54 protein-coding genes (1 of these 54 only partly in view) are annotated in these 55035 nt (G+C 68.3%); 19 read left to right on the plus strand and 35 right to left on the minus strand.

Annotation, left to right across the window (positions count from 1 at the left end; genetic code table 11):
• Positions 1-84: 84 nt before the first annotated feature.
• Entirely contained in the window at positions 85-669 is a 585-nt protein-coding gene (locus ABIC90_RS18345; RefSeq protein ID WP_354356460.1) for a hemerythrin domain-containing protein, read from the plus strand.
• Between the two features lie 123 nt (positions 670-792).
• On the opposite strand, the gene ABIC90_RS18350 is transcribed toward ABIC90_RS18345, so the two are convergent.
• The 7 genes from ABIC90_RS18350 to mltG all read right to left on the minus strand — a co-directional run bounded on the left by ABIC90_RS18350 (position 793) and on the right by mltG (position 6115).
• Positions 793-1269: a DUF2726 domain-containing protein gene (locus tag ABIC90_RS18350; RefSeq protein ID WP_354356462.1), complete on the minus strand. Its 477-nt coding sequence runs from the start codon at positions 1267-1269 to the stop codon at positions 793-795.
• 135 nt (positions 1270-1404) lie between these two features.
• Positions 1405-2085, minus strand: a complete 681-nt coding sequence (locus tag ABIC90_RS18355) for an ankyrin repeat domain-containing protein (RefSeq protein WP_354356464.1) — start codon at positions 2083-2085, stop codon at positions 1405-1407.
• Positions 2082-2891 (minus strand): TatD family hydrolase, encoded by an 810-nt coding sequence (locus tag ABIC90_RS18360; RefSeq protein ID WP_354356466.1) that lies wholly within the window; start codon positions 2889-2891, stop codon positions 2082-2084. The genes ABIC90_RS18355 and ABIC90_RS18360 overlap by 4 nt, the downstream gene beginning before the upstream one ends.
• Before the next feature lie 87 nt (positions 2892-2978).
• Complete coding sequence (locus tag ABIC90_RS18365) at positions 2979-3368, minus strand: PilZ domain-containing protein (protein ID WP_198783777.1); 390 nt, start codon at positions 3366-3368, stop codon at positions 2979-2981.
• Entirely contained in the window at positions 3365-4378 is a 1014-nt protein-coding gene (locus ABIC90_RS18370; RefSeq protein WP_354356468.1) for a DNA polymerase III subunit delta', read from the minus strand. Before ABIC90_RS18370 ends, ABIC90_RS18365 begins: the two co-directional genes overlap by 4 nt.
• Positions 4375-5031 carry a dTMP kinase gene (gene tmk / locus ABIC90_RS18375; protein ID WP_354356470.1) on the minus strand — a complete coding sequence of 219 codons (657 nt, stop codon included), beginning with the start codon at positions 5029-5031 and terminating at the stop codon, positions 4375-4377. Before tmk ends, ABIC90_RS18370 begins: the two co-directional genes overlap by 4 nt.
• Positions 5032-5092: 61 nt before the next feature.
• Entirely contained in the window at positions 5093-6115 is a 1023-nt protein-coding gene (gene mltG, locus ABIC90_RS18380; RefSeq protein ID WP_354356472.1) for an endolytic transglycosylase MltG, read from the minus strand.
• A gap of 86 nt (positions 6116-6201) precedes the next feature.
• Between mltG and ygfZ the strand changes: the two genes are divergently transcribed.
• Both ygfZ and ABIC90_RS18390 read left to right on the plus strand, forming a co-directional pair.
• The gene (gene ygfZ / locus ABIC90_RS18385) at positions 6202-7137 is read left to right on the plus strand and encodes a CAF17-like 4Fe-4S cluster assembly/insertion protein YgfZ (RefSeq protein ID WP_354356474.1); all 936 of its coding nucleotides are present in this window, start codon (positions 6202-6204) and stop codon (positions 7135-7137) included.
• 145 nt (positions 7138-7282) lie between these two features.
• Positions 7283-8197: a hypothetical protein gene (locus tag ABIC90_RS18390; RefSeq protein WP_354356476.1), complete on the plus strand. Its 915-nt coding sequence runs from the start codon at positions 7283-7285 to the stop codon at positions 8195-8197.
• A gap of 9 nt (positions 8198-8206) precedes the next feature.
• On the opposite strand, the gene ABIC90_RS18395 is transcribed toward ABIC90_RS18390, so the two are convergent.
• Both ABIC90_RS18395 and ABIC90_RS18400 read right to left on the minus strand, forming a co-directional pair.
• Positions 8207-9088 (minus strand): YbgC/FadM family acyl-CoA thioesterase, encoded by an 882-nt coding sequence (locus tag ABIC90_RS18395; RefSeq protein WP_354356478.1) that lies wholly within the window; start codon positions 9086-9088, stop codon positions 8207-8209.
• Positions 9085-10053, minus strand: a complete 969-nt coding sequence (locus ABIC90_RS18400) for an alpha/beta hydrolase (protein WP_354356480.1) — start codon at positions 10051-10053, stop codon at positions 9085-9087. Before ABIC90_RS18400 ends, ABIC90_RS18395 begins: the two co-directional genes overlap by 4 nt.
• A gap of 158 nt (positions 10054-10211) precedes the next feature.
• Between ABIC90_RS18400 and ABIC90_RS18405 the strand changes: the two genes are divergently transcribed.
• The 7 genes from ABIC90_RS18405 to ABIC90_RS18435 all read left to right on the plus strand — a co-directional run bounded on the left by ABIC90_RS18405 (position 10212) and on the right by ABIC90_RS18435 (position 19171).
• The gene (locus ABIC90_RS18405; RefSeq protein ID WP_354356482.1) at positions 10212-11348 is read left to right on the plus strand and encodes an iron-containing alcohol dehydrogenase; all 1137 of its coding nucleotides are present in this window, start codon (positions 10212-10214) and stop codon (positions 11346-11348) included.
• A 114-nt stretch (positions 11349-11462) separates the two neighbouring features.
• A complete protein-coding gene (locus ABIC90_RS18410) occupies positions 11463-13808 on the plus strand; it encodes a type VI secretion system Vgr family protein (RefSeq protein ID WP_354356484.1) in 2346 nt (781 codons plus the stop codon).
• Positions 13798-14235, plus strand: coding sequence for a hypothetical protein (locus ABIC90_RS18415; protein ID WP_354356486.1), 438 nt, complete (start codon positions 13798-13800; stop codon positions 14233-14235). The genes ABIC90_RS18410 and ABIC90_RS18415 overlap by 11 nt, the downstream gene beginning before the upstream one ends.
• A gap of 13 nt (positions 14236-14248) precedes the next feature.
• A complete protein-coding gene (locus tag ABIC90_RS18420; protein ID WP_354356488.1) occupies positions 14249-16915 on the plus strand; it encodes a DUF2169 family type VI secretion system accessory protein in 2667 nt (888 codons plus the stop codon).
• Positions 16912-18045, plus strand: coding sequence for a pentapeptide repeat-containing protein (locus ABIC90_RS18425; RefSeq protein WP_354356490.1), 1134 nt, complete (start codon positions 16912-16914; stop codon positions 18043-18045). Before ABIC90_RS18420 ends, ABIC90_RS18425 begins: the two co-directional genes overlap by 4 nt.
• The gene (locus ABIC90_RS18430) at positions 18042-18764 is read left to right on the plus strand and encodes a DUF3540 domain-containing protein (RefSeq protein WP_354356492.1); all 723 of its coding nucleotides are present in this window, start codon (positions 18042-18044) and stop codon (positions 18762-18764) included. Before ABIC90_RS18425 ends, ABIC90_RS18430 begins: the two co-directional genes overlap by 4 nt.
• Before the next feature lie 20 nt (positions 18765-18784).
• On the plus strand, positions 18785-19171 hold the full coding sequence (locus ABIC90_RS18435) for a DUF4150 domain-containing protein (protein ID WP_354356494.1): 387 nt from the start codon (positions 18785-18787) through the stop codon (positions 19169-19171).
• Between the two features lie 36 nt (positions 19172-19207).
• On the opposite strand, the gene ABIC90_RS18440 is transcribed toward ABIC90_RS18435, so the two are convergent.
• From ABIC90_RS18440 to ABIC90_RS18475, 8 genes are all read right to left on the minus strand, one after another.
• Entirely contained in the window at positions 19208-19507 is a 300-nt protein-coding gene (locus ABIC90_RS18440) for a YciI family protein (RefSeq protein ID WP_354356496.1), read from the minus strand.
• A gap of 45 nt (positions 19508-19552) precedes the next feature.
• A complete protein-coding gene (locus tag ABIC90_RS18445; protein ID WP_354356498.1) occupies positions 19553-20548 on the minus strand; it encodes a tripartite tricarboxylate transporter substrate binding protein in 996 nt (331 codons plus the stop codon).
• A gap of 108 nt (positions 20549-20656) precedes the next feature.
• The gene (locus ABIC90_RS18450) at positions 20657-21730 is read right to left on the minus strand and encodes a phospholipase (protein ID WP_354356500.1); all 1074 of its coding nucleotides are present in this window, start codon (positions 21728-21730) and stop codon (positions 20657-20659) included.
• Positions 21727-22140: a type II toxin-antitoxin system VapC family toxin gene (locus ABIC90_RS18455; protein WP_354356502.1), complete on the minus strand. Its 414-nt coding sequence runs from the start codon at positions 22138-22140 to the stop codon at positions 21727-21729. Before ABIC90_RS18455 ends, ABIC90_RS18450 begins: the two co-directional genes overlap by 4 nt.
• A gap of 8 nt (positions 22141-22148) precedes the next feature.
• Positions 22149-22406, minus strand: coding sequence for a type II toxin-antitoxin system Phd/YefM family antitoxin (locus tag ABIC90_RS18460; RefSeq protein ID WP_354356504.1), 258 nt, complete (start codon positions 22404-22406; stop codon positions 22149-22151).
• A gap of 64 nt (positions 22407-22470) precedes the next feature.
• Complete coding sequence (locus ABIC90_RS18465) at positions 22471-24846, minus strand: Tex family protein (protein WP_354356506.1); 2376 nt, start codon at positions 24844-24846, stop codon at positions 22471-22473.
• Positions 24847-24938: 92 nt separating this feature from the next.
• Positions 24939-25949: a sensor histidine kinase gene (locus tag ABIC90_RS18470; protein WP_354356508.1), complete on the minus strand. Its 1011-nt coding sequence runs from the start codon at positions 25947-25949 to the stop codon at positions 24939-24941.
• 40 nt (positions 25950-25989) lie between these two features.
• On the minus strand, positions 25990-26784 hold the full coding sequence (locus tag ABIC90_RS18475; protein WP_354356510.1) for a response regulator transcription factor: 795 nt from the start codon (positions 26782-26784) through the stop codon (positions 25990-25992).
• Positions 26785-27167: 383 nt separating this feature from the next.
• On the opposite strand from ABIC90_RS18475, the gene ABIC90_RS18480 reads away from it, so the two are divergent.
• From ABIC90_RS18480 to ABIC90_RS18505, 6 genes are all read left to right on the plus strand, one after another.
• Positions 27168-27851, plus strand: coding sequence for a hypothetical protein (locus ABIC90_RS18480; RefSeq protein WP_354356512.1), 684 nt, complete (start codon positions 27168-27170; stop codon positions 27849-27851).
• 76 nt (positions 27852-27927) lie between these two features.
• Positions 27928-28872 carry a hypothetical protein gene (locus tag ABIC90_RS18485; RefSeq protein WP_354356514.1) on the plus strand — a complete coding sequence of 315 codons (945 nt, stop codon included), beginning with the start codon at positions 27928-27930 and terminating at the stop codon, positions 28870-28872.
• Positions 28873-28888: 16 nt separating this feature from the next.
• A complete protein-coding gene (locus ABIC90_RS18490) occupies positions 28889-29209 on the plus strand; it encodes a hypothetical protein (protein ID WP_354356516.1) in 321 nt (106 codons plus the stop codon).
• A 57-nt stretch (positions 29210-29266) separates the two neighbouring features.
• Entirely contained in the window at positions 29267-29809 is a 543-nt protein-coding gene (locus tag ABIC90_RS18495) for a hypothetical protein (RefSeq protein ID WP_354356518.1), read from the plus strand.
• A 179-nt stretch (positions 29810-29988) separates the two neighbouring features.
• Entirely contained in the window at positions 29989-30567 is a 579-nt protein-coding gene (locus ABIC90_RS18500; protein ID WP_354356520.1) for a DUF2239 family protein, read from the plus strand.
• A 131-nt stretch (positions 30568-30698) separates the two neighbouring features.
• Positions 30699-31997 (plus strand): MATE family efflux transporter, encoded by a 1299-nt coding sequence (locus tag ABIC90_RS18505; RefSeq protein WP_354356694.1) that lies wholly within the window; start codon positions 30699-30701, stop codon positions 31995-31997.
• Positions 31998-32042: 45 nt separating this feature from the next.
• On the opposite strand, the gene ABIC90_RS18510 is transcribed toward ABIC90_RS18505, so the two are convergent.
• Positions 32043-32528: a VOC family protein gene (locus ABIC90_RS18510; protein ID WP_354356522.1), complete on the minus strand. Its 486-nt coding sequence runs from the start codon at positions 32526-32528 to the stop codon at positions 32043-32045.
• Between the two features lie 299 nt (positions 32529-32827).
• Between ABIC90_RS18510 and ABIC90_RS18515 the strand changes: the two genes are divergently transcribed.
• Entirely contained in the window at positions 32828-33346 is a 519-nt protein-coding gene (locus ABIC90_RS18515) for an HD domain-containing protein (RefSeq protein ID WP_354356524.1), read from the plus strand.
• Here the strand turns inward: ABIC90_RS18515 and ABIC90_RS18520 are convergent.
• The 7 genes from ABIC90_RS18520 to ABIC90_RS18550 all read right to left on the minus strand — a co-directional run bounded on the left by ABIC90_RS18520 (position 33321) and on the right by ABIC90_RS18550 (position 41444).
• Complete coding sequence (locus tag ABIC90_RS18520) at positions 33321-34934, minus strand: MFS transporter (RefSeq protein WP_354356526.1); 1614 nt, start codon at positions 34932-34934, stop codon at positions 33321-33323. The two genes, ABIC90_RS18515 and ABIC90_RS18520, sit on opposite strands and share 26 nt — an antisense overlap.
• Positions 34935-35092: 158 nt before the next feature.
• Complete coding sequence (locus tag ABIC90_RS18525) at positions 35093-35722, minus strand: PqiC family protein (RefSeq protein ID WP_354356528.1); 630 nt, start codon at positions 35720-35722, stop codon at positions 35093-35095.
• Positions 35719-37389: an intermembrane transport protein PqiB gene (locus ABIC90_RS18530; RefSeq protein ID WP_354356530.1), complete on the minus strand. Its 1671-nt coding sequence runs from the start codon at positions 37387-37389 to the stop codon at positions 35719-35721. The genes ABIC90_RS18525 and ABIC90_RS18530 overlap by 4 nt, the downstream gene beginning before the upstream one ends.
• Positions 37386-38096, minus strand: coding sequence for a paraquat-inducible protein A (locus ABIC90_RS18535; RefSeq protein WP_436318223.1), 711 nt, complete (start codon positions 38094-38096; stop codon positions 37386-37388). Before ABIC90_RS18535 ends, ABIC90_RS18530 begins: the two co-directional genes overlap by 4 nt.
• A gap of 11 nt (positions 38097-38107) precedes the next feature.
• Positions 38108-38749, minus strand: coding sequence for a paraquat-inducible protein A (locus ABIC90_RS18540; protein WP_354356534.1), 642 nt, complete (start codon positions 38747-38749; stop codon positions 38108-38110).
• A 20-nt stretch (positions 38750-38769) separates the two neighbouring features.
• On the minus strand, positions 38770-40224 hold the full coding sequence (locus ABIC90_RS18545) for an MFS transporter (protein ID WP_354356536.1): 1455 nt from the start codon (positions 40222-40224) through the stop codon (positions 38770-38772).
• Positions 40221-41444, minus strand: coding sequence for a multidrug effflux MFS transporter (locus tag ABIC90_RS18550; RefSeq protein ID WP_354356538.1), 1224 nt, complete (start codon positions 41442-41444; stop codon positions 40221-40223). The genes ABIC90_RS18545 and ABIC90_RS18550 overlap by 4 nt, the downstream gene beginning before the upstream one ends.
• A gap of 152 nt (positions 41445-41596) precedes the next feature.
• Here ABIC90_RS18550 and ABIC90_RS18555 point away from each other — a divergent pair, with 152 nt between their 5' ends.
• Positions 41597-42892, plus strand: coding sequence for an MFS transporter (locus ABIC90_RS18555; protein WP_354356540.1), 1296 nt, complete (start codon positions 41597-41599; stop codon positions 42890-42892).
• A 37-nt stretch (positions 42893-42929) separates the two neighbouring features.
• Here the strand turns inward: ABIC90_RS18555 and ABIC90_RS18560 are convergent, their stop codons facing one another.
• Entirely contained in the window at positions 42930-43943 is a 1014-nt protein-coding gene (locus ABIC90_RS18560) for a zinc-dependent alcohol dehydrogenase family protein (protein ID WP_354356542.1), read from the minus strand.
• Positions 43944-44082: 139 nt separating this feature from the next.
• Between ABIC90_RS18560 and ABIC90_RS18565 the strand changes: the two genes are divergently transcribed.
• Entirely contained in the window at positions 44083-44985 is a 903-nt protein-coding gene (locus ABIC90_RS18565; protein ID WP_354356544.1) for a LysR family transcriptional regulator, read from the plus strand.
• A gap of 8 nt (positions 44986-44993) precedes the next feature.
• Here the strand turns inward: ABIC90_RS18565 and ABIC90_RS18570 are convergent, their stop codons facing one another.
• From ABIC90_RS18570 to ABIC90_RS18610, 9 genes are all read right to left on the minus strand, one after another.
• The gene (locus tag ABIC90_RS18570) at positions 44994-45617 is read right to left on the minus strand and encodes a DUF2894 domain-containing protein (protein ID WP_354356546.1); all 624 of its coding nucleotides are present in this window, start codon (positions 45615-45617) and stop codon (positions 44994-44996) included.
• On the minus strand, positions 45610-46257 hold the full coding sequence (locus ABIC90_RS18575) for an OmpA family protein (protein WP_354356548.1): 648 nt from the start codon (positions 46255-46257) through the stop codon (positions 45610-45612). Before ABIC90_RS18575 ends, ABIC90_RS18570 begins: the two co-directional genes overlap by 8 nt.
• Complete coding sequence (locus tag ABIC90_RS18580; protein ID WP_354356550.1) at positions 46257-48350, minus strand: DUF802 domain-containing protein; 2094 nt, start codon at positions 48348-48350, stop codon at positions 46257-46259. The genes ABIC90_RS18575 and ABIC90_RS18580 overlap by 1 nt, the downstream gene beginning before the upstream one ends.
• Before the next feature lie 10 nt (positions 48351-48360).
• The gene (locus ABIC90_RS18585) at positions 48361-49023 is read right to left on the minus strand and encodes a DUF3348 domain-containing protein (RefSeq protein ID WP_354356552.1); all 663 of its coding nucleotides are present in this window, start codon (positions 49021-49023) and stop codon (positions 48361-48363) included.
• Positions 49024-49165: 142 nt separating this feature from the next.
• The gene (locus ABIC90_RS18590) at positions 49166-49786 is read right to left on the minus strand and encodes a pyridoxamine 5'-phosphate oxidase family protein (RefSeq protein ID WP_354356554.1); all 621 of its coding nucleotides are present in this window, start codon (positions 49784-49786) and stop codon (positions 49166-49168) included.
• A 50-nt stretch (positions 49787-49836) separates the two neighbouring features.
• Entirely contained in the window at positions 49837-50388 is a 552-nt protein-coding gene (locus tag ABIC90_RS18595; RefSeq protein WP_354356556.1) for a methylated-DNA--[protein]-cysteine S-methyltransferase, read from the minus strand.
• Positions 50385-51629 (minus strand): YbfB/YjiJ family MFS transporter, encoded by a 1245-nt coding sequence (locus ABIC90_RS18600; protein ID WP_354356558.1) that lies wholly within the window; start codon positions 51627-51629, stop codon positions 50385-50387. The genes ABIC90_RS18595 and ABIC90_RS18600 overlap by 4 nt, the downstream gene beginning before the upstream one ends.
• Positions 51630-51681: 52 nt before the next feature.
• Complete coding sequence (locus tag ABIC90_RS18605; RefSeq protein ID WP_354356560.1) at positions 51682-54756, minus strand: FAD-binding and (Fe-S)-binding domain-containing protein; 3075 nt, start codon at positions 54754-54756, stop codon at positions 51682-51684.
• 10 nt (positions 54757-54766) lie between these two features.
• On the minus strand, positions 54767-55035 hold the end of the coding sequence (locus ABIC90_RS18610; protein ID WP_354356562.1) for a GntR family transcriptional regulator. The gene runs 427 nt beyond the window's last position; only the last 269 of its 696 coding nucleotides appear in the window; the start codon falls outside the window, past its right edge; it ends in the stop codon at positions 54767-54769.

Raw genomic sequence — 55035 nt, forward strand, 5'->3', positions numbered from 1 at the left:
AGGCGGCCGCGCCGCGCGGCTTGATCTGGAACAAGCCCGCGAGCGGCAAAAACGCGACCCTTCAGGCATGCAAAGGAAGACTCCATGACCCACGCCACCGTCCGCATCATTCGCCAGGAGCATGCCGCACTCGCCGCCGTGCTCCGCTCCATCGTCATGCTGCTCGAGCAGCACAGGAAGAAGGGCACCTTGCCCGATTTCGCGGTGCTGCGCGCCATGCTCTTCTATGTGGACGAATTTCCCGAGAATCGCCATCACCGCAAGGAAACCGAGCTGCTGTTTCCCAAGCTGCGCGCCAAGACGCCGATCTCGCGCGACCTGCTGGACAAGCTGGACGGCGACCATGCCCGGGGCGAACGCAGGATCCGCGACGTCGAGCACGCGCTGCTGGCCTTCGAGATGCTCGGCGAGCCGCGGCGCGCAGCCTTCGAGAGAACGGTCGGCGAGTATGTCGACTTCTACTTGAGCCACATGGCGCTGGAGGAACGCGAGATCCTGCCGCTGGCCGAGCGCGTGCTGACCGAGGACGACTGGCGCGACCTAGACGATGCCTTCGCGCAAAACCGCGACCCGATGACCGGGCATGCGGCGGACTTCGAATACAGCGCGCTTTTCACACGCATCGTGAACATCGTGCCGGCGCCCATCGGATTGGGGCCGGCTGTGTGACTTGGGGGGGGAACCTTGTTGTGGGGGCGGTAAGCGCGAGGTTCCCAAGACACGGGAAGGATCGAAACGCTAGGACTGATATTTGTTATTTAACATAATGCACATTGTGTTCTCAAGCCGGCATCACGTAGGACTCACAGAAGCCAGCGAAGGATCGAAATCCGCTTCGACCCGCCCGATGTCCGGCACCCGGTGATACCGCAAGACCCTGTACCCAGCTTCCGTCAGCAACGCATCGCGTGACGAATCGCGCGGCGCCTTGCCTTTGCGCTCTTTGCCAGCGAGTTCGATCACGGCCACCACCTTGAACGTGCGGTCGCACACCACGAAATCGGCGATCTTGCGGCTGAACGTGCTGCGTGCGGCACGGGTGCGGGCCGTGAGCAATGCGCTGAAACTGACCTGTGGCAGCACCACAAGGTCCGGAAGCGTTTCGACCAGGCGGTTGTACATCGCCTGCTCACGCGCGGTGAGCGGCGCCCGCGCCTTGGGCTTGTCGACGAAGCCGCTGTTGATCTGCGAGCCCTTGTTTCTGGCGACAACGCCAAGCACAAGCAATCCGACGGCCAACAAAACGACCACGAATAAGAACGTATTCATCTCTGCTTCTCCTTCTGCGCGGAGTCTCGCACGAGTGAACGGACGCTCCATATCGGCGTCTCCTCGGCGCTGAATTCACCCGTCAACGACGGGGTGATCCGCCAGGTTCAGCCGTTCTTGGCTAGGCCCTCGGGTCTACCACTTGCCGTCTTTGGGCGGCGCCTTTGAACCGGCAGCCTTTGCACCGATCGCCGCCGTGATCAACTGCGCAGCTTCCGTCCGATTCGCCTTGTTCGCAAAGTCGACCGCGGTCATGCCCAGCTGGTTTTTCATCGCCGTATCGGCGCCTTCTGCTAGCAGCAGCTTCACGGCTTCCGCTGAACCATACATGGCGGCCATCATCAGCGGCGTGGTGCCGTTGGGCGATTGCGCATCGATGAAGGCGTAGTTGTCGAGCAGCACTTTCATGATGGTCAGCTGACCGGTGGTCGCGGCATAGTGAAGCGGCGTCCAGCCGGTCTTGTTGACGGCCGCGTCGCGCTTCAGCAACTGGGTGACGAGGTCCTGCTGGCCCTTGATGGCCGCCAGCATCAGCGGCGTTTCGTCTTTCGAATTGGCCAGGTCCACATTGGTCTGCGGCGATTCGAGCAGCACCTGGATGACTTTCGGCGAAGGTTCGCGCAGCGCGATCATCAAGCCGGTCTGGCCGTGTTCATCGAGCGTGTTGGGGTCGAACCCACGGTTGAGCAGCGTGCGCACGCCGCTGCCGTTGTCGCCGCGCACAGCCCGGAAAAAGTCCTCGAACGATCCCGCATGCGCCGCAAAAGATGCAGCAATGACAATGAGATAGAGCGACTTCTTTAAGTAATTCTTCATGATTTTTTGATATCCCTGAACAGCATTTCGAAGTTGTCGCTCGTCGCCTTGGCGATGGCCTCGACGGGCACCTTTCGCAGTTCCGCGATCTGTTGCGCCACATAGGGCACGTACGACGGGTTGTTGGTCTTGCCGCGATACGGCACGGGTGCCAGGTACGGGCTGTCGGTCTCGATCAGCATGCGATCGAGCGGCACGAAGGCCGCCACGTCGCGCAGGTCCTGCGCCTTCTTGAAGGTCAGGATGCCCGAGAAGGAAATGTAGAAACCCAGGTCGAGCGCGGCCCGCGCGACCTCGGCGGTTTCGGTGAAGCAATGGAACACGCCACCCGCTGCACCCGCCGCGCCGTCTTCGCCCTCCTCCTTCAGGATCGCCAGCGTGTCGGCCGAGGCGTCGCGGGTGTGGATGATGAGCGGCTTGCGCGTCTGCTGCGCGGCGCGGATGTGCACGCGGAAGCGGTCGCGCTGCCACTCCATGTCGGCGATGCTCCGCCCGCCCTTTCGCTCTTCCATCTGGTAGTAGTCGAGGCCGGTCTCGCCGATGGCCACCACGCGGGGCCGGGCGGACAGCCGCACCAGGTCTTCGACTGTGGGTTCGGCGATGTCCTCGTTGTCGGGGTGCACGCCCACGCTGGCCCAGAAGTTGTCGTAGCTGGCGGCCAGCGCCTGCACCTCGTCGAATTCCTCGAGCTTGGTGCAGATGCACAAGGCGCGATCGACCCTGGCCGCGGCCATGGCGGCGCGGATTTGCGGCATCTGGTCCGCGAACTCAGGAAAAGTCAGGTGGCAATGGGAGTCTGTGAACATCGGAAATGACGGTGGAGTCGGCGCACCTGTCACCTGTGTGAGGTGGCGCCGTGCACGGAGTTCCGCGTCCCCAGGACGGCGGAAAACTCAAATGGTCTGGGTCGGGCGGTCGGAAGCCATCGAGCCGCCCAGGGCGGCTTCGATGCGTGCCTTGAGCTGGCGCGACTTCTCGTCCGATGGAAACCGGATGCCCACGCCGGGCGCCCGGTTGCCGGCGGCACGCGCCGGGGTGATCCATGCGACCTTGCCGGCCACCGGATAGCGCTGGGGGTCTTCAGGCAGCGTGAGCAGCACGTAGACGTCGTCGCCCAGGCGGTACTCGCGCGTGGTCGGGATGAAGATGCCGCCCTCGGCAAAGAGCGGGATGTACGCCGCATAGAGCGCGCCCTTCTCCTTGATGGCGAGCTGGATGACGCTCGGCCTGGCGGGCGTGGCGGCTGCGGACGCAGCGGGGGCGGGAGCGACGGGTTGGTTCATGGGCGACGAGCGGCTGAGTTTAGGGTGCTTCGCGCTTCGCTCACAAGCGCTTCGAGCATGAGACCCGCATTGAACGGATGCTCGGCGGTTCTCGCGGCGTTCGCGAGCGACTTAGACCAGCGCGCCAACGCCAGCCGAGAAGGCGCGGCCGGCAGGTCGGCGGCTTCGAAAAAACGGGGTTCGGCGCCGTTGCCGACAGCCATCAGGTCGTGGCAGATCTTCTGCAGCGCGCCCACGGCCTGCGCCGGGGCGTGGTCCGCCAACGCCCCCACGTCGCCGCGCGAGATGGCCTTGGGCAGCAAGGACCACGCCTTGGGCGACTGGCCCGCGCGGGCCAACCGCAAGGCGTCGCTGGGGCGTCCGCCCGCGGCGCGCAACAGGGCGGCGGCATCGGCGGCAGGCACCTTCTGTTCGGCAAGCCAGGCCACGGCCTCGGTCGTTTCGGGCCACGGCAGCGTGAAACCCAGGCAACGGCTGCGGATGGTCGGCAGCAACTGCCACGCCGCTTCGCTGGCCAGCACGAAGCGCACGTCGCCGACGGGTTCTTCCAGCGTCTTGAGCAGCGCGTTGGCGGTGATGTTGTTCATGCGCTCGGCCGGATAGACCAGCACCACCTTGCCGCGTCCGCGCGCGCTGGTGCGCTGGGCAAAGCCCACGGCCTCCCGCATCGCCTCGACACGGATCTCGCGGCTGGCCTTGCGCTTCTTGTCGTCGATGTCGGCCTGCGCCTTTTCGTCAAGCGGCCAGCCCAGTTCCTGCATGGCGACCTCGGGCATCAGCACGCACAGGTCGGCGTGGGTGCGGACCTCGATGGCATGGCAGCTCGCGCAATGACCGCAGGCGGTGCCGCCCTCTTGCGGCTGCTCGCACAGCCACGCAGAGGCCAGCGCCAGGGCCAGTTCGTACTGGCCGATGCCGGACGGCCCCTGCAGCAGCCACGCATGGCCGCGCTGGCGCAGCAGTTCCGCGAGCGGCCGGTGCAGCCAGGGCGTGAGCGGCGGTGTGCTCATCGCGCGGCACCGCCAAGCGGTGTCAGCGCGCCGCGCGCCACCAGGGCGGTTTCGATCTGCTGCCAGACCTGGTCGCGCGCCTGGCTGGCGTCGATGCGAATGAAGCGTTGCGCATCGGTGGCTGCACGGTCCGCGTAACCCTGTGCCACGCGGCGGAAGAACTCGACCGGCTGCGCCTCGAACTTGTCGGGCACCCGTGCGCCCGCAAGGCGTTGTGCCGCGATCTCGGGCGCCAGGTCGAACCACAGCGTGATGTGCGGCTGAAGCAGCCCTGCGGCCCTGCCCCCTTGCGCCCACTGTTCCAGCGTCGACAGCACGGCCGGGTCGAAACCGCGGCCCGCGCCTTGGTACGCGAAGGTGGCGTCGGTGAAACGATCGCACAGCACCACGTCGCCGCGCGCCAGCGCCGGTTCGATGACCTGCACGATGTGATCGCGCCGCGCCGCGAACACCAGCAGCGATTCGGTCAGCGGGTCCATCGGCTGTTCCAGGATCAGCCCGCGCAGTGTTTCGGCCAGCGGCGTGCCGCCGGGTTCGCGCGTGCGCACGACGGTGCGGCCCTGCGCCTGGAGCAGCGCCTGCATCGCATCGAGATGGCTGGACTTGCCCGCACCGTCGATGCCTTCCAGCGTCAGAAACAGACCGGCGCTCATAGAAAACAACCTCCGCCTTCGGCTGCGGTGCGAGCTTGCTTGGGACGGCCCGGCGCGGCGCTCATTGCGTCGCCTTGGGTTGGGCGGAGCTGCCGCCGCGCTGGTAGCGGTTGACCGCGCGGTTGTGCTCGTCGAGCGAGCCGCTGAACTGGCTGGTGCCGTCGCCGCGCGAGACGAAGTACAGCGACTTGCTCTGCGCCGGCTGCACCGCCGCCAGCAGCGCGGCCTTGCCCGGCATCGCGATCGGCGTGGGCGGCAGGCCGCCGCGGGTGTAGGTGTTCCAGGGCGTGTCGGTCTGCAGGTCCTTCTTGCGCAGGTTGCCGTCGAAGCTGGCGCCCAGGCCGTAGATCACCGTCGGGTCGGTCTGCAGGGGCATGCCAAGGCGCAGGCGATTGGCGAAGACGGAGGCGATCTCGGCGCGGTCGTTGGCCTTGCCTGTCTCCTTTTCGACAATGCTGGCCAGAATGAGCGCCTCATCGGGCGATTTGAGCGGCAGGTCGGACGCGCGGGCCGCCCACGCGGCTTCGAGCTTCTTGTCCATGGCCCGCATCGCGCGCTGCAACAGGGCGATGTCGGTCGAGCCCTTCGAATAGGTGTAGGTGTCCGGGAAAAAGCGCCCTTCCGGATGCACGCCGGGCTTGCCCAGCCTGGCCATCAGCGCCTCGTCCGTGAGGCCCAGGCTCTCGGGCTTGAGCTGCTCGGCCTTGCCCAGCGCAGCGCGTACCTGGCGGATGTTCCATCCTTCCACCAGCACCAGGCTGCGGGTGGCCTCTTCGCCGCGCACCAGGATGTTGAGCAGCAGCTTGGGCGTGACGCCGCGCTCCAGCTCGTAGCTGCCGGCGCGCATCTGGCGGTCCTGCCCCGAGATGCGGAACCACCAGTAGAGCAATTGCGGCTGCACATCGACTCCGTTGTCGGCCACCGCCTGGGCGATGCCGCGCGGCGTGGTGCCGGGCTCCACCGAAAGATCGACGGTGGGCGCCGGCAACTTGAGCGGCTGGTGCACCCACCAGAGGCCGCCCGCGCCGAGCGCGAGCGCAATCAGGGCGGCAAGCAGGAAAAGCGTTAAGAAGAAGCTGCGCACGGATTCCGATGGAAAGACGGAGAACGGAGAAAAGGGGGGAGTCCCTGCCGCACAGAAGGAACAGGAGCGGCCATGATAATTCAGCGATGACCACAGTCGCTCTCAATGGGATAGCCGCCCTCTCGCAATCCGGCCACCTGGGCGTGATCCGCGCCGAAGGCCCCGATGCCGCCAGCTTTCTGCACGGACAGCTGACCCAGGATTTCTCCCTGCTCGGCGCCACCGAAGCCCGCCTGGCCGCGCTTTGCACCGCCAAGGGCCGCGTCATCGCCAGCTTCATCGGCATCCGTCCGCAACCCGAAGTGATTCTGCTGGTGTGCAGCCGCGACATCCTGGCCGCCACGCTCAAGCGCCTGTCGATGTATGTGCTGCGCGCCAAGGCCAAGCTCACCGACGTCACCGGCCAGTTCGCGCTGTACGGCCTGGCCGGGAGCGCGCTCACCGCCAACGGGCTCGATGCGGCCACGCCGCCCGGCAAGCGCACGGCCATCGGCGAGGACATCAGCGTGGTGTCGCTCTACCCGGCCGACGGCGTGCCGCGCGCGCTCTGGATCGCACCCGCCGCTCACCCGGCACCGGCCGGCCCGGCGCTGGCCGCCGATCTCTGGCCGTGGAGCGAGGTCCGCAGCGGCATCGTCACCCTGACCACGCCGGTCGTCGAAGCCTTCGTGCCGCAGATGATCAACTACGAATCCGTGGGAGGCGTGAACTTCAAGAAGGGCTGCTACCCCGGCCAGGAGATCGTGGCGCGCAGCCAGTTTCGCGGCACGCTCAAGCGCCGCACCTACCTCGTGCAGGCCGATGCGGCGTTGGCGGCGGGCCAGGAAGTGTTCGCCGGCGGCAATGCCGAGCAGCCCGTGGGCACCGTGGCGCAGGCCGCACCGGCGCCCGGCGGCGGCTGGTCGGCCCTGATCTCGATCCAGATCGCGGCCCTGGAGGCCGGCGCCCTGCACGCCGGAACGGTCGACGGCCCGGCGCTCACCGTCGAGCCGCTGCCCTATCCCCTGCTCGAAGACATCTGATTTTTTCGGACCCCCAACGTCCTGATTCACAGGGCGTTCGGCGCTACCCAGCCGGTAGCGCCTTTTTTTTGCGCGTCTTTTAACCCTGCTGCCGATGCTGCGCCGTAGAAGCCTGCACCGATCAACTCCCGGCAAGGAAGACACCATGAAGCGCAGAATTTTTTCGACCGTCCTGGCACTGACCGCGCTCGCCGCCTGTGCGGAGAGCCCGGCGCGGCCCTTCGCGCCACCTTCGAGTTCCAGCCGCATCGGCTCGCTGATGCAGATCGCCATCGTCGACCGCACGACCGGCGCCGAGCTGCCCATCTACCGCCATCGTGGCGAGTACTGGGTGGCCGGCCGCCCCGGCGCGCGCTACGCCATCCGGGCGCGCAATGCGGTGGGCGAACGCATCATGGCCGTCATGTCGGTGGACGGCGTCAACGTCGTCTCCGGCGAAACCGCGGGCATCGGCCAGACCGGCTATGTGTTCGGCGCCCGCGAGTACAGCGACATCGCCGGCTGGCGCAAGAGCGATTCGCAGATCGCCGCCTTCGAGTTCGCCTCGGCCGGCAATTCGTACGCCAGCCGCACCGGCCGGCCCGACGACGTGGGCGTGATCGGCGTGGCGATGTTCCGCGAGAACGTGCCGCTGCCGCCCCCTGTCGCACCGATCTCGCCCTCCCCGCGCCGGGGCGGCTACGAATCGGGCGACCGCGAACTGCGCAGCGAGTCGTCCTCGAGCCTCGGCGATGCCAGGGCCAAGTCCGCGGCCCCCGCCGACAGCGCGGCCGCTGCCGAAGCCCCCGCCGGTGGTCTGGCGCGCCGGCAGGCGCCGAGCCCGAGCCTCGGTACGGCCCATGGCCGCCGCGAGACCTCTCATGTCGGCAAGACCAGCTTCGAGCGCGCCCAGTCCACGCCCGACGAAGTGGTCCGCATCCGCTACGACAGCCGCGAAAACCTGATCGCGATGGGCGTGATTCCCGTGCCGCCCACGCCCCGCTGGCCGCGTCCGGCCGGCCCCTCGCCTTTTCCGGGATCGGACCCCGGCTACGTGCCGGACCCGCCCGCCCGCTATTGAGCCGAGGAATCAGCGCAGCAGCGACCGGCGCATCTCGAAGTGCGGAATGCCGGCTTCCTCGAAGGGCGCGCCGTGCACCGCATAGCCCAGGCGCGCATAGAACCGCTCGGCGCTGCGCTGCGCATTGAGCGCGACTTCGCGGTCGCCGCGCGCCCGGGCCGCGTCTTCAAGCGCCTGCATCACGGCCGCGCCGTGCCCGCCGCTGCGAAGCGTGCGGTGCACCGCCACGCGGCCGATGTGGGAGATGCCGTCCTCGGCGTGCAGCAGCCGCCCGGTCGCAATGACCTGCCCGATGCGGTTGCGCGCCACCGCATGCAGCGCCGTTGCATCGTGCGCGTCCCACTCCAGTTCCTTGGGAATGTTCTGCTCCTCGATGAAGACCGCGCGCCGCAAGGCGCCCGCACCTTCACCGAGCGTGGCCCAATCGCCCGTCTCGACGGTACGCATGGGCTCGCCGGCCTCGAACCCGGTGAGCGCATCGCGCAGCGCGGCGGGCACCGGCCTGGAGGTCTGCGTGGCCGGATCGGCGAACACATAGACCAGCTCGCAGCCGACCAGGTACTGGTCCTGCCGGAACAGCGCGCCCTCGAACACGATCGACGAATTGCCGATGCGCGCGCACTTCATGCCCACGTCGATCACGTCGTCCATGCGCGCCGAGGCGCGAAAGTCGATGGTCGCCTTGCGCACGTACAGGTCGCCGCCCAGCGCATGCATCGCCTCTTCGTAGGGCAGCGCCATTGCGCGCCAGTAGTCGGCGATGGCGGTGTCGAAGTACATCAGGTAGTGCGCGTTGAAGACGATCTTCTGCATGTCCACTTCAGCCCAGCGCACGCGCAGGCGATGGAAAAAGCGGAAGTCTTCGCGTCGGTTCGCTGTTGTCTCGGTCATGGTGTCAGTGCTTCCTTGAGTGCGCGGGCTGCGTCGTCCTGCGCCTGCAGCGCTTCGGGCACGGCCCGGCCCATCTTGATGAATTCGTGGATCACGCCGCGATAGATTTCCAGGTCGACCGGCACGCCCGCGGCGCGCAGCTTGTCGGCATAGGCGATGCCTTCGTCCACCACCGGGTCGCATTCGGCCAGGCCGATCCATGCGGGCGCCACGCCGTCGACGTCGTCGGCCAGCAGCGGCGCGAAGCGCCAGTCGTCGCGGTCTGCCGACGTGCGCAGGTACTGGTCGAAGAAGAAATCGATCATCGCCTCCGTCAGCAGCGGTCCATGGGCAAAGCGCCGGTGCGAAGCCGTGTCCTGGTGGGCGGCGGTGCCGGGGTAGATCAGCATCTGCAGCGCGAGCGGCAGGCCGGCATCGCGCGCGAGGATGGCGCAGACAGCCGCCAGCGTGCCGCCCGCGCTGTCGCCGCCCACGGCGAGGCGGCGCTCGTCCAGGCCGAGGCTCGCGCCCCGGGTTGCGATGAAATGAAAGGCATCCCACGCGTCGTCGGAGGCGGTCGGAAACTTGTGCGCGGGCGCGAGCCGGTAGTCCACAGACACCACCGCGCAGCCGCTCTTGCTGCTGAGCACGCGGCACAGCGTGTCGTGCGTGCGGATGTTGCCGACCGTGAAGCCGCCGCCGTGAAAGTACACCAGCGCCGGCAGCGCGTCCGATGAAGGCGCATAGAGCCGCGCGGGTATCGCAAAGCCGTCACGCGCGGCGATGCTGAAGTCTTCGATGCGCGCCAGCGCGGGCTTGGGCACTTCCAGCACGCCCGCGCCGTTTTCGTAAGAGGCCTTGGCCTCGTCGGGCGAAAGCTGGTCCAGCGCCGGATGCCCGGCGCGCGCCATGCGCTCGACCACGCCGGCCATCCGGGCGGTCAACGGGTGCTGCGTGGGAGATGGGGTCGGAGGGTTGCCTGTCATGCGCATCTTTTATTTGAACGTTCGGGCCGCCGCCGGCGCTGTTCCGGGTGCGACAGCGGCAAGGGTTTTGTTCATGGGCAAGCCGCTGCCCTGTTGTTAGATTCGGATGGTCGGCAATCGTAATGCCCCCACGCACACAGGCCCCAGGTCTCACGTTCATGGCCCTCATCCAATACCTCACCCAGATCCAGTTCGAATTCGGCGCCATCAAGCTCCTGTCCAGCGAATGCGCGCGCATCGGCATCACGCGCCCGCTGATCGTCACCGACGCCGGCGTGCGCGCGGCCGGCGTGCTGCAGAAGGCGCTCGACGCGGTGGCCGACCTGGAGGTCTCGGTGTTCGACCAGACCCCGTCCAACCCCACCGAGGCCGCCGTGCGAGCCGCCGTCGAGCTCTACCGCAGCGGCCGCTGCGACGGCCTCATCGCCGTGGGCGGCGGCTCCGCCATCGACTGCGCCAAGGGCGTGGCGATTGCCGCCACGCACGAAGGCCCGCTCAAGACCTACGCCACCATCGAAGGCGGGTCGCCGAAGATCACCGACCGCGCGGTGCCTCTGATTGCGGTGCCCACCACCAGCGGCACCGGCAGCGAGGTGGCGCGCGGCGCCATCGTCATCGTCGACGACCACCGCAAGCTGGGCTTTCACAGCTGGTTCCTGATGCCCAAGGCCGCCATCTGCGACCCCGAACTCACGCTCGGCCTGCCGCCCAAGCTGACGGCTGCCACCGGCATGGACGCCATCGCGCACTGCATGGAAACCTTCATGTCGGCCGCGTTCAATCCGCCGGCCGACGGCATCGGCCTGGACGGCCTGGAGCGCGCATGGCTGCACATCGAGCGCGCGACGAAAGACGGCAGCGACCGCGAGGCGCGCCTGAACCTCATGAGCGCTTCGATGCAGGGCGCGATGGCCTTCCAGAAGGGGCTGGGCTGCGTGCATTCGCTCAGCCACAGCCTGGGCGGGGTCGATCCGCGCCTGCACCACGGCACGCTCAACGCACTCTTCCTGCCCGCGGTGATCCACTTCAACGCGGGCGCCGAGTCGGTGCAGAAGGAACAGCGCCTGCAACGCATGGCGCAGGCCATGCACCTGGATTCGGCCGGCGACCTGGGCGATGCCATCCGCGACATGAGCGCGCGCCTGGGCCTGCCCAAGGGCCTGGCCGAAGTGGGCGTCACGCCCGCGCTGTTCGAGAAGATCATCGACGGCGCCATGGCCGACCACTGCCACAAGACCAACCCGCGGCTGGCCACGCGCGACGACTACCAGGCCATGCTCGAAGCCTCGATGTAAGGCGCGCGCACAGGGGCGCTCGCCGCCCGCGTCATGGACATGACACAAGGAATTTCTAGACTGCGCTCCAAAGGCTTGCAACCGCAAAAGCCCCAAGGGTCAGGGAAATTCCGAATGACGCGTACCGTCCAGGTTCACACGGTGCTCAGCGCCGAACAGCTCAAGTTTCGTGCGATGCGCGGGCACGAAGGCCTGTCGCAGCTCTTCGAGTTCGAGGTGGACATGGTCAGCCCCAGCTTCAGCCTGGACCTGAAGACGCTGCTGGGCACCTCGCTCACGCTGGAGTTGGCCGACGACGGCGCGCCGCGCTTTCTGAACGGCACCGTGGTGCGCTTCGAGCTCGTGGGCCGCGCCAACGAAACCGGCCGCCACTACATCTACCGCGCGCTGGTGCAGCCCTGGCTCTGGTACCTCACGCGCACCACCGATTGCCGCATCTTTCAGAACAAGAGCGTGCCAGAGGTGCTCGACGAGGTGCTGGGCAAGTACGGTTTCCAGTTCGAGAAGCGCCTCTCGGGCAGCTACCGCCCCTGGGAATACTGCGTGCAATACCAGGAGAGCGACTTCGCCTTCGTCTGCCGCCTCATGGAGCACGAAGGCATCGCCTATCACTTCGAGCACGGCAACGGCTCGCACCTCTTGGTGCTGGCCGACGACCTGGGCGCCTACCGCAGCCTGCCGGGCCATGCCGCCATTGCCTACCGCGCGCGCAACCGCGTGCTCAACGCGATGGAGCCCTGCATCGACCAGTGGCGCGTGTCCGGGCAGATCACCTCGGGCCGCGTGATGCTGGACGACTTCGACTTCAAGAAGTCGCGCGCCTCGCTGCAAAGCGTGCAGCAGGACCCCAAGGGCCACGACCATTCGACCTACGAGGTCTACGAATGGCTGGGCGGCTACAGCGAACACGGCCAGGGCGACGCCTACGCCAAGATCCGCCTGCAGGAGCTGCAGTGCGCGCACGAGCTGGCCTCGGGCCACACCAACGTGATCGGGATGGCGCCTGGCTACCTGTTCCAGATGACGCATTGCCCGCGCGAGGCCGACAACCGCGAATACCTGGTCACCCAGACCCGCTACGACCTGCAGGAGCCCGAGTATTCGAGCGGCGGCGGCAGCGAATCGGTGTGCGAGTTCGACTTCACCGTGCTGCCTGCCACCGTGGCCTACAGGCCCGCGCGCACCACGCCCAAGCCGCGCACCAACGGCCCGCAGACCGCCACCGTGGTCGGCCCCGAAGAAATCTGGACCGACCGCTTCGGCCGCGTGAAGCTGCAGTTTCGCTGGGACCGCTACGGCCAGTCCGACGAAAACAGCTCCTGCTGGGTGCGCGTGTCCAGCAACTGGGCCGGCGCCAACTACGGCACCATGCACATGCCGCGCGTGGGCCAGGAAGTGATCGTCGATTTCATCGGCGGCGAACCCGACCGCCCCATCATCACCGGCCGCGTCTACAACAACGACCAGATGCCGCCCTGGGAGCTGCCCGCCAACGCCACGGCCAGCGGCATCCTCACGCGCTCGAGCACCGGCGGCGCGGCCAACCAGGCCAACATGCTGCGCTTCGAGGACAAGAGCGGCGCCGAACAGATCCTGCTGCACGCGGAGCGCAATCTCGACGTGGAGGTGGAGGCCGACGAGACCCACACCACCGGCGGCACCCGCACCACTCTCATCAAGGGCCACGAGTCGGCCACCTACCAGAGCGGCGAGACACGCGACATCACCGCGGGCGCCAAGGAAACCATCACCGGCGGCGACACCCGCAGCGTGACCGGCGGCTTCGGCGAAACCATCAGCGGCGGCGTGAACCAGACGATCTCGGGCGGCAAGACGCGCATGCTCAGCGGCGGCCTGAACGACACCATCACCGGCGGGGTGAAGTCGGCCATTACCGGTGGCTTCAACGGCACCATCGACGGGCAGGAAATCCGCTTCGTGAGCGCCGGCCGGCAGGACACCATCAACAGCTCGAACACGGTGCAGGTCAACGGCCCCTCGACCACCACGGTCACCGGCCCGACGGTGCACACCTCGCCGGACGTCACCTTCAACACGACCAACCACATCCACAACACGACGCAGCACGTCATCAACACGACAACCTACAACACGACGTCGACCACCTACAACAACCTGACCGTCAACTACACCAACAACTCCGCCACCTACATCAACAACTACGCCAAGAGCAGCGACTGGCGCCTGTTCCGCGCGGGCGGCGTGGGGTTGCGGATCAGCCTGGTCGGCATCTCGCTCGATGTGTGGGGCGCGCGGTTGCAGTACTACGCGGCGCTCAATGCGCAAATTGCCACGGTCAAGATCGACACGGCCGTGTTCTCCCTGAAGAACAAACCCCTGGAGGTCAGCGCCAAGGGCCTGGCCATCGCGAACAAGGGCATGCTCATCGCCACCGGCGGCCTGGCCGCAAAGTTCAAGGTGCTCACCCTTGTGGTTTGAAACGCTGCTCTGGGTCGTCTTCGCCATCGTGATGAGCGCCATCAGCGTGACGGCGGTGTCGGTGGTGATCGTCGCTTCGCGCGAGAACCGCATCTATTCGGCCGAGGAAAAAACCTGGAAGCGCCTGGCGGGCAGCGGCGTGCCGGTGGAGGCCGTCGTCGAATCGGTCAAGCGCTCCGAGCACGAGCTGTCTCGCGGCGGATCGCAGGGCCAGACGGTGCTGGCTGTAGAGATGTCGCTGAAGGTCTTCGACGGCACGGGCGGCTCGAGCCTGGCCGTGGTCCGCACGCTGGTCGACGAAGCCCTGCTGCCGCAGTTCTGCATTCCGGGCACCCGGGTGCATCTGCTGCGGGACCCCGCCGATGCATCGCGCCTTGCCATCGACCGCACGCGCACGCCGCTGGAAATCGCGCGCGCCGCGGGTTGATCGACGCCACGCCGTGAAAACCGTCAAACCCCTGCGCCTGAGCATCCTCACGCGCCCCTTTCTGCGCGCGGGCCACCAGCGGCTGGGCGTGACCGCGATGGGCATGGTTTCCATCGGCGAGGCGCCGGTGCTGCTGCCCGAGCCGGAGTTCTGGAAATCCGTTTCCAGCGAACTCGGTCCCGCGGGCGTGCTCGATCTCGGCATGCCCAAGACCTGCGCCGAATTCCTGGCGACCGGCCATGCCTACACGCACCACCAGGAAGACAAGACCGCCTGTGCCGTCGCGCTGCAGGTCGGCGCGCTCAAGAGGCAGTTCGTGGTCTTCGGCGACCGCTTCTGGGTCGACGGCCGCGCCACCGCGCCGCAGCCTTTCGAATCGATGCGGCTGGACTGGACCCGCGCCTACGGCGGCCCTGGCTTCGCCGACAACCCGCTGGGCATCGGCCACGCCGCCGAGCGGGTGAACGGGGTCATGGCGCAGCGCCTGCCCAATGTGGAGCATCCGCACCGCCGCATCGACCATCCGGCCCGGCAGCAAGAGCCCGCATGCTTCGGTGCGATGGACGTGAGCTGGCCCAGCCGCATGCGGCTGATCGGCAAGCACTACGACACGCACTGGCGCGAGAACCTTTTCCCGGGATTCTCGGAAGACATGGACTGGCACCTCTTCAACGCCGCATCGCCCGAGCAGCGCTGGCCGGACCAGGACCGCATTGCGGGCGGCACGCCCTACGAGATCTGGAACATGCACCCCACGCAGCCGGTGCAACGCGGCTGCCTGCCGCACTGGCGGGCGCGCAGCTTCATCGCGCGCAAGAGCGCCTCGGGCCAGGCCGAGCCCGAGCACTTCGAGGAGGTGCCCTTGCGCCTCACCACCGCGTGGTTCTTTCCGCACCTGGCGCAGATCGCGTTGATCTGGCACGGCGAGACCGCCATCGCCGAAGACGACGCCGCCGACGTCACCCATGTGATGCCGGCCATCGAAGCCGCCTCTGAAGCCGAACGGCCGCTGGAACACTACTTTGCGATCCTGCAGCGCCGTTGCGACCCCGAGACCGGCGGCCTCTACATGTTCCGCGACGACGAGCTGCTGCCCGCCGAAGCCATCGGACCGTGGATCGACCAGATGGAGGACGAAGAGTCCCTGCTCGTGCGCAACATGCGCGAACGCGGCAACACGCTGCGCAAGGAACTCACGCAGCAGGCGCTGCAGGCCGGCCACAAACCGCGCCACTTCAAGGAGCGCGCCCTGCCCGAGCCCTTCACAAAGATGCCCACGCTGAACGAACTGCCCGAGTTCATCCAGCGCACCAAGGTCTACCAGCAAGAGCAGCAGGAAAAGCTGGACGCCGCGCGCAGCGAACTCGCCCGCATGGCCGAGGCCAATGCGGTGGAATCGCGCAAGGTCGGCTTCGATTCCGGCGCACTCGTGGCCGACGCAGGCCGCAGCCAGGCCAAGGGCCCTCCCAGCTTCGATGCCAAGGCTGTGACGGAGGGCATGCTGGGCATTTCCAGCGCCACGCGCACCGCGCCCATGTCGCCGGCCCAGGAACAGGAGCTGGCAAAGACCGCGGAAAGCGGCCGGCGCGGCCTGATCGACATGTACCGGCTCGGCGCGCAACACCAGACGGCGGCCGATGCCATGACGCCCGAACACGCGCGCGATGCACGCGAGCGGGTGCAAGAGCGCATGGCCGCCTCCGGCGACCTCTCCGGCATGGACCTGACGGGCGCCGACCTCTCGAACATGGACCTGCGCGGCGCCCGCCTGCACCGGACGCTGCTCGAGGGCGCCGATCTCGGCGGGGCGCGGCTCGACGATGCCGACGCCACCGAGGCCGTGCTGGTGCGCGCCAGGCTGGCGGGCGCTTCGCTGGCCGGCTGCGTGCTGCACGGCGCCAACCTGAGCCTGGCGCACTGCGCGGGCACCTCGTTCGCGCGCGCCCGCTTCCACGAAACCACGATCGAAAAAACCCGCTTCGACGACTGCGACTTTTCCGGGGCCCGCCTGTCGCATCTGAACCTTTTCGGCATGCATTTCCAGAACTGCCGCTTTGACCGCGCCAGCTTCGACTACGTGACGCTGCTCGAACAGAGCCGCCTGCAGGATTGCAGCTTCCGCGCCGCGACCCTGCACAAGTTCGGGTTGATCTCGTGCCAAGTAGAGAGGCTGGATTTTTCGGCGACGACGCTGGAGGCCTGCGCCTGGGTTCATACCGTCGGCGACCGCGGCATCGTCTTCGCCGCGGCCACGCTGAAGACCAGTTGCTTCGTCGGCACCAGCAGCCTGCGCAACATCGACTTCCAGGATGCCACGCTGATCCAGTGCAGCCTGCGCGACATGACCCTGGCCGGCGCGCGCCTGTGCCGCGCCACGCTGGACACCTGCGACTTCTCGGGCTGCAGCCTGGTGGGCGCGGACCTGAGCTTCATCGACGCGCCCGAGAGCCTGTTCATTCGCGCCGACCTGACCCAGGCCTCGCTGCGCGGCGCCAACCTCATGAATGCAAGCCTCCAGAAAGCCATCTTCGCAGGCGTCGATCTGCGCGACGCCAACCTCTTTCGCGCCGACGTGTCGCAGGCCCTGATCGACACCGTGACCGAAACGCGGGGAGCCTACATCGAGCAGGCCAAGACCGTGCCGCGGCGCGCGGCCGATGCGGCGGACCCGGCGCGATGACGCCGGAATCCTTGGCGCAGAAGGTTCGCGGCGGCGAGTTCATCAAGGGCGAGGATTTTTCAGGACTGGCCCTGGACAAGCTCGACCTGCGCGGCGGCACCTTCGGCGAATGCAATTTTTCGACGGCGAGCCTGCGCGGCGCGCAACTGGCCGAATCGATGTTCGACACCTGCCGCTTCGACGGTGCGCTGCTGGACACCGCCGACCTGCAGCGCGCGGTCTTCCACAAGTGCAGTCTGGCGCAGGCCAGCCTGCAGGGCGCAACGATGACCCGTTCGGCCTTCAGCGAATCGGCGCTGCAGGGCGCCGACTTTGCGACGGCGCGGCTGGACCTCGCCGCCTTCCACAAGAGCACGCTCGACGCGGCCCGATTCGTGCGCGCCGACCTCACGAAAACGGTGTTCGGCGAATCGACGTTGGACGCAGCGCATTTCGACGACGTGAAGTTCGACACCACGGTCTTCTACCGGGCCGGACTGCGCGGCGCGCGCTTCCAGGGCGCGAGCTTTCACAACGTGATCTTCAGCGAGGCCGATCTTTCGGGCCAGGATTTCTCGGGGCAGCAGTTCCACCTTTGCCAGCTCATCGATGCCGACCTCAGGGGCTGCAACTTCGCAGGCGCGCGCCTCACCCAGTGCAACTTCAAGGGCGCCAGGCTCGAGGGCGCAGTGCTTTCCGGCGTACACGCACCGCAGTGCCTGTTTCCCGAAGCGGACCTTCGCGGTGCCGACTGCCGCGGCGGGCACTTCGATCAGAGCCTCTGGGTCGATGCCACGTTGACCGACGCCGACCTCTCGGACGCGCAACTCGTGCAGTGCGTGTTTCACCGCGCGCGCTGCAACCGCACGTCGTTCGCCCGCAGCCAGCTGGTGTACGCGGACTTCTCCTACGCCGACCTCAGCGACGCCGACATGCGCGGCGCCGCTTTCCAGCGCACCCAGATGCATCGGGCGATCGATGCCGGCACGCGCTGGAGCGACCGCCTGGGCGTGGTCGACGGCGACCCCGCGCTGTTCGAGGCCGAGCGCTTTTCGGCGGCGCGCCAAAGCCGCCCCCAGCGCGCAGGCCGGGACACCTTCGGGCGGCCGCTGCCGCAGGACGCACAGGACCCACAGGACACCGCCCCATGACCCCTCGCGACATTCGCCCTCTTGACGCCCCTTGCGCTACTCGCGAAGCCGTCCAGCCACCGGCCGACGACATGCACGCCCCGGACATGCAGGCGCTGCTCCGAAAGCCCTTCCCCTCTGCCGCAACGGCCGTGTCTGCATGGACCGGCAGCGCGCTCGGCACCGTGGCGGAGGCGCTGGCGGACGGCAGCTTCCTCATCGACGCCCGGGACGGCGGCGAACGCTGGCACTGCCCCCTCGCGGCCAGCTGCCTGCTCCAGCCCGAGGCGGGCGACACCGTGCTCGTGGCCGGGCCGCACGCAGGCAGCCTTTACCTGATTGCCGTCGTCACGCAGGCGGATGCGAGCCGCTCGCGCATCGTCACCGAGGGCGACCTCACCATCAGCTCGCGCCGCGGCAGCATCGCGCTCCAGGCACCCGCGCTCAAGCTGCAGGCGCAGAAGGCGCAGGTCGACATCGCCGAGATGGACTACCGCGGTGCCGAAGTGCGCGTGACCACGCTGGTCGCGCGCTTCGTGGGCCGCACGCTGGAGACGGTGCTCGACCGCCTGAGCGTGCTCACGCGGTCGAGCTTTCGGCTCACCGAAGAGGTGGAGCAGGTGCGCGCCGGACAGATCGACATGCAGGCCAGCGAAACCCTGCGCCTGCACGCCAAGAACACCCTTGTCACCAGCAAGGCGCTGGTCAAGGTCGATGCCGAACAGATCCACATGGGTTGAACCCGACAGGAGCCTTTGCCATGTTTGCCAATGCACAGATGATGGGCGTGGACCTCGCCTTTCCAGACGTCTGCAAGACGCCGCCGATGGTTCCCATTCCCTACCCCAACTTCGCGCTCGGGCCGACGGCCATTCCCAACGCCTGGAACATCCTGTACGGCGGCACGCCCGCGCACAACATGGCGACCACCACGCCGATCACCAACGGCGACAACGCCGGCGTGCTGATGGGCGTGGTGTCGCAGACCGTGATGGGGCCTTCGCGCCACATCACCGGCGCATTCACGGTGCTGCTCAAGGGCACGCCCTGCACCCGCATGACCAGCCTGTCGGTGCAGAACCGCTGCAACATCGTGGGCATGCGGATCGTGCCGAGCCAGTTCAAGGTGCTGGTGCTGGCGCCCTGAACTCGTGGAGTGAGGTGGCCGCTGCGCGCAGCCGCCTCAGCTTTCGCTGAACCAGGCCTCGGCCCAGCCCTGGCGCTTGACCGGGTCGAACTCATTGAACCTGAAGCTGGCCAACCGTTCGGTGCTGAACGGGTCTTCGGCGAAGAAGGCCTGCAACACCTCCGGCGAAGCGGCGCGGGCCAGCAGAAAACCGCCGGTGGCGGGCACCTTGGGTCCGGAACACAGGAGGAGGCCCGCGTCGTAGCCCCGTTGAAGGTATGCACGGTGCGCGGGCACCGATTCCTGGATGCGCGCCAGCGGCACGAGGTAGCTGATTTCGACGATGAAGTGCTTCATGCACTTGGCGAAGCACCCACCGTGCCAGCCGCGACCGCCGCCGCCCTACTCCGCCTTGACCCCCGCGGTGCGGATGACCTTGCCCCACTTGGCCGTCTCTGCCGTGATGAACGCATCGAATTCCTCCGGCGTGCTGCCCGCCGGAAAGGTGCCCATGGCGTCGAGCCTGGCGCGCGTTTCGTCGCTCTTGATGATGCGCGCCACCTCTTCGGACATGCGTTTGACGATGTCGCGCGGCGTGCCCGCCGGCGCCAGCATGCCGGCCCAGGTGCTGCCGGTGAAGCCGGCAAAGCCCTGCTCGATGAAGGTCGGCACGTCCGGCACCGCCGGCAGGCGCTTGTCGCCCGCCACGCCGATCAGCCGCACCTTGCCGGCCTTGGCCTGGTTGATGAGGCCGGTGGGTGCGTCGAAGAACAGCTGGATCTGCCCGCCCATCAGGTCCGTGAGCGCGGGCACCGCGCCGCGGTACGGGATGTGGATCATGTAGGTCTGCGTGAGCGACTTCCACAGCTCGGTGGTCAGGTGGGCGGCCGAGCCGTTGCCCGAGGAACCGAAGCTCACCTTGCCGGGGTTGGCGCGCGCGTAGTCGATGAGCTGGCGCGCGGTCTTGAATGGCGCATCGATGTTGACCGCGGCCAGCAAGGGCGAGATGCCCATCAGCGACACGCCGGCCAGGTCCTTCTGCGGGTCGTAGGGCAGCTTGGGGTAGAGCGTGGTGTTGGCCGCATACGCGGCGATGACGACGCCGAAGGTGCTGCCGTCGGGCGCGGCCTTGGCGATGGCATCGACGCCGATCAGGCTGTTGGCGCCGGGCTTGTTGTCGATGACCACCGGCTGGCCCAGCCGCGTCTGCAGGCCGATCTGCACGAGGCGCGCCATTTGGTCGGTGAAGCCGCCCGGCGTGTAGGGCACGACGATGCGGATCGGCTTGCCGGGCCATGCGGTCTGCGCAAAGGCCGGAAGTGCCAGGCTGCTCGCGGCGGCGGCGAGCGTGAATCGGCGGCGGGTCAGCGGGGCACGGAGCGGGGTGTGGTGATGCATGGTGGCTTGTCTCTTTGCGGCTTCTGAATGGATCGGACCATTCTCGAAGCGCCACCCGCGCGGGCCGTCAGGGTTTGCCCCGGCGGCCCCATCGAGGCCACGCGGGCCTCAAAGCGGCAGCAGTTCGGGCACGCCGCCGCGCTGAAGCCAGCCTTCGAACTCGTCGGATATCCGCTCGGCCTCGCGCGTGGCCTTGCCCCAGGCCGTGATGCGGGCCTGCGCATCGTTCGCATAGCGGATGAAGTCCTTGCGGTCGGGCAGCTTGGCGTTGGGCAGGGTGCGTACCCAGTCGGCGTCGGGGGCGAGCACCACCATGCGGTCCAGGAAGCCGGTGGACCGGTGGCGCCAGCGCAGGCCCTTGTCCAGCCAGCCCGGCACCACCGCGCGCTGGAAATGCGGATACAGCACGATGCCGTCGTCGGCGGGCTGGTAGTCCAGGTGCAGGTGGTAGTCGGTGATGCCGCCGTCCCAGTAGGCGCCGCGCGGCGCGCCCGGAATGTCGTGCACCGCCGCCAGCAGGAAGGGAATGGAACACGAGGCCTGCAGCACCATGTTGAAGTTGGCCTCGCTCAGCGCGTGCTGCCGCGTGCGGAAGTCCTGCGTGCCGAAAGGCAGCGCCGCGCCGGGCGTGGAGAACACGCAGCGCTCCAGCCACGCGCCCAGGCTCTTGCGGTGCAGGCTGTTGGTGGCAAAGGCGCCCAGATAGCCGACCGGCGTGCGCGCCCTGCCCTCGCGCCCGAGGATGTGCCGCCCGCGCGAGGTCACCACATGCAGGCGATAGCGCGGATGGTTCAGCACCTCCGCAATGCGCCCGCCGTAGAAGTCGTCCAGGCTCTGGGCGAACTGCGCGCTGAGCTGGCGCGGGCTCAGCCGCTTCTGGCCCGGAGGCACCTCGAACTGCTGGTGCACATAGTCGTGCTCGAAGCGCTGGAACGCCGCCTCGGGATTCGCCAGGCAGGCCGTGGACAGCCGCCAGGCGCCGATGGACGCACCCACCAGATGCACCGGCTGGCTCGATTGCGTGAGCCACCGCCCGAAGATGAAGCGGTCGAGCGGCCCAAGGATGAGGCCCTTGGGACCGCCCGCCGCGCCGGGGATGGTGCGCACGTCCTGCGGGCGCAGGCCGTGCTGCTCGATGTGCTTGCGGGCGGCGGGGCCGGCGTAGATGCGCAGGGCTTTCATGCAGCGCCTGCCCCGAACGGATTGAACACTTCGACACCGAAGCCGGCGAAGTCGCTCACATTGCGCGTCACCACGGTCAGCGAATGCTGTTTGGCCGTGGCGGCGATCATGGCGTCTTCATACAGCGTGTTCGAGTTGCGATGCATGAGCTTGGCCCACAGCCTGAAGGTTTGCGCGTCCATGGGCAACACGTTGTACGACGCGGCAACCAGCGCAGCCCATTGCTCGATCTCGGCGGCCTTGGCGGCATCCTGCTCGCGCGTCAGTTCGATGCCGGCCTGGATCTCACCCAGCGTCACAGCCGAGAGGTGCAGGTCGCTGTCGGCAACGGACGCGAGCCAGGCGACGACCGCGCCATGAGGACGAGGTCGACGCAGTTCCGAGATGACGTTCGTGTCCAGGAGGTACATGCGAGCCCTCAGCGAATCGGCGTGATCCGCCGCCTGCGGGCAGCGCCTCGCTCCGGCACAAGGAACTCGGTGCGCGCCTGCTCCGAAAGCAGGAGCTCCTTGAGCGATGGCCTGGCCGTCTCATGGAGTCGCCGCCACTCCGCAGCCGGGACGAGCACCGCAGCCTCGGCCCCGCGCTTGGTGACCATTTGCGGCCCGTCGTTGAGACAAGCCTCGAGAAATTCGCTGAAACGCGCTTTTGCGTCCTGTACGGGCCAGGTTTTCATGGCAGCCACCTATCAGACTAGTTGACTGACTAGTTTAACAAGTGGCCAACACATCTGCTGGCAGCTACTTGCGCAGCCCCTGCAGCTTCGCAAACGCGCTGGCCATCTGCCCCGCCGGCTGCGGCGAGTTGTCGCGGCGCGGCTGCTGTTGCTGGCCTCGTCCCGCACCTTCGAAGCGGTTGTCACGCGGACCGTCGCGTCGCGCGGGCGCCGCATCCAGCTTCATCGAGAGGCCGATGCGCTTGCGCGCCACGTCCACTTCCATCACCTTGACCTTGACGATATCGCCGGTCTTGACGACCTCGCGCGCATCGTTGACGAACTTGTGGCTCAGCTGGCTCACATGCACCAGGCCGTCCTGGTGCACGCCCAGGTCGATAAAGGCGCCGAACTGGGCCACGTTGCTCACGGTGCCTTCGAGGATCATGCCCTCGACCAGGTCCTTGATGTCGTCCACGCCGTCGTTGAAGCGCGCCACCTTGAAGTCGGGGCGCGGGTCGCGGCCGGGTTTTTCCAGCTCGCCCAGGATGTCCTTGACCGTGATCACGCCGAACTTCTCGTTGGCGAAGAGCTCGGGCTTCAGCGTCTTGAGCATCTCGGCGCGGCCCATGAGCTCGCCGATCGGCTTGCCGGTCTTCACGATGATCTGCTCGACCAGCGGATAGGTTTCGGGGTGCACGCCGGTCACGTCCAGCGGGTCGGCGCCGCCGCGGATGCGCAGGAAACCCGCGCTCTGCTCGAAGGCCTTGGGGCCGAAGCCGGTCACGTCGAGCAATTGCTTGCGGGTGGAGAACGCGCCGTTGGCTTCGCGCCAGCGCACCACCGCCTTGGCCACGCTGCCCGAGAGGCCGGACACGCGGCTGAGCAAAGGCACGCTCGCGGTGTTGAGGTCCACGCCCACCGAGTTCACGCAGTCTTCGACCACGGCCTGCAGGGTGCGCGCAAGTTCGCTCTGGTTCACGTCGTGCTGGTACTGGCCCACGCCGATGCTCTTGGGGTCGATCTTCACCAGCTCGGCCAGCGGGTCCTGCAGGCGGCGCGCAATGGAGGCGGCGCCGCGCAGGCTCACGTCCACATCGGGCATTTCCTGCGAGGCGAACTCACTTGCGGAATAGACCGACGCGCCGGCCTCGCTGACCACGACCTTGTCGACCGCCATCTCGGGTGCGCCGGCCTGCGCGGCCATCTTGGCCAGCAGCTTGATGAGGTCGCCGGCGAGCTTGTCGGTTTCGCGGCTGGCGGTGCCATTGCCGATGGCGATCAGGTTCACGCCGTGCTTGGCGCAGAGCTTGCCCAGGGTGTGCAGCGAGCCTTCCCAGTCCTTGCGCGGCTCGTGCGGGAACACGGTGGCGGTTTCGACCAGCTTGCCGGTGGCATCGACCACGGCCACCTTCACGCCGGTGCGGATGCCGGGGTCCAGGCCCATCACGACGCGCGGGCCGGCGGGTGCGGCCAGCAGCAGGTCGCGCAGGTTGTCGGCGAAGACCTTGATGGCGACCTTCTCGGCCTCTTCGCGCAGGCGGGTGAACAGATCGCGCTCGGTGGAGAGCGCCAGCTTCACGCGCCAGGTCCAGGCCACGCACTTGCGCAGCAGGTCGTCGGCCGGGCGGCCGGCGTGGCTCCAGCCCAGGTGCAGCGCGATCTTGCCTTCGGCGATGCTGGGCTTGCCCGGCTCGGGCTCCACCGGCAGCACCAGCTTGGCGTCCAGGATGTCCAGCGCGCGGCCGCGAAACACGGCCAATGCGCGGTGCGAAGGCACGCGGCCGATGGGTTCGTCGTACGCGAAATAGTCGCGGAACTTGGCGATGTCGGCGTTGTTCTCGTCCTTGCCGGCCATCAGGCTGGACTTGAGCAGGCCCTCGGCCCAGAGCCATTCGCGCAGGCGCTGCACCAGCACGGCGTCTTCGGCCCAGCGCTCGGAGAGGATGTCGCGCACGCCGTCGAGCACGGCCGGCACGGTGGAGAAATCGGGGCCCGGCTTTCCGTCGTCCAGCGTGGTGGCGGGCTGCAGGAAGGCCTTGGCTTCGACGGCGGGGTCCAGCGTGGGGTCGGCCAGCAGCTTGTCGGCGAGCGGCTCGATGCCGAATTCGCGGGCGATCTGGCCCTTGGTGCGGCGCTTCTGCTTGAACGGCAGGTACAGGTCTTCCAGCTCCTGCTTGGTCGGCGCGAATTCGATCGCGGCGCGCAGCTGGGGGGTGAGCTTGCCTTGCTCGTCGATGGCCTTGAGCACCGCCACGCGACGGTCTTCGAGTTCGCGCAGGTAGGAAAGCCGTGCTTCCAGTTCGCGCAGCTGGATGTCGTCCAGGCCGCCGGTCACTTCCTTGCGATAGCGGGCAATGAATGGAACCGTGGCACCTTCGTCGAGCAGTTCGACGGCGGCCTTCACCTGGTGCTCCCCGACCTTGATTTCAGCGGCGAGCTGGCGAATGATTTTCTGCATGTCTTGAGCGCGTCCCGGGCAAAGCGCGGAAGTTTGCCATAGGGCGGGAACGCCTCCCCGGCCGCCAGGCCCGTGGCCTATTTGTCTGTTTGTTACCGGGTGCTCATGGCTTCGTGCGCCGGCACCTCCTGCGGCAGCTCGCCGCAGGGCATCACCAGGCGGATGCACAGCCCGTGGGGCGCGGTGTTCGTGATGGCCAGTTCGCCGTGGAGCGCTTCGGCGCGGGCGCGCATGCTGCGCAGCCCTTTGCCCAACGGCCCGGACGACGACCTGCCGGCCGGCAGATCCATGGGCAGCCCCAAGCCCGGGCAATGGCCCGGACTCAGGCCCTGGCCGTCGTCCTCCACTTCCAGCGCCAGCCCGCGTGCGCAGTCGCGCGGCCCGAAGCGGACTTCCACGCGGCTGGCATGCGAATGGCGCAGCACGTTCGACAGTGCCTCCTGCGCGATCCGGCAGACCTGCATCGCGGCCTCGGGCGGGACCGCCCGGGCATGCGCCGCGTCGCGCACCTTCCACACCAGGGCGATGCCGATGCGGTCGAAGGCGGGTTGAATCCGGTACCGCAGGTGGCCCAGGCGCTCCACCACGGTGGCCGATGCCTCGTCGTCCAGGGCGTCTACCGTCATCTGCAGCTCCAGCAGGCAGTCCTGCAGCGCCATCGACAGTTCGTTCGCATCGCCCGAGCGCGGGTCGCGGCTTGCGAGCAGCGCCGTCAGGCGGGAACCGACGCCGTCGTGCAGGTCGCTGGCGATGCGCCGGCGCTCGGCGAGCACGGCTTGCAACTGCTTGTAGCGGCCGGCGCGGCGGCGCGACAGGTCCCACAGCACAACGATCATGCAGAGCACCGCGATGTTCACCGCCTGCAGCAGCCAGAAAGCGGCTGCCGCGCCGTCGGCGGACCCCGTCAGCGCCGAAGTGGCCCGCAGCATCTGCGCGGTCACGGGGGTCAGGTGCAGCCCGCAGGCCAGCGCCGCCCAAAGCAGCATGCGGCGGCGTGAAGCCCGGCGCCGAAGCCAGATCAGCAGCGCAAGCCAGGCAGCGATGGAAAGCCACACGAACTGATCTTCCAGGTGGTGCGGCAGCTGGACTGCGGAAGACAGCATGGCAGGGTCCGCGGCGCATTCATCGGAGCCGCAACGCCGGTCAGAGCAGGCCCCGGTGCGAGGCGAAGCTCACCGCCTGCGCGCGGGTGTGGGCGTGCAGCTTGCGGTAGATGTTTTTCACATGGGCGTTGACCGTTTGCGCGCTGATGGTGAGCTGCAGGGCGATTTCTTCGGTGACATATCCCGTGGCTACAAGTCGCAACACTTCGCGCTCCCGTGCGGAGAGCGTGGCCTTGGTTTCCGGCGGGCGCACCGGGCTGGCGTTGGTGCGCTTATGGTCCAGGTGAACCAGCAGCCGGCGGGCCAGCCGGGGCGTGATGGCGGCACCGCCGTTGACCACCTGCAGCACCGCTTGCGCATAGCTCTGGAACCATGCGTTCTTGACCAGGAAACCGGAGGCGCCGAGCTCGAAGGCATGCAGCACCTGGGGTTCGTCCTCGATGGCCGAGATGACGATGATCTCGGCCGCGCTGCGGTGCTTCTTGGCCTCCTCGATCAGCTCGAAGCCGCTGCCGTCTCCGAGGCGAATGTCGACCATGAGCACGTCGAATTCATGCTGCATCAACAGCCGCCTGCCTTCGCGCAGGCTGCCGGCCTGCCCTTCGAGCTGGATGCGCAGGTCGCTGAGCAGTTCCTGCGCGATCACGCGCCGCACGAAGGGGTCGTCGTCCACCAGCAACACGCGCACCGGCTTGGTCTGCTGGCCGGTCAGGTAATCGGGCCAGGGGAGCGAGTCGGCCGAGGGCGCAAGCAGCCCGCCGAACTGACCCGGGTTGGAGAACTTCTGGGCGCTGCTCCCCCTGTCATTCAGCGAAATGTCAAGGTCGTTTTCCATTTTTATCTCCTCGTGACAACTACCTACCCGCTCTTGGTGAGCAAAAGTTAATTCATTTCTACTCAAAACTCGCTCAGAAGCTTTTTTGATTACTTTGGTTTCCTTCGGTTGCAAGTCGCAGGGGATGAGTACGAAAGGCATACAAAAACCCTGCCTCCTCATGGGTAAAGGCTTTTTTGCGGGCAGGCCGGCGAGGCCTCCGGACATGGCTTTCGCAGTAGCCATGCACTACCCAGCCTTGGGCATTTTTTGTTTGCGCCTCGATGCTGAAACTGGATCCCGGTCGCAGCGGAAACATTCGATCCGTGAACGCTGACCGTTAGCTGATGGCCGGAGTAGCCGGCAATCGGGTTCGTATCAACAACTTTCGAGGAAGAAGCATCATGAAGAAGACTCTCATCACAGCGGCAGTGGTTCTTTTGGGCAGCGTTGCCTCGGCCACCACGGCGCTTGCCGTCACCAGCACCAACACCGGCTCCTCGAGTGCGGTCAACTCGTCGGCTGCCAGCTCCGGCACCGGCAGCGCGCTGAGCTACAACGCCGCCAACTCGAGTTCGTCAGCCAGCGCCAATGCGGCGGGCGGTGCCATCAGCATCCTGGGCCAGCGGATCGGGGGCGCGACGGCCAGCGGCTCGGCCACCACCCAGGGCCGAGTGACCAGCGTGGCCGCGACGACCGGCAACGGCCTCGCAGTGGGCGGCGCCAACGCTTCGGCCGATGCGGGCGCCAGCGGCAGCGCCAACTACAGCGCGGGCGGCCCGAACGCCGTGAGCGGCGCCGCGGGCGGCACGGCCAACTCCACCACCAACAACACGGCCGCAACGGCCGCGGGTCCCGGCGGCGGCCTGGCTGTGGTGACGCGCACTTCCGGCACGACGGCCAACTTCAACGCCTCCTCGGGCGCCATCAACGGCTTCTTCAACGGCACCACCACCTCGGCAACGGCAGGTTCGACCGGCGGCTCCTTCGGCGTGAGCAACTTCGCCTTCGGCAATGCAGCCGGCTTCAGCAACGGCGGCGGCTCAGGCGGCCTGGGCACCGCTGGCGCCACCGCATCTGCTCCCTGAACGGAGCAGCTGACGGTTGTTGGAACAGAAATGGGGAGGGGCAGGCCCCCTCCCCGGCTTTCAAAGGAGTGAGAACATGAAAAAACTGATCGTCCTGACCTTGATGGGCTTGTCCGCGGGTGCCTTTGCGCAGACCACGGCGGGCGGCGCCAACAACCAGTCACAAAGCTCGGCCACCACCTCGGCGCAGGGCAACAGCCAGGCCGTGAACTTCAACAGCACCACGCCCTCGGATGTCACCACCCGCTCGACGCTGAACAGCAACCAGAACATCAACAACACAGGTGCCACGACCAACACCGTGGACTACCAGGGCAGCTACACCGTCAAGAACGTGCCGTCGGTCAACGGGCCCAACCTGACCACCAGCAACGACACCTGCATGGGCAGCTCGAGCGCGAGCGCGAACGGCGCGGGTGTCGGCATCAGCTTCGGAACCACCTGGACGGACGAGCACTGCAAGCGCCTGAAGATGAGCCGCGAGCTCTGGAACAAGGGCATGAAGGCGGCCTCGCTCGCCATGGACTGCATGGATGCGGCCGCCATGGCGGCGATGGAGATGACCGGTACGAAGTGCCCGCAATCCATGACCGCCGCGGAGCGCGTGAGCGCGTTCGGCCCCCATGCGTCGCCCGCGAATGCCGCGGCGCAGGTGATCGGGCAGCCGGTGGTCGCGGTGGCGCCGGCGATGGTGCCAGTGCAGCCTCAGCCTCAGCCGCAACCTCAGGCCCAAGCCCAGCCGGTCGCGGCCATCGCTCCGCCGGTCGCCTCCGTGCCTGCGCCCGAACCGGCCCCGCTGCCCCTGCCGCAAGCACCGGTCGCCGAGGCGGCGCCGGCACCGCAAGCGGCCGCCACGATCGTGCGTGCCGAGGAAGCGCAAGAGGTGGCCATGCCGGCAGTGACCATGCCGGTCGCGCCGGCCGGCGTGACGGACGTCGAGTACCTCGCCGAGCTCGAGTTCCTCGACGAGTTCGCGGCGGCGCCGCCGAAGACGACGATGACCGTCGCCGGTTCGGAATGACGGCCTGGAGCGCATGATGACCAGGACCGTATTCCTCTGGATCGCGGCTTGCTGCGTGGCCTCGGCCTCGGCCGGCCCGGTCGTGCCCAACCTGCAGATCGAACGGGTGACCTTCGGCAGCGGCCTGCAGAACGCCAGCGGCACCGACACCGCCGAGCCCGTCGGCGACCTGGGCGTGTGGCATGTGCCGCAGTACCTGCCGGGCTATCCGACGTCGGCGACCATCTGGCCGCGGGTCGTGATGATCCAGTGCAGCAACGAACTGTGCTCGGGCTACGAACTCACGCCCGAGCTCGGGCGCGGCGAGTACCTGTTCTTCCGGCCGATACGCAAGTAGGCGGCCGCGCGCAGATTCGCGCGACCCGGCCGGCATCGCGCCGGACCCGGTCGCTCGATGCCGTACCCTTGGCGCATGACACCCCGTGTGCGCATTCATCGCGTTCTTCGCGTCTTTCGCACGTTGCTGCGTGCGGCCGCCACCGCCCTGCTGGTTCCCCTCCTGCTCTTCGAAGAGTGGGGTTGGCTCCCGCTCGCCGCACTGGCGGCGCGGCTGGCCCGCCTTCCGGTCTGGGCTCGGCTGGAAGACCGCCTGCGCCGGCTGCCCCCTTGGGGCGCGCTGCTGGCGTTCTTCGTGCCGGTGCTTCTGCTGCTGCCGGTCAAGGTGCTGGCGCTCTTTCTGTTCAGCCACGGCCATGCCGCCAGCGGGGTGAGCGTGCTCGTGCTGGCCAAGCTGGCCGGCACCGCCGTGGTGGCGCGGATCTTCCAGCTGGTCGAAGGCCCGCTGATGCGCATTCCCTGGTTCGCCCGCTGGTACCCGCGCTGGAAAGCCTGGAAGGACGGCGTGCTGAACCTGGTTCGCGAGAGCCGGCCCTGGCGGCTGGTGCGGGTGATCAATCGCAGCCTTCACAAAGGCTGGCGGCGCCTGCGTGGCGTGTGAGCGCAGCGGAACTCGACAAACGCCCAGCACTCTGGCGTGAGGGGCTCTGGCGCGAGGGTGACAAGGCTGCAACGGTCCACCGTAACTGCCGCACACCTGAACCGTGCAAGGGGTAGATTACGACCCTCGTTTCGCGGACCTCGTTTCGTCCAGGCCCGGAAGAACCCCATACATCCGACATGCCATCCGAACCCTCTGCTGCCACCCATCTCATCGTTTTTGCCGGCTTCAAGCGCATCGCCCATGGCAGCACCGCCGACGTGCTGGCGCAGCTGCGCGAGCGCAAGGACGACACGCCCTATCTCGTGTTCGACGAGCACACCGGCGAACAGCTGGACTTCGACGTGCACGGCCGCTCCGACATCGTCACGCCCGCTGCCGGCGCCGAAGCCCATGACGACGCCCCGCGCGGCGTGGGCCGCCCCAAGCTGGGCGTGGTGGCGCGCGAAGTCACGCTGCTGCCGCGCCACTGGGACTGGCTCAGCCGCCAGCCCGGCGGCGCCTCGGTGGCGCTGCGGCGGCTGGTGCAGGACGCGAGCCGCGTCAACGCCGACCGCGATGCCGTGCGCGCATCGCGCGAAGCCGCCTACCGCTTCATGACCGCGATCGCAGGCGCCCTGCCCGGCTTCGAGGAAGCCACCCGCGCGCTGTTCGCCGGCGAGCGCAACCGCTTCGAGGCGCTGATCGACGCCTGGCCTTCCGACCTGCGCGCGCAGCTGCAGAAGCTGTCCGCCGCGGGCTGGAGCGCTGCGGCATGAGCGCCGCGCCCGAGACATCCAGCACCCACCCAGGCGGCAAGACCGGTTCACAGGCCAAGTCCGCCGCGGCTGCCGCGGCCGCGGTCGGGTCGCGCCCGCTGTGGAAGGTGTTTCTCTTCTTCCTCGCGCCGATGTTGCTCAGCAACATCCTGCAATCGCTCTCGGGCACGCTCAACAACGTCTACGTGGGGCAAATGCTCGGCGTCAGCGCGTTGGCGGCCGTGTCCAGCTTCTTTCCGGTGATGTTCTTCTTCATCGCCTTCATCATCGGCCTGGGCGCGGGCGCCTCGGTGCTCATCGGCCAGGCCTGGGGCGCGCGCGACGTGGCCAAGGCCAAGGCCGTGGCCGGCACCACGCTCAGCGTGGGCGTGCTCATGGGACTGGTGATCGCCGTGTTCGGCGGCGCCTTCACCACGCCGATGCTGGCCGCGCTGGGCACGCCGCCCGACGTGCTGGCCGACTCGACGCGCTACGCCCGCATCATGCTGATCGCGATGCCGGGCGTTTTCGTGTTCCTGCTGGCCACCGCCATGCTGCGCGGCGTGGGCGACACCGTGACCCCGCTGCTCACGCTGGTGATCTCCACGCTGATCGGCCTGGTGGTGACGCCCGCGCTCATCCGCGGCTGGGGCGGCCTGCCGCAACTGGGCGTGGCCAGCGGCGCATGGGCGTCGGTGCTGTCCTTCCTGGTGGCGACCACCTTTCTGGGTTTTCGCCTGCGCCAGCGCAAGAGCCCGCTTGCGCCCGACGCGGAGTTTTTTCGCTACCTGCGCATCCAGCCGCAGCTGCTCAAGGCGGTGCTGCGCATCGGCGTGCCCACGGGCGTGCAGATGATCGTGGTGGCGCTGGCCGAAGTGGTGCTGCTGTCGATGGTCAACAGCTACGGCTCCAACGCCACGGCGGCCTACGGCGCGGTGAACCAGGTGGTGGCGTATGTGCAGTTCCCGGCGATATCGATTGCCATCACCGCGTCGATCCTCGGCGCGCAGGCCATTGGCGCGGGCCGCGCCGACCGGCTGGGCGCCATCGCGAAGACGGCGCTTTTGATGAACCTCGTGCTCACCGGCGGCCTGGTGCTGCTGGGCTATCTGTTCTCGCGCCCGCTCATGGGCTTCTTCATCACCAGCGCGCCGGTGATCGAGATCGCGCAGACGCTGCTGCACATCATGCTGTGGAGCCTGGTGATCTTCGGCATGGCCGCGGCCCTCTCGGGGATCATGCGCGCCAGCGGCTCGGTGCTGGTGCCCACGCTGATCTCCATCGTCTGCATCCTGGGCGTGGAAGTGCCGGTGGCCTGGGTCATGAGCCACCGCATCGGGCTGGACGGGATCTGGATCGCCTACCCCGTGACCTTCGGCGCGATGCTGCTCTTGCAGACCGCGTACTACCAGCTGGTGTGGCGCAAGAAGGCCATTCACAAGCTGGTCTGACAGGCCGCCCCCTTGTCAACCCTGCGCGCGGTTCGGCGGCGGTGTTCAGCCGCCTTCGAAGGCTTTCTGCACCGCCGCGAGATCGAGCTTGACCATGCCCATCATGGCCCGCATCGCGCGGCCGGCCTTCTCGGGGTCCTTGTCCCGGAACATGCGCAGCATGGCCGTGGGCGCCACCTGCCACGAGACGCCGAAGCGGTCGGTGAGCCACCCGCAGTTGACGGGCTGGCCGCCGCCTGCGAGCAGTTTGTCCCAGTAGTGATCGACCTCCGCCTGCGTTTCGCAGTTCACGAACAGCGAGAGCGCCGGGGTGAACTTGTAGTCGGGGCCGCCGTTGAGCACCATGAATTCCTGCCCGTCGAGCTGGAAGGTCGCGCTCAGCAGGCTGCCCCGCTTTGCCTCGGGGCCGGGGCCGTTGGCGGGCCAGTTCAGCCGGTCGACCACGCGGGCGTTCGGGAAGATGCCGGTATAGAAATCGAGCACCTCTTCGCCGTTGCCGTCGAACCAGAGGCAGGGGGTGATTCTTTGCATGAAGCGTTTCCTTGGGGTTGAGCGGCGCCCGTCGGTGAGCCGTTGTGCTCGATGTTCAGTGCGAAGGCGGCCGATGCAGTGTAGGCATTGGGCCTGCCGCCGACGTCTGCGCCGCCTACCCTTTTTGGGTCTCGGCGAATTCCAAACGATTCACTCGCCGCGCAAATTTCGGAATTGAATACGGAAAGGTGCATGGGCAGTCTTTCCGAACTCAACGAAAAGAGGGGCGGCTCCCCTTGGCATATGCGCGTGCCTCTTACTTCAGCGATGCAACATGGCGGAGCGCAGAATGCACCCGCATGATCACCCTTCCGACGCCCGCTGACGCACGCCGCTACGCCATCGAAATGCATGGCGACCAGAAGTACGGCACGCACCCCTACGTTCACCACCTGGACGCGGTGGTCGCCCTCCTCCAGCCCTACGGCGACATGGCACGGGTCGTCGGCTATCTGCACGATGTGGTCGAGGACACCGACGCCACCGTGGCCGATGTGCAATCGCGCTTCGGCGACCTGGTGGCCCGGTGCGTGGCCTTGCTCACCGACGCGCCCGGCGCCAACCGCAAGGAGCGCAAGGCCAAGACCTATGCGGCGATGGCCCTGGTGACGGGCGATGAAGAACTCGCACTCGTGGTCAAGGCCGCGGATCGCCTCGCCAATGTGCGCGCCTGCGTGGCCGACGGGCATCGCGCGCTGTGGGACACCTACCGCGGCGAGCACCCCACCTTCAGGGCCGCGGCCTTTCGTGCAGGGCAATGCGATCCGCTGTGGCTGGAGCTCGACGCGCTGCTCACGGCCTTTCCGGCTCGGCCCTGAGGCTCTGGGCGGCAGGCCCGCCCCGAATCAGGAGCCAGGCACTCACCGCGCTCAACACCGCCAGGCCCGCGCTCAACAACATCACCCACCGGAATCCCGCCACGAACGATTCGGCGACCACGCGTTTGACGGAAGCGGCCGTGGCCGCATCGACGTTCGCCGGCATCGCCGCGCCGGCGAGCTTGCTGCGCTCGCCGTCCAGAAATGCCGACACCTCGGCCGATGCTCCCATCTCGCGCAGGCCGTCCGCCAGCGCGGCATCGAAGGCCCAGGCCATGACCGCGCCGAACACCGCGATGGCCAGCACCGCCGCCGCGCGCGACACCGCGTTGTTGACGCCCGAGGCCACGCCCGCCAGGTCGGGCCCGACCGCGTTCATCACGGTGGTGGTGAGCGGCGCCACCGTCACCGTCATGCCGAAGCCCAGCACCACGACGGCCGGCAGGAAGCCGCTCCAGTAGCTCGCCCCCACGCCCGGCACCGCGAAGAGCGCAAAGCCCACCGCCGCGATGGACGGCCCGATGACCAGCGGCAGCCGCGGCCCGAAGCGATCGACCAGTTGCCCGGCCCAGCCCGAGAGCGCGAACATGATGAAGATGAACGGCAGCAGCGCCGCACCCGCCACGGTGGCCGAGTAGCCCTGCACCTGGATCAGGTTGAGCGGAAAGAAATACAGCCCGCCGCCCAGCGCCGCGTAGAGCAGCAGGGTCAGCAGGTTCGCGCCGCTGAAGTTGCCGATGCGCAGCAGGCCCAGCGGCAGCATGGGCACGCGCACCTTGCGCTCCGCCGCGATGAAGCCCGCGCTCCCCACGATACCGACGCCCAACGCCGCCAGCACATACGGCGCGTTCCAGCCCTGCTCGGGCGCCTCGATGAAGGCGTAGACCACGCCGCCCAGCCCCGCGGTAGCGAGCAAGGCGCCCCACAGGTCGAGGCCGCCGCCGGCCGAGGCGCCCCGGCTCTCGGGCACATGCCGCCACACGATCCACAGCACCAGCAGCGCCATCGGCACATTGATGTAGAAGGCCCAGGTCCACGAAAAGTGATCGACCAGAAAGCCGCCGAGCACCGGCCCCACGGCCGCCGTGATGCCGCTGAAACCCGACCAGGTGCCGATGGCCTTGCCGCGCTCCTTCTCGGGGAACGACGCGCTGATGAGCGCCAGGCTGCCGGGCACCAGCAAGGCCCCGCCGATGCCCTGCACGGCGCGCGCGGCGATGAGCTGATGCACATCGGCGGCCAGCCCGCAGGCCACCGAGGAGACCGCGAAGATGCCGACGCCGATGGCGAAGATGCGGCGCCGGCCATAGTGGTCGCCGAGCGCGCCGCCTACCAGCAGCAGCGCCGCGAGCAGCAAGGCATAGGACTCGACCACCCACTGCGCCTGGAAGGCCGTGGCGCGCAGGTCGGCCTGGATGGCCGGCAGCGCCACGTTGACCACCGTGCCGTCGATGAAGGCCATGCTGGAGCCGACGACGGCGGCTGCGAGCACCCAGGGCTTGGAGGCCTTGGGGCAGTCGCCCTCGTCGGTCCCCGGACCATGCAGGATCAGCGTGTCGTCGCAGGGCGCCTTGCCGATCTGTGCCATGGGGCCTCCGAGCTATCGGGTTCCGGTCTTGCGCCTTCCCCTCCCGGGGGAAGGTTGGGATGGGGGCAAGCGGCACTTGCAGATTCGCAGCGCCTGATCGAGGGCCGCTCGCCCCCACCCCCGCCCTCCCCCGGGAGGGGAGGGAGAAAGGCAAAGAATCAGAGCGCGCACGCCGTCGCAGCCGGGTTCGCCCGCGCCGCACTCACACTGCGCGCCATCGCGGCAGCTGCCGCAGCCGTCACCCGCTGCGCGCCCTGCGCCACGGCATCCATGCCGCCGCCCACCGCTTCGCCGACATCCAGCTGGCACACCACCGTGCGCGCTTCGTCGGAGCGGCGCAGCGTCCAGCTGAAGCTCGCATCCACGCGCCCGCCGTCGACCGCATCGAACTGCCGCAACTGCACGGCGATGCGCCACACCGGCTGCGAGGTCTGCCGGCCGCCCTTGGTCACGTCGAGCGCGCCGAGCCGGGCCGCGATGTTGCCGGCCAGCGCATCGCGCAGTTCGTTCTCGAACGACGAGGCCCAGCGGTGCTGCTCCAGCACTTCGACCTGCACGCTGCCACCCGGCTGGCGCACCACCATCTGCGGGCGCGCAAAGCGCTCGGGCACAGCCACCGGCGCCAGCTCGATGTAGAGCGGCGCGGCGCTGCCCAGCGTCGAAGGCGCGGCATCGGCGGCGGCCACGGGGCTGGCCAGGGTGTAGTAGCTGTCGGGCTTGCCGGCGCAGCCGGCGAGCACCGCCACCAGGGCGGGGATGGCGAGAAAAGCGAGGTTCCTGATCTTCATTTCTTGTCGTCCGGTTTTCCGCGCAGCAGCGATTCGGGATGGCGCTCCAGGTAGTCGGTCAGCACGCGCACCGAGCCCGCGGCGCGGGTCAGCTCGCGCAGGGTCTGGCGCATGTCCTGCTGCAGCGGCGAGTCGTCGGCCAGCGTGCGCTCGGCGGTATTGACGGTCTTGCGCACATCCTTCATGGCCGCGGCCAGCTCGGGCGTCACGTCGTTGTTGATGCGGGTCACGGTCTGCTCGGCGGCGGTGAGCGTCTTGTTGAGCGTGGCCAGCGTGGTGCGCAGGTCGGCGGCGATCTGCTCGTAGGGCACCTTGTTGAGCTTGCTCGCGATTTCCTGCACCTGCGACTGGATCTCGTCCAGGCTGTTGGGCACCGTGGGCAGCTCGATCGGGCTCTTGGCCAGGTCGATCTTTGCGGCCGGCGCCTTCGGGAAGAAGTCGAGCGCGACGTACACCTGCCCGGTCAGCAGGTTGCCGTTGCGCAGCTGCGCGCGCAGGCCCTTCTCGGCCAGGAAGCGCAGGCGCTCCTGCTGCGTGGCGCGCGACTCGGTGCCCTGCGGCTGCCCGGTTTCGCGGCGGCGCAGGCGGTCGGGGTAGATCTGCACCAGCACCGGCATGCGGAACTCGCGCTCGGCGCGGTCGAACTCCACGCCGATGGACTTGACCTCGCCGATCACCACGCCGCGAAAGTCCACCGGCGCGCCGGGGACCAGGCCGCGCAGCGACTGGTTGAAGTACATCAGCAGCGTCTGCGAAGGACCGTCGGGCTCCTTCATGGCCACGGCTTCGTCCTGCGCCAGCACGAAAGCGGTGTTCTCCTTGGCCAGCGGGCCCATCGCATCGTCCGGCGCCTGGAAGGCGATGCCACCCAGGAGGATGGTCGCCAGCGACTGGGTGCGCAGCGTGAAGCCGCTGGCGCTCAGTTGCGCGTCGATGCCGCTGGCCTGCCAGAAGCGCGTGTTGACGCCCACGAACTTGTCGTAGGGCGCGTTGACGAACACCCGCAGCGTCACGCCGCGGCCGTCGCCGTCCAGTTCGTAGGCGGCCACCTGACCGACCTTGATGCGGCGAAAGTAGACCGGCGAGCCCACGTCCAGCGAACCGATGTCGGTGGAGCGCAGCAGGAACTGCTGGCCCGAGTCGTCGCGCGTGACGATGGGCGGCGCCTCCAGGCCCGTGAATTCGCCCGCGGTTTCCTTCGACACGCCCGCATCGGCGCCGATGTAGGCGCCCGACAGCAAGGTGCTCAGCCCCGAGATGCCCGAGGTGTCCAGCCGCGGCCGCACCACCCAGAAGCGCGAGTCGTCGGAGGTGAAGCTCTCGGCGTCCTTGTTCAGCTGCACCAGCACCCGCACGTGCGAGCGGTCGCGCGCCAGGCGCAGGCTTTGCACCAGGCCGATCTGCACGTCCTTGTATTTCACCGCCGTCTTGCCGGCCTCCAGGCCCTCGGCGGTCTTGAAGGTGAGCACGATCTCGGGGCCGCGCTCCAGCAGGATGCGCGCCACCAGCGTGATGCCGACCAGCGCCGCGACGATGGGAATCAGCCAGATCAACGAGGGCAGCCATTCGCGGCGCCGCTTGACCTTGGGCTTGGGCAAGGGCGGCGCGGACTGGGGCGCGGTAGGCGGCGCCGGTTTGTCTTGCGGTTGCGCTTCTTCTTCACTCATGCTGCTTGTTCTTCCCTGTTCTCGAAACTCTCTTGCACTGCCTGCGCCTGCTTGCTGTCCCAGGTGAGCTTGGGGTCGAAGCTCAGCGAGGCGAGCATGGTCAGCACCACCACCGAGCCGAAGGCCGCGATGCCCACGCCCGCGGTGATGACCGCAAAGCCCTGGATCTGCACCAGCCCCGTCAACAGCGCCACCACGAACACATCGAGCATCGACCAGCGGCCGATGATTTCGATGATGTGATAAAGCTTTGCCCGCTCATGCTGGCGCCAGCTGCTGCCGCGCTGGGCCATCACCACAAGCAAGAACAGCACCGCCAGCTTGAACAGCGGCACCAGGAAGCTCGCGATGAACACGATGGCCGCCAGCCCGTAGGCGCCCGACACCCAGAAATAGATCACGCCGCTCAGGATGGTGTCGTACTGCGCGCCAAACAGCGTGCGGGTGATCATCACCGGCAGCATGTTGGCGGGGATGTACATGATGCAGGCCGCGATCAGGAAGGCCCAGGTGCGGGTGAGGCTCTGGGGCTTTCGGGTGTGCAGATGCGTGCCGCAGCGGCCGCAGGCGTCGCCCTCTTGCGCATCGCGCCAGACCGCCGCGCAGTGCGGGCAGGCCAGCAGGCCCAGGGAGGCGCCGGTGGCGACCGGCGCCTCGTCGTGCGGGTCTTCGTCGTCGGCCGGCTCGGGTGCGCGCGACCTGCGCATGGCGAAGAACTTCATGCCGACGCCTCTTTTTCTTCTTCCGTGTCGCCGGCGGCGCGAAAGGTCATCTCCCAGAACGCGCCGGGGTTGAACGACAGCACGGCCGTCAGCGTGACCGTGAGCGCCATGAAGGCCCACAGCGCCGGCCCCGGCACCACCGTCGCCATGCTGGAGAGCTTGACGATCGCCACCAGCACGCCGAGCAGGAACACCTCGATCATTCCCCAGGGCCGCAGCGACTGCATCATGCGCACCAGCCATGCAAAGCCCAGCGGCCGGTGCTCGCGCTGCAGCGGCACCAAAAGGTAGACCAGGATGCACAGCTGGAGCAGCGGAAAAAGAATGGTCGTGGCCAGCACCAGCAGCCCCACCAACGACATGCCCTCCCCCGCCAGCACCACCACCGCGCCGGCCAGCGTGGTCTGGCTGGTCAGGCCGCGCAGCTCGATCTCGACGATGGGAAACAGGTTGGCGATGGCGAACATGATCAGGCTGGCCACCGTCAGCGGCAGGATGCGCTCCAGCTGCGCACCGGGGTGCCGGTCGAGCTCCGTGCCGCAACGCGGGCAATGGGCCACGTCGCGGGGCGCCAGGGGCGTGCGGGTATAGACCGCGTCGCAACCCGGGCAGACCACGGTGTCGGGTACTTCCTTCATGGGGCCGTACCCTACCCTATTCACACGGGCGATCCTGTCGTCTTCAAACGCAAACTGCTGAAGACGGCCGCCACCGCCGCGCAGCACGCGGCCAGCACCAGCGCCACCACCGGGCCGTGCCCGCCATGCGGGCTCCAGACGCTGAAAACCGCCGCCAGCACCACCGCGCCCAGGGTCTGGCCGGTGAGCCGGGCCGTGCCCAGCATGCCGCTGGCCGCACCGCTTCGGTGCGCAGGCGGCGAGCTCACGATGGTGTGGTTGTTGGGCGACTGGAACAGGCCGAAGCCCACGCCGCACAGCGCCATGCGCCAGGCGATGTCGGCATTGCCCGGGTGCGCGGGCAGCGCCGCCAGCAGCGCCAGGCCCGTGGCCAACAGGGCCAGGCCGATGCCGCCCAGCAGCCCGTCGGGGTAGCGGCCGATCAGCTTGCCGGCGATGGGCGCCATCACCACGATGCCCAGCGGCCACGCGGTGATGAGCAGGCCGGCCTCGATGTGGCTGCGGCCGTACGCGTCCAGCAGCAGGAACGGCAGCGCGATGTACGCCAGCATCTGCGCGCAGAACGCCGCCACCGAGGTGCCCATGGAGAGCGCAAACACCGGAATGCGCAAGAGGTCGATGGGGAACAGCGGCACGGCCTGCGTGCGCTGGCGCCGCAGGTACACGAAGCCCACCGCCAGCCCGGCCACCAGGATGGCCCAGGCCGTCCCTTGCGAGCCACCCCCCTGCAGGCCCTCTTCGCGCACGCCCAGCCGGTCCACGCCCAGGAACACCAGCGAGAACATCAGCACATTGAGCGTCACGTCGACCGGCGAAAACCGCAGCCCCGCCGCCGGCGCCACGCGGTTGAACGGCAGCGCCCGCATGCCCAGCGCGAAGGTGAGGATGCCCAGCGGCACGTTGATCGCGAAAAGCCAGGGCCACGAGGCCACCGAAAGGATCGCCGCCGCCACCGAGGGCCCGGCCACCGACGAGGTGGCGACCACCAGCGAGTTGATGGCCATGCCCTTGCCCAGTTGCGACGAGGGATACACCAGCCGCACCAGCGCCGCGTTGACGCTCATGATCCCCGCGGCGCCCAGCCCCTGGAAGGCCCGCGCCGCGATAAGCGTGCCCAGCGAATTGGCAAAGGTGGCGGCCAGCGACGACAGCGCGAACACCGCCATGCCCACCAGATACACGCGCCGGTAGCCCACTAGGTCGCCCAGTGAAGCCAGCGGCAGCAGCATCACCAGCGTGGCGATCTGGTAGGCGTTCACCACCCAGATCGCCTGCGACGGGCTGGCCTGCAGCTCGCGCGCAATGCCCGGCAGCGCCAGGTTGACGATGGTGCCGTCCAGCACCGCCACGATCAGCCCGAGGATGATGACCAGCATGGCCCAGCCGCGTGCGGGCGAGGCCAGGCCATCGGGGAGCTGCGGGGCTGCGGTGTCTTCGGCGGCCGCGCGCGCGGCGCCTGCCTGTAGGGTGCTCACGCTTGCTGCGTCCTTTTTGCGGTTTCCGAAGGGTGCGAGCGAACGCCGCCCAGCGTGAGCCAGGTCAGAACGCCCGCGATCAGCGCGCCTGCGGCCATGCCGGCCACCATCGGCAGCGGCCGGCCGTCGCTGAACCAGCCGACCACGGCCATGGCCAGCGCGCCGGTCAGCATCTGCAGCGTGCCCAGCAGCGCCGACGCGGTGCCCGCGATGGCGCCGTGCATTTCGAGCGCCAGCACGCCGGTGGTCGGGATCACCAGGCCCATGAAGCCCGAGGCGATGAAGTACAGCACGATGAGCACCCAGAGGCTGTCGCCGCCCATCGCGAAGTAGATGAACATCGTGACCATGGCCGCGCCGCAGCACACCACGCCGAACTTCACGAGCGTGACCAGTCCGTAGCGCTCGCCCAGCGAGCCGGTGAACTGCGAGGCGCCGATGAAGGCCGCCGCGTTCACCCCGAAGGCCACGCTGTAGAGCGCGGGCGACAGGCCGTAGTGGTCGATCATCACGAACGACGAATTGGCCAGGTAGGTGAAGAAGCCCGCCATCGCGAAGCCGCCGATGAACACCAGCCCCAGGTAATGCCGGTCGCGCAGCAGCAGCCAGTAGGCCGACAGGGCGCTGCCCAGGCTGCTCTCCACGCGCTCGGATGCCGGGCGGGTTTCGTCGAGCAGCGTGACCATCATCGCCAGGCCCGCCATCGCGGCGATGGTCACGGCCCAGAACACGCCGCGCCAGCCGGCGAACGCAATCACCACGCTGCCCGCGAGCGGCGCAAGGATGGGCGACACGCTGAACACCAGCATCAACAGCGACATCAGCCGCGCCGCATCGGTGCCGGTGTGCAGGTCGCGCACGATGGCCCGCGGAATCGCCATGCCGGCCGCCGCGCCCAGGCCCTGCACGAAGCGCAAGGCGATCAGCGTCTGGATGTCGGTGGCCATCGCGCAGCCCACGCTGGCCAGCGCGAACAGCACCAGGCCGGCATACAGCGGAGGCTTGCGCCCGAACATGTCGGAAACCGGCCCGTAGAGCAGCTGGCCCGCACCCAGCGACAGGAAAAAGGCCGTGAGGCTCATCTGCACCGCGCCGATGTCGGCGCGCAGGTTCTGCCCGATGGCGGGCAGCGCGGGCAGGTACATGTCGATGGCGAAGGGCCCGATGGCCGAGAGCAGGCCCAGCAGCAGGGCCATCTTGAAGAAGGGGGAAGAACGCATTGGCTCGATTGTCGCGAGGCCGGGCGATCGGTGCAGGCGTGGGGTCGCCCCTGCCAAGGCGGGCGCGCGGTCAGGTTCGGGTCAGGCACCGCGTTGCGCACTCGGGCGTGGCCCTCGAAGGCCTCATCCCCTGAAATCCGGAGACAAACACAGTGCACCCCATCGAGCAAAGAACCATCTCGAAGATCAGCTGGCGGCTGCTGCCGCTGCTGATGATCAGCTACTTCATCGCCTACCTGGACCGCGTCAACCTCGGCTTTGCCGGCGCCTCGATGTCCAAGGACCTGGGCTTCAGCGCCGCCGTGTTCGGCAGCGCGGCCGGCATCTTCTTTCTTGCGTACTTTCTGTTCGAGGTGCCGAGCAACATGGCGCTGGAGCGCTTCGGCGCGCGCCGCTGGATCGCCCGCATCATGTTCAGCTGGGGCATCCTCTCGGCCGCGCAGGCCTGGGTGGGCGGCGCGACCAGCTTCAACGTCGTGCGCTTCCTGCTGGGCATTGCCGAGGCCGGCTTCTTTCCGGGCGTCATCTTCTACATCACGCTCTGGTTCCCGGCGGCGTACCGCGCGCGCATCGTGGGCTGGTTCATGTTCGCGATCCCGATCTCCACCGTGATCGGCTCGCCCATCTCGGGCTTCATCCTCAACATGGATGGCATGGGCGGCATGCACGGCTGGCAGTGGCTGTTCATCCTCGAGGCGATCCCCTCGCTGATCCTGACCTTCTTCATCCTGTTCTACCTGCCGGACGGCCCCAGGGACGCCAGGTGGCTCACCCGCGACGAGCGCGACTGGCTGCAGCAGACGCTGGACGGCGAGCGCCGCCAGCGCGAAGCGCTGCACACCATGTCATGGAAGCAGGCGCTGCTGAGCCCGCGCGTGATCGGCCTCGGGCTCGTCTACATGGGCATCACCGTGCCGCTGTACGGGCTGAGCTTTTTCCTGCCGCAGATCATCAAGGGCTTCGGCGGCCTGGGCAACGTGCAGGTCGGCTTCATCAACGCCTTTCCGTACCTGGTCGGCGCCATCGCGATGGTGTTCTGGACCCGCGCCTCCGACGCGCTGCAGGAGCGCAAGTGGTTCCTGCTGATTCCGCTGGCCTGCATCTTCGTGGGCCTGGTGGCGGCTTCGCAGATCTCGGCGCCTGTGCCGAAGATGGCCGCGGTCACGCTGGCCGCCTTCGGCATCTTCAGCGCGCTGCCGACTTTCTGGACGCTGCCCACGGCCATCCTGAGCGGCACCGCGGCGGCGGCCGGCATTGCGTGGATCAACTCCATCGGCAACCTCGGCGGCTACATCGGGCCGACGATCTTCGGCGCGCTGAAGGACCGGATGGGCAACGACGTCTACGCGGTGATCTTCCTGGCGCTGCTGTCGGCGGTGGCCTTTGTGCTGGTGCTGCTGATCGGGCACGACACGCGGTCGGAGCGGTTGGCGGCGAAGAAGCGCTAGAAGCGCCCTGGCACCCCGCCGGCATCCGGGCAGCGCCTCACACGGTGAGCACGACCTTGCCGATGTGGCCGGCGCGCTCCAGGTACTGGTGGGCCTGCACCACCTCGTCGAGCGCGAAGCGGCGGTCGATGCGCACCCGCAGCGTGCCGTCGGCCAGCCCTGCGTGGACGAAGTCCAGCGCACGGCCCAGCGCGGCCTCGTCGCGCGGCAAGCCCATGGTGGGCGCCCCGGTGAACTCAAGCACCTTGTAGACGTGAAAGTGCCAGCTCTTGCGGAACTGCGCGATGGCCGGGTACCTGAACTCCGGGCCGCCCGACAGGCCGTACAACACGTACCAGCCGCGCAACGCGACGACATCGCCCAGGCGCTCGACCTGCGCACCGCCCACGCCGTCGTACACCAGTTCGACGCCGCGCCCATCGGTGAGCGACATCACGCGTTCGACCGCATCCTCGTCGTCCGTCACGATCACCTGCGCGGCTCCCGCGTCGAGCAAGGCCTGGCGCTTGGCGGCCGTGCGCGTGGCCGCAATGGCCAGGACGCCCGCCGAGCGCGCCATCTGCAGCGCCGCGATGCCGGTGCCCGACGAGGCGCCGGTGACCAGCATCGCCTGGCCGCGTTGCAGCCGGGCCATCTCGAACATCGGGAAGTAGCCGGTGAGGAAGGCCATGTAGGCGCTCGCGGCTTCCTCTGCCGACAGGTTGCCGGGGTGCCGCACCACGTGCGTGGCCGGAAAAAGAATGCGCTCGCCGTAGGTCGGATAGCGCCCCTGCCCCGCGCCGGGCAGCACCGCCACGCGGTCGCCCGTCGACAGGCCTGCGACGCCCGCACCGACGGCTTCGACGACGCCCGCCGCTTCGTTGCCCAGCCCTGCCGGCAGGGTCGCGTCTTCGATGTACAGCTTTTGACGCCAGAGCGCGTCCGCCCGGTTCAGGCCGATGGCCTGCACGGCGATGCGTACTTCGCCGGGGCCGGGCGCGGGTGTCGCGGCCTGCTCGACCTTCAGGACATCGGCACCGCCGAACGCGTGGAATCGAACCGTCTTGCCCATCTGAAATCTCCTTGGAACGCACGGCGCTGCGAATTGCAGCCACCGGTTCCATGAATCTAGGCGTCGCAGGACAATCGAGGAAATCGATTCGCGCAATATCCGGTATGCGGCAGATCGATAGCTTCAAGACCCCTTCTCCATGAAACCCATCGAACTCGCCCGCATCGACCTCAACCTGCTCACGGTACTGGCGGCCCTGGTGCGAGAGCGCCATGTCAGCCGCGCCGCCGAGCGGTTGCACCTTGGGCAGCCCGCGGTGAGCCATGCGCTGGCGCGCCTGCGCGCGCTCACCGGCGATCCACTGCTGGTGCGCCAGGGTCGGAACATGGAGCCGACCGAGCGGGCGCTGGCGCTGATGCAAGGCCTTGGCCCCGCGCTCGAGCAGATCGAGGCCACCTTCCGCGCGCAGACGGAATTCGAGCCCACGCAGGCCGCGCCGGTGTTTCGCATCGGCCTGGCCGACGACCTCCAGATCGCCATGCTGCCGCGCCTGCTTCGCGCCCTCGGCGCGGAGGTGCCGCGTGCGAAGCTGGTGACGCTGACGGTCTGCTACCGCAACGCCTCGGCCCACCTCGACGACGCACAGGTCAGCGCGGTCATGGGCTTCCTGAAGGACCTGCCGGCGGGCGCGAAGGTGCGCAAGGTTTGCAGCGCGCGCTATGCGGTGCTGCGCGCCGACACCGCGCCGGGAACGCTCAGCCTTGACGACTATTGCCGCAGGCGCCATGTGCTCGTGACCTACGCCGGCGACCTGCACGGCACTGTCGACGAGACGCTGGCCGCGCTCGACCGACAGCGCGACGTGGCGTTCTCGGTGCCGCAGTTCGGCAGCCTGCCCGCCGTGCTGACGAACACCGACCTGCTGGCCACCATGCCCGCGCACGTGGCGCAGGCGTTGTCGGTCCAGGCGGGGTTGCGCTGCGAGGCCTTGCCCTTCGAGGGCCCCAGCTACGACGTGACGCTGGCGTGGCGCCCCGCGACCGACAAGGACCCGGCCGAGCGCTGGCTTCGCAAGGCGATGCTGCGGGCCTTTACCGACTGAAGGCCGCTTCAGCCGGCCTTGCCGCGGCCTGTCTTCTTGCCGCCCTCGGCGCGCGCACCCTCCCCGCCCGTCGATACGCCGCCGCTGTTCGCCTGCTCGATCCACAGCAAGGCATCGACATGCGAAACGAACCGGTTGAGGTATTCCGGCGAGAGCTCCCGCATCAGCACCAGCGCCTGGTGCACGAGGTTGTGCGAGTTGAGCGGGCCGGCGTTCTGCGGCACCTTCGCGAAAGACTGCGTGAGCCGCCGCTCGGCGCTGAGCCTGGACCAGGTGTTCCTGAAGTAGTCGAGCGACTTCAGCTCATTGGCGGCCGTGCCGTCTTTTCGCGATGCCGCGTGCAGGGCGAGGTGGTCGACGAGCTCGGCGAGCTCCCCGCGAGCGGGTTGGCCTTGCTGCGTCGTGGCGACGGCAACGGGTGCCGGGGAAGCCTTGGGAAGCCCCTCCCCGTAGGACGCAAGCAGCGCGGCCAGCCTGGCGTCCAGAACGCGCCGCGCATCGCCGCTGTGCGCATCCGCGCGCCGGGCGAACGCCTCGATGAAACGAAAACGCACCGGGTCGCGCCGATCGTCGCCGCGTGCGCGCCATGCCTCGAGCATGGCGCCGGCTGTGGACGCCTCGTCGCTACTCACGGGATTTTGCGCTGGCGTTGGACGGCCTGGGCGTCGGTGCCATCTCCACGCGCCGGTTCCTGGAACGCCCATCCGCATCGGCATTCGACGCCACGGCCTGCTCGGACCCGAAGGCCGCCGCAAACACCGAGCCCGACGGAATGCCCTCTTCGATCAAGGCGCGCGTCACCGTCAGCGCGCGCTGCGCCGAGAGTTCCCAGTTGTCGGCGAACTGGCGGTTGCCGCCGCGCACCTGCCGGTCGTCGGTGAAGCCGCTCACCATCAAGATTTCGTCGCGTGCCTGCAGGTAGGCGGCCAGCGGCGTGGCCAGGCTCGTGAGCAGTTGCCGGCCCTCGGGCTGCAGCTCGGCCGAGTTCAGGGCAAACAGCACGCTGCCGCTGATGCCGATGCGCCCGTTGTTCAGCGTCACCCGGCCCGCCGCGAGCGGGCCCGCCAGGGCTTGCTCGAGCGCCTGCAGCCGCTGTGCCGCCACCTGCCGCTGCTTGATCTCGGCTTCCAGCTGGGTGCTGAGCTCCAGCTGCATGCCGATGACGCACACCAGGATCAGCACGAAGGCACCCAGCAGCCCCGACATCAGGTCGCCGAAGACGGCCCACACGGGCACCGTCGGCTCCACGCCGGCGTCGATGTCCTCGGTCATCACGCGGCTTCGCTGGCCACGGCCGCGCGCTGGCTTGCAAGCTGCTGCAGGTCTTCGAGGATCTGCTTTTGCGACATCACGCTCAGGTCGATGACCTCGCGCGCCTGCGCCACGTAGTAGGCCAGCTGCTCGTCGCTGCGCGCAATCGATTTGCCGAGCGCGCCCTCGATGCGCTGCAGGTGCGCGCCCATCTTGTCGTTCGACTCGGTGAACATCTGCACCGCCAGGCCAAAGGCCTCGCCCATGCTGGCCACCTCCACCGCGCTGCCGCTGATCTGCGCCGCCACCTCGGCCATCTTTCCGGTTTCGGAATCGACCTTGTCGGTGAACTGCGCGCCCACCCGCTCCAGCAGATCCGCCGAGGTGCCGACCAGTGCGTCGATGGCCGCGCGCTGTTCGGTCGAGGCGTGGTTCACCGCGCTGAGCAGGGTCTCGAGCGTGCCCAGGATGCGGCTGCGCTCTTCGAGCATGGTGTTGTCGCGCGCCATGCTGTCGGACAGCTTCTGGCGCAGCTCGGCGATCACTTCGGCCGCCACGCGCGGCGCTTCGGACGCGGCCTGCATGAGCTGGCCGATCTCGGCGATGGTGCTGCGCGCATGCGCTTCGGTCTGGGCGGAGATCTCGCCGGCGGTCTGCGCGAGCGTCTTGCAGATCTCCTGCTGCTGGCTCTCGCCGCGCGCGCCGGCCTGCTGCCATTCGTGGCGCAGCGACACGGCCATGGCTTCGAGCGACTGCGTCCAGGCCGCCAGGCGCTGCTCGTCGCGCGCGCTCATCGCCGTCTGCAGGTCGGTGTGGGCTTGGCTCACCGTGCCCAGCAGCGACGCCGAGTGCTGCTCGAAGGTGGCGGCCGCGGCGGACAGCGCGTGCTGCGTGTCGCCCGACAGCTTGCCGGCCACGCGCTCCTGCTCGGCGAGCGCGCTGCGCCAGTTCTCGGACACGCGATCGACCGTGGTGTCGAGGCGGGCGGACACGCCCTCCACCAGCGAGGCCGAGCGTTGTTCGAAGGTCTGGGTGAACTGGTCGAGCGAAGCGCGCAGGTCCTTGGCCTGTGCTTCGCTGGTGCGCTGTTGGCCGTCGAGCGCCTGCTTCCAGATGTCCGCCACCGTGGTGGTGCTGGACTCGAAACGGCTCGACAGGCCGTCCAGCTGCTGCTGCACGCTCTGCGCAATGGTGTGGTGCAACGACGCCGTCTCACGCGCAATGCCCGCCATCGTGGCCTCGACCACCGGCTGGATCGTGGCGCCCGCCGCGCGCGCGCTTTCGGTAAGGCCTTCTTTCAGCGATTGGCCGACCGACGCCGCCAGGCCCGCATAGGCGGCCTCGGCCTTGCCATGAAAACTGTCCTGCCCGGCGGTCAGGCGCTCGTTCAACAGCTGGCTCTGGCGTTCCATCGTTTCCATCATCAGCTGCAGCCGTTCGACCAGCGCGGGCATCGCCTCGCCCTGCCGCTGCAGCAGCTTGAAGGACTCCTCGCGCTGGTGCGCCAGCGAGAAGACGCGCAAGGTGGTGGCGATTCGCGTGTCGAGCAACTGCGCGGCCTGCAGCCGGTCGCGCCGGCACAGGGCCGACACCAGGCCCAGCATCGCGGACGCCGCCACGCCCGCGAGCGAGGTGCCGAAGGCCACGCCCAGTCCCTTGACCGGCGCGGCCAGCGACGCGCGCATGGCCTGCAGGTCGGTGGCGTGTTCCAGCGCGGTGCCGGTGCCGTTGAGCGTGACCACCATGCCGAGGAAGGTGCCCAGCATGCCCAGCAGCACCAGAAGGCCGGCGAGGTACGGCGTCAGCGCGGGGCCGGGCAGGCCGACCCGCTCGCCTTCGACGCGCAGGCGCACGGCGTTGCGCAGTGAAGGATGCAGCTTGCCGAGCCAATCGCCCAGGCTGGCCGGGGCCTGGGGCATGTCCGCTACCGCGGTGTTCAGCGTGGACGTGGCCTGGTCGAAGCGATGCAGCTCCAGCCCGCCCACCACGTAGAAGGCGCCGATGAGCACCGTGATCGCCAGCGCCAGCGGGTTGGAGCCGATGTAGCCGATGCCGACCCAACACACGGCCACCAAGCCGAGGACAAAGACGAAGCGATGAAGAAATCTGTTCATGAAACTCTGGTTAGCTCGTGCGAAGGGCTTGCAGCAACCCTTCGACCGGTTGAAATCGGATCTCCATCTCGGCGATCAGCACGTCCTGCATGTCCCTCTGGAACACGGTGAGCCACGCGCCGGGCTCGACCTCGTTGTCGGTCTTGCGCAGCCGCTCGAAGTGCTTCTCGAGCATCGCGGGCACGGTGGCCAGCAGGCGCTGCTCCTGCGCGCTCACCGCCTGTTCCATGACGACGTCCACCGCCGCGAGCCGCGCCATGTCGGGCGACCTGGCCGCAAGCGTGGACCGCAACCGTGCGCGCAGCGGGCCGATGCGCGTCTGCATGGCCTGTTGCCGTGCAAGGTAGCGCCGCCGGTAGGCCGCAAAGTTGGCAGAGGGGTCCACGGGTGCGTTGCGCGTGTCGTCCGCGATGGCCTCGGCCAGCAGCGTTCGCACGCGGGTGAATTCGCGTTCCTCGGCGCTGCCGGACGACGCGCGCACGCCGGTGGGCACGGGCATCGGACCGCCGTTCAACGCTGCAGACAAAGAGATGGCATCGGTCCAACCGAGCCATTGGCTCAATCGGTCCGCGAAGGCTTGTTTGGACTCGGGGACGTCGATGTCGCCCAGCCGGGAGAGCAAGCGAATCAGCGCCGAGCCGGTGAAGCCTGTGCGCCGTGAAACTTGCACCATACCGCCAGTCGGAAAAACCTGGCAGTCTACACCGCTCCCCCTCCCTGGCCGGCTGCGCGCGCGGTGCCGCAAACCCGTTTTGCGTGACATCTTGTAGCCCGCGCCGGCAGGCCACGGGCGGCTTCGGGGCGGGCGGCCGGGGTCAGTACAGGGTCGCCTGCTGCCTCGCCGGGAGCGCCCGGTCGTAGGCCTCCCCGTCGATGGCCGCATCGGTCAGCGCCGAAAGAATGGCGCCGGGTGTCGGCACCTGGCGCGCGGCATCCGCTGCGGCTGGCGCCCAGAGCTTCGCGCGCTGGATCGCGCGGGCGCACTGGAAGTACACCGACTCCACCCGGATCTCGATCACGCATTGCGGCAGCTTGCCGTCGACCGCGAAGCGCGCCATGACATCGGGCGCCACGGTGATGCGCCCTCTTCCGTTCACCCGCAGCGTCTCGCCGACGCCGGGAATCAAGAACAGCAAGGCCACGCGCGGGTCCGCCACGATGTTGCGCAGGCTGTCGATGCGGTTGTTGCCGCGGCGCTCGGGCAGCAGCAGCGTCTTGTCGTCCTGCACCACGACGAAGCCCGGCGGGTCGCCGCGCGGCGAGGCGTCCAGCCCGCCGGGGCCGGTGGTGGCCAGCACCGCGAACGGCGACGCGGCGATCAGCGCCTGATAGCTCGGGTGAAGGTAAGACACCTCCTTCTTGAGCGAGGCCTCGCCGGGCTGGCCGAACAGGGCTTCGAGCTGGGCGATGGTTTCGATGGCGTGGGGTGGGGTCATGATGTTCCTTCGTGGGCTTGGTGCCCATTCAATGCTGATTCAGTGCCGATTCAGAACAGCGAGGCCATCCCGTTTGGCCGCGCGTCCTCGATGCCGAGCATGCGCAGCTTGGTCAGAGCGCCGCCGCCTGCGGAAAACCCGCCGGGCTTGTTGCCGGCTGCCAGCACGCGATGGCACGGCACCACCGGCGCGAAGGGGTTGTGCCCCATCGCCTGGCCCACGGCGCGTGACAGGCCCTTGTCGCCGAGTTCCTGCGCAATCTCGCCGTAGGTGCGCGTCTGCCCCGGCGGAATGCGCCGTGCGATGGCGTAGATGCGCTGGTGGAATTCCGACACGCCGCGCATGTCGAGCACGATGTGGCTCAGGTCGTCGTGCACGCCCTGCAACAGGCCCTGGATGGCGACGATGGCGCGCTGCGCCATGTCGTTCGGCGGCCCTTCTTGCAGGTCCGGAAAGCGTTGCCGCATGCGCGCCCGCGTGGCGGGCTCGCCCTCGTCGGTGGGCAGTTGCACGCCGACCAGTCCAAGCGGTCCCCAGGCCAGGGCGCACATGCCGATCGAGGTCTCGAACAGTGCAAAGCCGTGGTCGTCTTGTCCGTTCATCCAGTCTCCTTCAGCGCATGCTGGCGCGACGCCAGCACCGCACCCAGCCACAGCGCGATCGCCGAGGCCACCAGCCCGCGCGCGAGGCCGCCGGGTCCGTCTGAAATCCAGCCCGTCACCGTCGGCCCGACGATCTGCCCCAGCGCGAAGACGATGGTGAACAGGCTGATGCCCTGCGCCCACCGCGCAGGCGGCAGGTTGTGGCGCACCAGCGCGGTGGTCGAAGCCACCACCGACAGGAACACCCCGCCGAACAGCACGCCAGAAGCCAGCGCCACCGGCGCCGAGGCACTGAGCACCGGCAGCAGCGTGGCCACACCCAGCAGCCCGTTCAGCAGCGCCTGCGGCTGGCCGCCGCGGTAGCGGTCGAGCAACCCGGCCCAAAGGCGCGACGAGGCCACGCAGGCAATGCCCAGCAAGGCATAGAACAAGGTGACGAAACCGGCGCTGGCACCTTGCTCCCGCAGCAGCGCGATCACGAAGGTCATGTAGCCGATGTAGCCCATGCCGAAGAGCGCGTAGCCCGCGAGCGCCCAGCCGAACTGGCGCACGACGGCGGGCTCTGCCCCAGACGCCGCGGTGTTCGCAGACGGCGGCGATGCCGAAGCCGGCCGCTGCGGCATCGCGCGCGCAGCCCAGGCCAGCAAACAGGTTGCGGCGGCGCTCGCGAGCGCCAGTGCCCACCACGCCCAGGTCCATCCATGCGCCACGCCCTCCGCCGAGCGCAGCACCTGCGGCACGAGCAGCGCCGACAGCAGGATGCCGAAGCCGGTGCCGCCGTAGTAAATGCCAAGCAGCAGCCCGCTTCGCGAGGCGCCCGTCCTTGCGTCCGCCTCCCCAAGTCGTGCGGCCAGCAAGCCGCCCGCCACGAACACCCAGGCGCTCGCCACACCGGCCAGCAGGCGCTGCAATAGCAAGGCCGGCGCGGCGATCACGAATCCGCTGCCCGCCATGAACACGCTGGCCAGCACCGCGCCCACGACGAGCAGCCGCGTCACGCCGAAGCGCCGCATCAGCGCAGGCGTGACCAGCGCACCGACCAGGTAGCCGACCGCGTTGGCGGTGTTCATGCCGCCGGCCAGCGCGTAGCTCCAGCCGAGGTCGTCGCGCATCGGCGGCAACAACAGCGCATAGGCGAAGCGTGTGATGCCGAGCGACACGGCGGCGCCCATCGACAGCGCGAACGCGAGCCGCAGCGTGGGCTGCGCGGGCGCGTTGGAAGAGGTGAGCGTGGGCTGCATCGGATCGGGAGGCGCCCATTCTGAGGCAGCCCGCGCGATCCTGCCGGCTGGATCAGGCGCGGTGGCGCACCGGGTCCGATGGCAGATGGCGTGCCAGCAGCACCGCCACATGCACCGCATCGCGCTGCGCGCCGTCGGCGATCTGGTGCCGACAGCTGGTGCCGTCGGCCACCACGATGGCATCGGGCTTTGCGCGGACAGCGGGCAAGAGGCTCGCTTCGGCCATCTGCATCGACACCTCGAAATGGCTCGCCTCGTAGCCGAAGCTGCCGGCCATGCCGCAGCAGGAGCTTTCGATCAGCTCAGGCTCGGCGCCGGGAATCAGCTTGAGCACGTCGAGAATCGGGCTCACCGCGCCGAAGGCCTTCTGGTGGCAATGGCCGTGCAGCAGGATCGGTGCGGTGGAAGGCTTGAGCGCCAATTCGAAGCGGCCTGCCTTGGCTTCCCGCGCAATGAATTCCTCGAACAACAGCGCCTGTTTCGCCACGGTCTGGGCCTTCTCGCCGAAGCCCATCACCAGCGTTTCGTCGCGCAGCGTGAGCAGGCACGAGGGCTCCAGGCCGACGATGGGGATGCCTGCCTCTGCGAGCGGCAGCAGCGCATCGATCAGCGCCTCGGCACGCACCTTGGCTTCGTCCACCATGCCGCTGGCCAGGAAGGTCCGGCCGCAGCAGTGGTGCCCGCCGCGCTTTTCGACCGTGTGCAGCACATAGCCCGCGGCTTCGAGCACGCGTGCCGCCGCAAAGGCGTTCTCGCTTTCGAAGGTGCCGTTGAAGGTGTCGACGAACAGCACCGCCGTCTTGCCGCCGCGCGCAGCAATCGACAGCACCGAGGCCTGGTCGGCGAACAACCCGGGCTCGTTGCCCTTCGCGCGCCAGAAGGTGTCGCTGCGCCATTCGGGCAGCGAGCGCTTCGCCGAGAAGCCCAGCAGCTTCTCGCCCAGCCACGCCGCGCCGGGCACGCTGTTGCGCAGGTTCAGCAGCCAGGGCATGCGGCTTGCGCGGTGTGCGTAGTCGGGCATGTACGCGACGAGCTTGTCCTTGAGCGTGTGGCCGTGGCGCTTCTTGTAGTGGTCGAGGAACTCGATCTTCATCTTCGCCATGTCCACGCCCGTGGGGCAGTCGCGCTTGCAGCCCTTGCAGCCGACGCACAGGTCCATGGTCTCGTGCATGGCCTCGCCGGTGAAGGCATCGGCGCCGAGCTGGCCCGAGAGCGCCAGGCGCAGCGTGTTGGCGCGGCCGCGCGTCAGGTGCTGTTCGTCGCGCGTCACGCGGTAGCTGGGGCACATGGTGCCGGCGTCGAACTTTCGGCAGTGGCCGTTGTTGTTGCACATCTCCACCGCCTTGGCGAGGCCGCCGGTGCTGTCGCCGCCGGTGCCGGGCGCGGTGGTCACTTCGGTCGCCGGGTCTGCGTTGACGTTCCAGGCCGACCAGTCGAGCACGGGCTTGAGCTCGATGCGGCGGTACGGCCGGGGCGCGGTGGGCGGCGCAAAGCGGAACAGCGAGCCGTCGTCCATGCGCGGCGGGTCGATGATCTTGCCGGGGTTGAACAGGTCGATGGGGTCGAGCTTCTGCTTGATCGCGCGGAAGGCCTCGTTGATGGCCGGGCCGAACTGCCATTCGATCCACTCGCCGCGGCACAGGCCGTCGCCGTGCTCGCCGCTGAAGGCGCCCTTGTACTTGCGCACCAGTGCGCTGGCCTCTTCGGCGATGGCGCGCATCTTGGTGGCGCCGTCTGCCCGCATGTCGAGGATCGGCCGCACATGCAGCGTACCGACCGAGGCATGCGCGTACCAGGTGCCGCGGCTGCCGTACTTCGCGAAGACTTCGGTCAGCGCATCGGTGTATTCGGCCAGGCTTTCGAGCGGCACTGCGCAGTCTTCGATGAAGCTCACGGGTTTGCCGTCGCCCTTCAGGCTCATCATGATGTTGAGGCCGGCCTTGCGCACCTCCCACAGGTTCTTCTGCCGCGCGTCGTCGGGCATCTGGACCACGCTGCCGGGCAGGCCCAGGTCACCCATCAGTTCGACGAGCTGCTTCAGCTGCGGCAGCAGCGCGGCCTTCTCGGCACCGGAAAACTCGACCAGCAGGATCGCGGCGGGCTTGCCGATCAGCGCGGTTTCCACTGTCGGCTTGAAGGCGGGGTTGGCCAGGCTCAGCTCGATCATCGTGCGATCGACCAGCTCCACCGCCGTGGGCCCGAGCTTCACGATGTGCTGCGCCGCATCCATGGCCGCATGGAAGGTCGGGAAGTTCACGATGCCCAGCACCTTTGCGCGCGGCAGCGGCGCGAGCTTGAGCTTCAGGCTCTTGGTGTAGGCCAGCGTGCCCTCGGCGCCGATCAGCAGGTGCGCCAGGTTCACGCTGCCGTCGGCGGTGTAGGGCCGCTCGCTCTGGTTGTCGAAGATGTCGAGGTTGTAGCCGGCCACGCGGCGCATCACCTTGGGCCAGTTCTCCGCCATCGCGTCGCGGTGCTGCCGCGCCAGGCTGCGCACGAACTGTGCAATGCCGGCCGCGCGCACGCCCAGCGTGTCCACCGGGCCGAACTCGACCAGTTCACCGCTCGACAGCCACGCGCTCGCGCCCAGCACGTTGTGCACCATGTTCCCGTAGGCGATGGAGCGCGAGCCGCAGGAGTTGTTGCCCGCCATGCCGCCCAGCGTGGCCTGCGCGCTGGTCGACACGTCGACCGGATACCAGAGCCCGAGCGGCTTGAGCTTCGCGTTCAGGTGGTCGAGCACGAGGCCGGGCTCGACGGTGGCGGTGCCCTCCTCCACGTTCACATCGAGCACGCGCCGGAAATGCTTGCTGTTGTCGATCACCAGCGCCGCGCCGGTGGTCTGCCCGCACTGGCTGGTGCCGCCGCCGCGCGCGAGCACCGGCACCTTCAGGTCGCGCGCGATGTCGATGGCGGTGGCGATGTCGCGGTCGTTCGTCGGCACGAAGGCGCCGACCGGCGTGATCTGGTAGATCGATGCGTCGGTGGCGTAGCGCCCGCGGGAGCCGTCGTCGAACAGCACCTCGCCTTGCGTCTCGGCGCGCAGCCGGCGCGCGAGCAGCTCGCAGGTGTCGTTGGGCGGAAGAACGGTTCCGGCTGGCTGCATGTGGCTGGCGGGATCTATGCGCATGGCGTGGCGTTCAGCTCGCTTTGTGGGCTTGTGGGTAGATTTCGCCGGCGCGCAGGAGCTCCAGCACCGTGTCCCGCTTGCGCAGCACGTGCGCGATGAGCACCTTGCGCATCGCCGGCGCATCGCGTGCGGCCAGCGCCTGGATCATCTGCTCGTGCTCGTCGACCGCGTGCTTCCACTTGGCTTCGTTCTGGTTGGTGCGAAAGCGCAGCGACTGCACGCGCGCGTTGATCGAGCGGTAGGTGCTCGCGAGCACCGGGTTGCCCGCGGCCTCGTTGA

It is taken from the genome of Variovorax boronicumulans, assembly GCF_040544675.1.
Classification (GTDB): Bacteria; Pseudomonadota; Gammaproteobacteria; order Burkholderiales; family Burkholderiaceae_C; genus Variovorax; species Variovorax boronicumulans_D.

What these genes read in the sequence shown, in the direction of transcription:
- ABIC90_RS18345 (WP_354356460.1), top strand. Translation starts at nt 85, where the DNA reads ATGACCCACGCCACCGTCCGCATCATTCGCCAGGAGCATGCCGCACTC.
- ABIC90_RS18350 (WP_354356462.1), bottom strand. Translation starts at nt 1,269, where the DNA reads ATGAATACGTTCTTATTCGTGGTCGTTTTGTTGGCCGTCGGATTGCTT.
- ABIC90_RS18355 (WP_354356464.1), bottom strand. Translation starts at nt 2,085, where the DNA reads ATGAAGAATTACTTAAAGAAGTCGCTCTATCTCATTGTCATTGCTGCA.
- ABIC90_RS18360 (WP_354356466.1), bottom strand. Translation starts at nt 2,891, where the DNA reads ATGTTCACAGACTCCCATTGCCACCTGACTTTTCCTGAGTTCGCGGAC.
- ABIC90_RS18365 (WP_198783777.1), bottom strand. Translation starts at nt 3,368, where the DNA reads ATGAACCAACCCGTCGCTCCCGCCCCCGCTGCGTCCGCAGCCGCCACG.
- ABIC90_RS18370 (WP_354356468.1), bottom strand. Translation starts at nt 4,378, where the DNA reads ATGAGCACACCGCCGCTCACGCCCTGGCTGCACCGGCCGCTCGCGGAA.
- tmk (WP_354356470.1), bottom strand. Translation starts at nt 5,031, where the DNA reads ATGAGCGCCGGTCTGTTTCTGACGCTGGAAGGCATCGACGGTGCGGGC.
- ygfZ (WP_354356474.1), top strand. Translation starts at nt 6,202, where the DNA reads ATGACCACAGTCGCTCTCAATGGGATAGCCGCCCTCTCGCAATCCGGC.
- ABIC90_RS18390 (WP_354356476.1), top strand. Translation starts at nt 7,283, where the DNA reads ATGAAGCGCAGAATTTTTTCGACCGTCCTGGCACTGACCGCGCTCGCC.
- ABIC90_RS18395 (WP_354356478.1), bottom strand. Translation starts at nt 9,088, where the DNA reads ATGACCGAGACAACAGCGAACCGACGCGAAGACTTCCGCTTTTTCCAT.
- ABIC90_RS18400 (WP_354356480.1), bottom strand. Translation starts at nt 10,053, where the DNA reads ATGACAGGCAACCCTCCGACCCCATCTCCCACGCAGCACCCGTTGACC.
- ABIC90_RS18405 (WP_354356482.1), top strand. Translation starts at nt 10,212, where the DNA reads ATGGCCCTCATCCAATACCTCACCCAGATCCAGTTCGAATTCGGCGCC.
- ABIC90_RS18410 (WP_354356484.1), top strand. Translation starts at nt 11,463, where the DNA reads ATGACGCGTACCGTCCAGGTTCACACGGTGCTCAGCGCCGAACAGCTC.
- ABIC90_RS18425 (WP_354356490.1), top strand. Translation starts at nt 16,912, where the DNA reads ATGACGCCGGAATCCTTGGCGCAGAAGGTTCGCGGCGGCGAGTTCATC.
- ABIC90_RS18430 (WP_354356492.1), top strand. Translation starts at nt 18,042, where the DNA reads ATGACCCCTCGCGACATTCGCCCTCTTGACGCCCCTTGCGCTACTCGC.
- ABIC90_RS18435 (WP_354356494.1), top strand. Translation starts at nt 18,785, where the DNA reads ATGTTTGCCAATGCACAGATGATGGGCGTGGACCTCGCCTTTCCAGAC.
- ABIC90_RS18440 (WP_354356496.1), bottom strand. Translation starts at nt 19,507, where the DNA reads ATGAAGCACTTCATCGTCGAAATCAGCTACCTCGTGCCGCTGGCGCGC.
- ABIC90_RS18445 (WP_354356498.1), bottom strand. Translation starts at nt 20,548, where the DNA reads ATGCATCACCACACCCCGCTCCGTGCCCCGCTGACCCGCCGCCGATTC.
- ABIC90_RS18450 (WP_354356500.1), bottom strand. Translation starts at nt 21,730, where the DNA reads ATGAAAGCCCTGCGCATCTACGCCGGCCCCGCCGCCCGCAAGCACATC.
- ABIC90_RS18455 (WP_354356502.1), bottom strand. Translation starts at nt 22,140, where the DNA reads ATGTACCTCCTGGACACGAACGTCATCTCGGAACTGCGTCGACCTCGT.
- ABIC90_RS18460 (WP_354356504.1), bottom strand. Translation starts at nt 22,406, where the DNA reads ATGAAAACCTGGCCCGTACAGGACGCAAAAGCGCGTTTCAGCGAATTT.
- ABIC90_RS18465 (WP_354356506.1), bottom strand. Translation starts at nt 24,846, where the DNA reads ATGCAGAAAATCATTCGCCAGCTCGCCGCTGAAATCAAGGTCGGGGAG.
- ABIC90_RS18470 (WP_354356508.1), bottom strand. Translation starts at nt 25,949, where the DNA reads ATGCTGTCTTCCGCAGTCCAGCTGCCGCACCACCTGGAAGATCAGTTC.
- ABIC90_RS18475 (WP_354356510.1), bottom strand. Translation starts at nt 26,784, where the DNA reads ATGGAAAACGACCTTGACATTTCGCTGAATGACAGGGGGAGCAGCGCC.
- ABIC90_RS18480 (WP_354356512.1), top strand. Translation starts at nt 27,168, where the DNA reads ATGAAGAAGACTCTCATCACAGCGGCAGTGGTTCTTTTGGGCAGCGTT.
- ABIC90_RS18485 (WP_354356514.1), top strand. Translation starts at nt 27,928, where the DNA reads ATGAAAAAACTGATCGTCCTGACCTTGATGGGCTTGTCCGCGGGTGCC.
- ABIC90_RS18490 (WP_354356516.1), top strand. Translation starts at nt 28,889, where the DNA reads ATGACCAGGACCGTATTCCTCTGGATCGCGGCTTGCTGCGTGGCCTCG.
- ABIC90_RS18495 (WP_354356518.1), top strand. Translation starts at nt 29,267, where the DNA reads ATGCCGTACCCTTGGCGCATGACACCCCGTGTGCGCATTCATCGCGTT.
- ABIC90_RS18500 (WP_354356520.1), top strand. Translation starts at nt 29,989, where the DNA reads ATGCCATCCGAACCCTCTGCTGCCACCCATCTCATCGTTTTTGCCGGC.
- ABIC90_RS18505 (WP_354356694.1), top strand. Translation starts at nt 30,699, where the DNA reads ATGTTGCTCAGCAACATCCTGCAATCGCTCTCGGGCACGCTCAACAAC.
- ABIC90_RS18510 (WP_354356522.1), bottom strand. Translation starts at nt 32,528, where the DNA reads ATGCAAAGAATCACCCCCTGCCTCTGGTTCGACGGCAACGGCGAAGAG.
- ABIC90_RS18515 (WP_354356524.1), top strand. Translation starts at nt 32,828, where the DNA reads ATGATCACCCTTCCGACGCCCGCTGACGCACGCCGCTACGCCATCGAA.
- ABIC90_RS18520 (WP_354356526.1), bottom strand. Translation starts at nt 34,934, where the DNA reads ATGGCACAGATCGGCAAGGCGCCCTGCGACGACACGCTGATCCTGCAT.
- ABIC90_RS18525 (WP_354356528.1), bottom strand. Translation starts at nt 35,722, where the DNA reads ATGAAGATCAGGAACCTCGCTTTTCTCGCCATCCCCGCCCTGGTGGCG.
- ABIC90_RS18530 (WP_354356530.1), bottom strand. Translation starts at nt 37,389, where the DNA reads ATGAGTGAAGAAGAAGCGCAACCGCAAGACAAACCGGCGCCGCCTACC.
- ABIC90_RS18535 (WP_436318223.1), bottom strand. Translation starts at nt 38,096, where the DNA reads ATGCGCAGGTCGCGCGCACCCGAGCCGGCCGACGACGAAGACCCGCAC.
- ABIC90_RS18540 (WP_354356534.1), bottom strand. Translation starts at nt 38,749, where the DNA reads ATGAAGGAAGTACCCGACACCGTGGTCTGCCCGGGTTGCGACGCGGTC.
- ABIC90_RS18550 (WP_354356538.1), bottom strand. Translation starts at nt 41,444, where the DNA reads ATGCGTTCTTCCCCCTTCTTCAAGATGGCCCTGCTGCTGGGCCTGCTC.
- ABIC90_RS18560 (WP_354356542.1), bottom strand. Translation starts at nt 43,943, where the DNA reads ATGGGCAAGACGGTTCGATTCCACGCGTTCGGCGGTGCCGATGTCCTG.
- ABIC90_RS18565 (WP_354356544.1), top strand. Translation starts at nt 44,083, where the DNA reads ATGAAACCCATCGAACTCGCCCGCATCGACCTCAACCTGCTCACGGTA.
- ABIC90_RS18575 (WP_354356548.1), bottom strand. Translation starts at nt 46,257, where the DNA reads ATGACCGAGGACATCGACGCCGGCGTGGAGCCGACGGTGCCCGTGTGG.
- ABIC90_RS18580 (WP_354356550.1), bottom strand. Translation starts at nt 48,350, where the DNA reads ATGAACAGATTTCTTCATCGCTTCGTCTTTGTCCTCGGCTTGGTGGCC.
- ABIC90_RS18585 (WP_354356552.1), bottom strand. Translation starts at nt 49,023, where the DNA reads ATGGTGCAAGTTTCACGGCGCACAGGCTTCACCGGCTCGGCGCTGATT.
- ABIC90_RS18590 (WP_354356554.1), bottom strand. Translation starts at nt 49,786, where the DNA reads ATGACCCCACCCCACGCCATCGAAACCATCGCCCAGCTCGAAGCCCTG.
- ABIC90_RS18595 (WP_354356556.1), bottom strand. Translation starts at nt 50,388, where the DNA reads ATGAACGGACAAGACGACCACGGCTTTGCACTGTTCGAGACCTCGATC.
- ABIC90_RS18600 (WP_354356558.1), bottom strand. Translation starts at nt 51,629, where the DNA reads ATGCAGCCCACGCTCACCTCTTCCAACGCGCCCGCGCAGCCCACGCTG.
- ABIC90_RS18605 (WP_354356560.1), bottom strand. Translation starts at nt 54,756, where the DNA reads ATGCGCATAGATCCCGCCAGCCACATGCAGCCAGCCGGAACCGTTCTT.